The organism is Polyangium mundeleinium, from assembly GCF_028369105.1.
GTDB classification, from domain to species: Bacteria; Myxococcota_A; Polyangia; order Polyangiales; family Polyangiaceae; genus Polyangium; species Polyangium mundeleinium.
This window is the reverse complement of the sequence record NZ_JAQNDO010000001.1, coordinates 8018601-8076271: the sequence shown is the minus strand read 5'-3', so window position 1 is coordinate 8076271 and position 57671 is coordinate 8018601. Positions and strand designations below refer to the sequence as shown.

At 69.0% G+C, this 57671-nt stretch carries 37 protein-coding genes (1 of these 37 only partly in view); 14 read left to right on the top strand and 23 right to left on the bottom strand.

Translation table 11 applies throughout. The features are described from left to right. Positions 1 to 280 precede the first annotated feature (280 nt). The 4 genes from POL67_RS32105 to POL67_RS32090 all read right to left on the bottom strand — a co-directional run bounded on the left by POL67_RS32105 (position 281) and on the right by POL67_RS32090 (position 9232). Positions 281 to 1963, bottom strand: coding sequence for an OmpA family protein (locus POL67_RS32105; RefSeq protein ID WP_271924116.1), 1683 nt, complete (start codon positions 1961 to 1963; stop codon positions 281 to 283). A 114-nt stretch (positions 1964 to 2077) separates the two neighbouring features. Continuing rightward, positions 2078 to 3811, bottom strand: coding sequence for a hypothetical protein (locus tag POL67_RS32100; RefSeq protein ID WP_271924114.1), 1734 nt, complete (start codon positions 3809 to 3811; stop codon positions 2078 to 2080). 26 nt (positions 3812 to 3837) lie between these two features. Further along, positions 3838 to 8835: an nSTAND1 domain-containing NTPase gene (locus POL67_RS32095; protein WP_271924112.1), complete on the bottom strand. Its 4998-nt coding sequence runs from the start codon at positions 8833 to 8835 to the stop codon at positions 3838 to 3840. A gap of 7 nt (positions 8836 to 8842) precedes the next feature. Next, entirely contained in the window at positions 8843 to 9232 is a 390-nt protein-coding gene (locus POL67_RS32090) for a DUF4280 domain-containing protein (RefSeq protein ID WP_271924110.1), read from the bottom strand. Positions 9233 to 9450: 218 nt separating this feature from the next. On the opposite strand from POL67_RS32090, the gene POL67_RS32085 reads away from it, so the two are divergent. Both POL67_RS32085 and POL67_RS32080 read left to right on the top strand, forming a co-directional pair. Continuing rightward, positions 9451 to 10845, top strand: a complete 1395-nt coding sequence (locus POL67_RS32085) for an aminotransferase-like domain-containing protein (protein WP_271924108.1) — start codon at positions 9451 to 9453, stop codon at positions 10843 to 10845. Beyond that, positions 10842 to 13097 (top strand): S9 family peptidase, encoded by a 2256-nt coding sequence (locus POL67_RS32080; RefSeq protein ID WP_271924106.1) that lies wholly within the window; start codon positions 10842 to 10844, stop codon positions 13095 to 13097. The genes POL67_RS32085 and POL67_RS32080 overlap by 4 nt, the downstream gene beginning before the upstream one ends. A gap of 52 nt (positions 13098 to 13149) precedes the next feature. On the opposite strand, the gene POL67_RS32075 is transcribed toward POL67_RS32080, so the two are convergent. The 3 genes from POL67_RS32075 to POL67_RS32065 form a co-directional block, all read right to left on the bottom strand. Further along, positions 13150 to 13377, bottom strand: a complete 228-nt coding sequence (locus POL67_RS32075; protein ID WP_271924104.1) for a hypothetical protein — start codon at positions 13375 to 13377, stop codon at positions 13150 to 13152. 171 nt (positions 13378 to 13548) lie between these two features. After that, positions 13549 to 14004 carry a hypothetical protein gene (locus POL67_RS32070; RefSeq protein ID WP_271924101.1) on the bottom strand — a complete coding sequence of 152 codons (456 nt, stop codon included), beginning with the start codon at positions 14002 to 14004 and terminating at the stop codon, positions 13549 to 13551. Between the two features lie 126 nt (positions 14005 to 14130). Then, positions 14131 to 14790, bottom strand: a complete 660-nt coding sequence (locus tag POL67_RS32065) for a glutathione S-transferase family protein (RefSeq protein WP_271924098.1) — start codon at positions 14788 to 14790, stop codon at positions 14131 to 14133. A gap of 286 nt (positions 14791 to 15076) precedes the next feature. Here POL67_RS32065 and POL67_RS32060 point away from each other — a divergent pair, with 286 nt between their 5' ends. Together POL67_RS32060 and POL67_RS32055 are read left to right on the top strand one after the other, a co-directional pair. Continuing rightward, positions 15077 to 16414 carry an RCC1 domain-containing protein gene (locus POL67_RS32060; RefSeq protein ID WP_271924096.1) on the top strand — a complete coding sequence of 446 codons (1338 nt, stop codon included), beginning with the start codon at positions 15077 to 15079 and terminating at the stop codon, positions 16412 to 16414. Between the two features lie 357 nt (positions 16415 to 16771). Beyond that, the gene (locus tag POL67_RS32055; protein WP_271924094.1) at positions 16772 to 18466 is read left to right on the top strand and encodes an AMP-binding protein; all 1695 of its coding nucleotides are present in this window, start codon (positions 16772 to 16774) and stop codon (positions 18464 to 18466) included. Between the two features lie 18 nt (positions 18467 to 18484). On the opposite strand, the gene POL67_RS32050 is transcribed toward POL67_RS32055, so the two are convergent. After that, positions 18485 to 19129, bottom strand: a complete 645-nt coding sequence (locus POL67_RS32050) for a hypothetical protein (protein ID WP_271924092.1) — start codon at positions 19127 to 19129, stop codon at positions 18485 to 18487. 8 nt (positions 19130 to 19137) lie between these two features. Then, positions 19138 to 20379, bottom strand: coding sequence for an RCC1 domain-containing protein (locus tag POL67_RS32045; protein ID WP_271924089.1), 1242 nt, complete (start codon positions 20377 to 20379; stop codon positions 19138 to 19140). 557 nt (positions 20380 to 20936) lie between these two features. On the opposite strand from POL67_RS32045, the gene POL67_RS32040 reads away from it, so the two are divergent. After that, positions 20937 to 22259, top strand: a complete 1323-nt coding sequence (locus tag POL67_RS32040) for a hypothetical protein (protein ID WP_271924086.1) — start codon at positions 20937 to 20939, stop codon at positions 22257 to 22259. A gap of 67 nt (positions 22260 to 22326) precedes the next feature. On the opposite strand, the gene POL67_RS32035 is transcribed toward POL67_RS32040, so the two are convergent. Next, entirely contained in the window at positions 22327 to 23340 is a 1014-nt protein-coding gene (locus POL67_RS32035; protein WP_271924083.1) for a hypothetical protein, read from the bottom strand. 202 nt (positions 23341 to 23542) lie between these two features. Here POL67_RS32035 and POL67_RS32030 point away from each other — a divergent pair, with 202 nt between their 5' ends. Then, on the top strand, positions 23543 to 24181 hold the full coding sequence (locus tag POL67_RS32030; protein WP_271924080.1) for a hypothetical protein: 639 nt from the start codon (positions 23543 to 23545) through the stop codon (positions 24179 to 24181). 142 nt (positions 24182 to 24323) lie between these two features. Here the strand turns inward: POL67_RS32030 and POL67_RS32025 are convergent, their stop codons facing one another. Beyond that, the gene (locus POL67_RS32025) at positions 24324 to 25112 is read right to left on the bottom strand and encodes an OmpA family protein (RefSeq protein WP_271924077.1); all 789 of its coding nucleotides are present in this window, start codon (positions 25110 to 25112) and stop codon (positions 24324 to 24326) included. Between the two features lie 1060 nt (positions 25113 to 26172). Here POL67_RS32025 and POL67_RS32020 point away from each other — a divergent pair. The 4 genes from POL67_RS32020 (at position 26173) to POL67_RS32005 (ending at position 33939) form a co-directional block, all read left to right on the top strand. Further along, on the top strand, positions 26173 to 26889 hold the full coding sequence (locus tag POL67_RS32020) for a hypothetical protein (protein WP_271924074.1): 717 nt from the start codon (positions 26173 to 26175) through the stop codon (positions 26887 to 26889). 909 nt (positions 26890 to 27798) lie between these two features. After that, the gene (locus POL67_RS32015) at positions 27799 to 28995 is read left to right on the top strand and encodes an efflux RND transporter periplasmic adaptor subunit (protein WP_271924071.1); all 1197 of its coding nucleotides are present in this window, start codon (positions 27799 to 27801) and stop codon (positions 28993 to 28995) included. A gap of 15 nt (positions 28996 to 29010) precedes the next feature. Continuing rightward, positions 29011 to 32154, top strand: a complete 3144-nt coding sequence (locus tag POL67_RS32010) for a multidrug efflux RND transporter permease subunit (protein WP_271924068.1) — start codon at positions 29011 to 29013, stop codon at positions 32152 to 32154. Between the two features lie 357 nt (positions 32155 to 32511). Further along, positions 32512 to 33939: an IS4 family transposase gene (locus tag POL67_RS32005; RefSeq protein WP_271924065.1), complete on the top strand. Its 1428-nt coding sequence runs from the start codon at positions 32512 to 32514 to the stop codon at positions 33937 to 33939. Positions 33940 to 34053: 114 nt separating this feature from the next. Here POL67_RS32005 and POL67_RS32000 read toward each other — a convergent pair whose 3' ends face one another. Beyond that, positions 34054 to 35244 (bottom strand): hypothetical protein, encoded by a 1191-nt coding sequence (locus POL67_RS32000; protein WP_271924063.1) that lies wholly within the window; start codon positions 35242 to 35244, stop codon positions 34054 to 34056. Then, positions 35241 to 36098, bottom strand: a complete 858-nt coding sequence (locus tag POL67_RS31995) for an STAS domain-containing protein (protein WP_271924061.1) — start codon at positions 36096 to 36098, stop codon at positions 35241 to 35243. The genes POL67_RS32000 and POL67_RS31995 overlap by 4 nt, the downstream gene beginning before the upstream one ends. A 391-nt stretch (positions 36099 to 36489) precedes the next feature. On the opposite strand from POL67_RS31995, the gene POL67_RS31990 reads away from it, so the two are divergent. Beyond that, positions 36490 to 36972, top strand: a complete 483-nt coding sequence (locus POL67_RS31990; RefSeq protein ID WP_271924058.1) for a hypothetical protein — start codon at positions 36490 to 36492, stop codon at positions 36970 to 36972. Positions 36973 to 37435: 463 nt separating this feature from the next. On the opposite strand, the gene POL67_RS31985 is transcribed toward POL67_RS31990, so the two are convergent. Genes POL67_RS31985 through POL67_RS53795 form a run of 8 tightly spaced genes read right to left on the bottom strand, consistent with a single transcriptional unit; the run spans position 37436 to position 51642 of the window. Further along, positions 37436 to 39358: a DUF2169 family type VI secretion system accessory protein gene (locus POL67_RS31985; protein ID WP_271924056.1), complete on the bottom strand. Its 1923-nt coding sequence runs from the start codon at positions 39356 to 39358 to the stop codon at positions 37436 to 37438. 19 nt (positions 39359 to 39377) lie between these two features. Beyond that, positions 39378 to 39779, bottom strand: coding sequence for a DUF4150 domain-containing protein (locus POL67_RS31980; RefSeq protein WP_136935578.1), 402 nt, complete (start codon positions 39777 to 39779; stop codon positions 39378 to 39380). A 13-nt stretch (positions 39780 to 39792) separates the two neighbouring features. Further along, positions 39793 to 40452, bottom strand: a complete 660-nt coding sequence (locus tag POL67_RS31975; RefSeq protein ID WP_271924053.1) for a DUF3540 domain-containing protein — start codon at positions 40450 to 40452, stop codon at positions 39793 to 39795. A 25-nt stretch (positions 40453 to 40477) separates the two neighbouring features. Next, positions 40478 to 41527 (bottom strand): pentapeptide repeat-containing protein, encoded by a 1050-nt coding sequence (locus tag POL67_RS31970; RefSeq protein WP_271924051.1) that lies wholly within the window; start codon positions 41525 to 41527, stop codon positions 40478 to 40480. Beyond that, the gene (locus POL67_RS31965) at positions 41520 to 44243 is read right to left on the bottom strand and encodes a DUF2169 family type VI secretion system accessory protein (RefSeq protein ID WP_271924048.1); all 2724 of its coding nucleotides are present in this window, start codon (positions 44241 to 44243) and stop codon (positions 41520 to 41522) included. The genes POL67_RS31970 and POL67_RS31965 overlap by 8 nt, the downstream gene beginning before the upstream one ends. Positions 44244 to 44250: 7 nt before the next feature. Next, complete coding sequence (locus POL67_RS31960) at positions 44251 to 46692, bottom strand: type VI secretion system Vgr family protein (protein WP_271924046.1); 2442 nt, start codon at positions 46690 to 46692, stop codon at positions 44251 to 44253. Between the two features lie 28 nt (positions 46693 to 46720). Further along, positions 46721 to 49171, bottom strand: a complete 2451-nt coding sequence (locus tag POL67_RS31955) for a type VI secretion system Vgr family protein (RefSeq protein WP_271924043.1) — start codon at positions 49169 to 49171, stop codon at positions 46721 to 46723. 14 nt (positions 49172 to 49185) lie between these two features. After that, on the bottom strand, positions 49186 to 51642 hold the full coding sequence (locus tag POL67_RS53795; protein WP_271924041.1) for a type VI secretion system Vgr family protein: 2457 nt from the start codon (positions 51640 to 51642) through the stop codon (positions 49186 to 49188). Between the two features lie 291 nt (positions 51643 to 51933). Between POL67_RS53795 and POL67_RS31945 the strand changes: the two genes are divergently transcribed. The 3 genes from POL67_RS31945 to POL67_RS31935 are packed head-to-tail and all read left to right on the top strand — an operon-like array spanning position 51934 to position 55572. Further along, positions 51934 to 54057: a hypothetical protein gene (locus tag POL67_RS31945; protein WP_271924039.1), complete on the top strand. Its 2124-nt coding sequence runs from the start codon at positions 51934 to 51936 to the stop codon at positions 54055 to 54057. Continuing rightward, on the top strand, positions 54054 to 54572 hold the full coding sequence (locus tag POL67_RS31940) for a hypothetical protein (protein WP_271924037.1): 519 nt from the start codon (positions 54054 to 54056) through the stop codon (positions 54570 to 54572). The genes POL67_RS31945 and POL67_RS31940 overlap by 4 nt, the downstream gene beginning before the upstream one ends. 43 nt (positions 54573 to 54615) lie before the next feature. Next, complete coding sequence (locus tag POL67_RS31935; protein WP_271924035.1) at positions 54616 to 55572, top strand: formylglycine-generating enzyme family protein; 957 nt, start codon at positions 54616 to 54618, stop codon at positions 55570 to 55572. Between the two features lie 1023 nt (positions 55573 to 56595). Here the strand turns inward: POL67_RS31935 and POL67_RS31930 are convergent. Both POL67_RS31930 and POL67_RS31925 read right to left on the bottom strand, forming a co-directional pair. Beyond that, entirely contained in the window at positions 56596 to 57198 is a 603-nt protein-coding gene (locus POL67_RS31930; RefSeq protein WP_271924033.1) for an SGNH/GDSL hydrolase family protein, read from the bottom strand. 281 nt (positions 57199 to 57479) lie between these two features. Beyond that, a protein-coding gene (locus POL67_RS31925; protein ID WP_271924031.1) for a hypothetical protein crosses the window boundary here: on the bottom strand, positions 57480 to 57671 show its 3' portion. The gene runs 354 nt beyond the window's last position; 192 of the gene's 546 nt are visible here — the last part of the coding sequence; its start codon lies beyond the right edge, outside the window; the stop codon is at positions 57480 to 57482.

The window sequence follows — 57671 nt, the reverse complement described above, 5'->3', positions numbered from 1 at the left end:
GCGTGCACGAGACTTGGAGACGCGCGTACGAGACTTGGAGACGCGTGCACGAGACTTGGAGACGCGCGCACGAGACTTGGAGACGCGCGCACGAGACTTGGAGACGCGTGCACGCGACCTGGAGACGCGACCTGGAGACGCGCGCACGCGACCTTTGGGTCGTGCTCAGGCAGTGTGAAGGCTCACGTGCAAGGCGGTGGCAGGACCGGACATCTCGCGAACTTGTCCGAAATTGTCCGGACATCTCGCGAACTTGTCCGGTCCTCGTGCGTGGGCGTACCTACGGCACCGGCGTGACGCCTGAAGGGGAAGGAGAAGGAGGCGCGGGCGGAGGCGTTCTCTCCAGAATGACGAACGTCGCGCGCCGGTTGCGTTGCCTCCCCTCCGGCGTCGTGTTCGTCGCGACCGGGGCGTTCGGGCCCATCGCTTTGATGACGATGCGCTTCGGGTCGATGCTGCGGCGCACGAGCAGGTCCCGCACGGCCTGGGCCCGCTGCAGGGCGAGCGCGTCGTTGCGAGGTAACGTGCCTCGATTGTCGGTGTGGCCCTGCACCTCGATCTTCGTGATCTCGGGGTGCTGGAACAGCACCTCGGCGACTTCTTCGAGCATCTGCCGGGACGAGGCGCGCAGGGTGGTCCGGCCCGTGTCGAAGAGGAGCTCACGCAAGAGGACGATCTCGCCGTCCGTGACCCGCACGAGCTCGGGGCAGCCGTTCTTCGCGGCCACCTCGCTCGGCGCGCCTTTCTCCTCGGGGCAGGCGTCGACATCGTCGGCGAGGCCGTCGCCGTCGGCGTCGCCCTTCGAATCCGGGCGATTGTCGCGGTATTGTTCGAGCAGCGCCGCCTCCTCGGCGTCGTCGAGCGGGCAACCATTTCGTGTCTCGTCGCTTTGGGGGATGCCGTAGACACGCGGGCAGGCGTCCTGATCATCGATGACGTCGTCGCCGTCGGCGTCGTTCGCGCGCTTGCGGTACACGGACGGGCACCCATTCTCCACGGCGTACACGCTGCGATCTCCGCGGACCTCGGGGCAGGCGTCCTGATCGTTCAAGATCCCGTCGCCGTCGCTGTCCCGCAGGCGCGTGGAGAGGAAAGGCGAGTAGGCGACCATCGCGACCACGCGGAACTGGGGCGTGCCGACGCCCTCGCTCAGGCCGGCGCCGATGCCCAGGCCCGCCTCGAAGTCGTCGAGGAACCGGTATCGGCCCTGGAGCGAGAGCTCGATGTTCCGATTCAGGCTGCTCGCGTCGAGGAGCACCTGCGAGATGTCGAGCTCCGTGCCGATCTGCAGCGCGCGGTCCTCCCCGAGGAGGATCGCGATGCCCGCGCCGCCGGTGATGGCCGTGCCTATCACGACGCCGTCGTCCGTCGCGCGTTTGTCGCGGATCTCGGGGCCCACGGCGAAGGACCAGACCCAGCGGTCGCCGAGCTGTCCACCGAGGAGGAGCTGCGGCAGGCCACGCACGTAGCTATCGGTGACGAAGGCGCCCGTGCCGGTGGGGATCCAGAAATAACCGCCGATCCCTACCTGGAGCGGATCCTCGTACCCGCCGTAAAGGCGAACCCGGGCGCCGAGGCGGATGTCGCCGAAATCGGCCGTGGTCGGGGACGTGTCGGCGTCGCCCGTCTGCAGGAGCGCGACGGGCACGTCGAGGTTCACCGAGAGGCGATTCCACATCGAATACGTGGCGTTCGCGTGGAGGAAGAGCTGCTGGCCCACGATCTCCGACGCCGTGGCGCCGTCGGCCGTCTCGAGGACGTAGGGGCTTTTGGCATAATCCACGAGCAGCATGCCGTGGAAGGTGAAATCGCCGGCCGCGTATGGGGATTGCACGCCGAGCATGCGATCGCCGGCGAACGCGGGCTGGAACCGAGGCAAGGCGATGTCGTCTGCACGCGCGGGGGCGGCGAGCGCGAGAAGCGCGGCGAGCGAGAGCGGGAGGATTCGCAGGGGCGAACGCATGAGCCTGGGGAGCGAGGGCAGTCTACCCGAGGGCCGTGCGGATCGGGACTTTTCCAGGGGCGAAGGCCGGTTCCTGGGAGCGACAGTTATGGGGGAGCTTCCGTCGAGGCGGCGTCACCCATGCCCGAGCGAGCCGCGTCCGCCCTTCTTGTACCGGTCGAAGAGCTTGCGCAGCTCGCCGAGCTCGATGCCGTATTCCTTGGCGATCTCCTTGTGCCCGCGCTCGCCCACGAGCATGTGGCCGAACGCCTCTTCGAGCCGCTCGAGCTCCATGGGGAGCGCCACGGGCTCGACCTGCGCAATCGGCAGAGGCGCAGGCGCGGGCGTTGGTGCGGGGGCGGGGACAGGCGCGGGGGCGGGCGCTTGTGCCTGGCCAAACCCGAGGACGTTCGCCGCCGTGGGGACGGGCGTCTCGGCCAGGGCAGCCTTCGACGGCCGCTTTACATGCAGCCGCACCGCGGGATCGCCGAGGAGGATGTAGCCGGAGAGGTCCTGCCGGAGCATCCAGAGATGCCCGAGCCGCACCTCGTCGCGCCTTCCCCCGCTGGCCTCGTGATCGTAAAGGCTCGTGAGCTCGGTGTTCGCCTGCTCGAAGAATCGCACGAGCTCGCGGAACGCGAGGCCGACGCGGTCGCCGCGCACGAGGGAACGCACGACCGACATGAAGCGGGCCGGGCGGGCGATCGGCGTGCCCGCGTCGCGCTCCTCGAAGCTGTAGGTCCAGGCGAGATCGACGTGCCCGAGGAAGGCGAGGGGGCCCTTCGGGTTCGCCAGCGCGGCGCGGGGGAGCGAGGCGATGAAGGGCGGCGCATGGCGAGGGAGGGCCTTGAGCACCTCTTCGGCCTCGCCGCCGTAATGGCCGAGCTTCTGCAATCGTTCGAGCCAGTGGCGATAGGCGCTCCGATCCGGCGTGCCGCCGCCATAACAGGCGACCATGAACCAGATGCCGCCCGGCACGAAGGGGCGCTCGCCGAGGTCGCTCGCGGCGAACGTGCCCTCGCGGCCGAATCGCATGGCCCCCTGGCGCGCGCGCTGTTCGGCGAAGCTCTTCCAGCCCTCGCGCGGGGCGCCCGCGCCGTGGCTGACGCTGAAGAGCACGCCCGGATCGGGGCGGGAGGCGACCTCGACGAGCTCGTCGAGGGAAGGCGCATCCATGCGCCCGCGCTCTTCGAGGGTGCTCGCGGGGAATTGCCCGGCATCGAGGCGCTGGCGCACGAGATCGAGGCCCGGACGCACGAGCGCGCGGTACGTGGCCGCCGTCGCCGCCGTGCCGTCGTGCACCGTGTAAAACGTGGCATGCGGGGGCGAAGCGCACGCGGCCGCGTGCTCGGCGGCGAGGATCTTGTGGACGTAGGCCTCGTAGCCGCGTTCGTCCGGAAAAGCGAGCCGTCCGACGAACCCGTCCGATTGCTGGACCTGCTGGAGCGCGAAGGGGACCTGATCGAGATCGCCGAGGATGAGCTGATAACGCGGCAAATCAATGGCGAGGTCGGCGCCCCGATCGAAGACCTCCTTGCGCCAGCGCGCGGCGCCCGCCATGTCGAGGCGCGAGGGCGCGCGGAACACCTTGACCTCGTGGCCCCCCTGGGCCGCGCGGCGCGCTTCGAGGAGGGGACGCACGAGCTCGAGCAATCGATCGCCCGTTGTTCCTTCCGGTACGATCACGCCCCAGCGCTGGGCCACGAGGTCATCCGGGTCGTCGCCCTCGTCCCAGAGGTGCGTCGGGCCGGGGCGCGCCTCGGGGCGCTCTTCGTGCTCCGCGGCCGCGTCCGTCGGCAAGCCGCCTTCGAGGAAGGCGCTGCCGTCGTCGTCGTGGCTGAGGAGGAGGTGGAGGGCATTCGCAGGCATGGCGTCCTCGATTCACACCGATGATGTCATTTCTTGGAGCTCAGCGAGCCGGTCTTCTGGTCGCGCGTGCAATTGTCGGGGTCGAGGCCTTGCTTCTCGGCACATGCACGGCAGCCTCTTTCCGCCTCCGCCGCGTCCTCGGCCAGATAGCGCTGGCGGAGCGCAACGGTGGCGCAGTCGTCGTTGGCGCGTTCGAGGCTCGCGACGATGGCCGCGGGCTCGGCTTCCCATCGCTGGAGGAAGCCCCGCGCGTCCACGGTGAGGATGCCATTGCCCCCCACGTCGAATGCCGCAATGGGGAACGTGGACGCGGTGTTCGAGAGGGCGAATATCTGGCCAGAGCCGTCGACTTTCCACACATTGACGGTGTTGTCCCGCGCCCGCGTGATGACGCGTTCGCCGCGCTTGTCGAAAGCGACGGAGAGGAGGGGCGACGGATGCGCGAGCTCGACGTACGTTCCGTCGCGCTTCCAGATGCGCACGGTCCTGTCCTGCGAGGCCGTGGCGACACGTTCGCCGTCGGGGGAAAAGGCGACCGCGGTGATGGTGGCACCGTGGCGCCGGAGCACCTTGGGTTGTTCCTGGCCGTCGAGATCCACCCACCAGGCGCAGCCATCCTCGCGTCCGAGGATGATAGGGCGCGCGCCCGGTTTGCCGCTCCAAGCGACGGACGTGAAGCCGCCCGAATCCGCAGCGACGAGTGCGTGCGCCGCGGAGGCGCCCGGATTCTCGCATGACTCGGCCGAGGTCGCGATGGGGATCGGAGGGCGTTCGGGGTGGTCCGCGTCCCAGACGAGCGGCGCACCTTTGTCGGCGACGCTGACGAATCGATCCCCATCCGCGTTCCAGGCGAGCGCGCGGATGGGCGTCTTTTGATGCGTGGGGAGCATCCGCGTGTGCAGGGCAGGGAGCGTCGGGGCGGGGCGAGGCTCGATGGGCGTGAGGGCCACGCCGCCCATTTCGTCGCCGGTGACGAGGCGCCTCCCGTCGCGGCTCCACGCACCCGAGAGGATTCGCCTCTTTCCATGGGAGATGAGACCGAGCCGGTGGACGCCCTCGTAGATCTCGGGATTCGGAGGCAGGAAGTACAGGACGAGTTCGCCCTCGGGCGTGATCTGGAGCAGGTGGTCCTGGGTCGGGCTCTCGCTCGCGCCCGTCACGTAATGCCCGCGGATCCGCGGCAGGACGCGCCGCGGAAGGCGTGTGAGGTCCCAGATGCGCGCCGTCTCGTCCCAAGAGGCTGTCAGGAGCCGCTCTCCGTTCGGCGCGTAGGCGACGGTGGTGACGTCGGCCTCGTGGCCATCGAGGGCGGCGAACTCCGTGTAGGAGGCGACCTCGGCGGGGCGCGCGCCGGGCTCCCCGTCCTCTTTCGTCCAGAATCGGACCGTGTTGTCGTCGCTCGCCGTGACGACGACGCGGCTGCTCTTCGGATGAAAGATCGCCTGGTTGAGCGGGCCCATGTGGCCCCGCAGGATAGCGACCTCCTTGCGGGTCGCGGCGTCCCAGATGCGCGCGGTGCCGTCGGCCGAAGCGGTGACGACGGCCTTGCCGTCGGGGGAGAACGCGGCCGACGTGACGGGGCCCGTATGTCCTGCGAGGCAGGCGTGTGTCTCTCGCCGGGTATCCCAGATGCACGCCGTTCGGTCCCAGGAGGAGCTCGCGAGCTTCTCGCCCGAGGGATCGAATTCGAGCCACGAGACGACGTGCGTGTGTCCAGTCAAACTGGTTTCGAGGACGGGGCCGGTGACCGGGGAGAGGTCCCACATCTCGATCGTGCCGTCGACCGTCGCCGTGGCCACGCGTGTCCCGTCGGGGGAGAAGGCGGCCGCCCACAAGCCGTGCGCTTTTCCGCGGAGCTCGGAGAGGACGCGGGGCGCCGGGCCGGAGACGTCCCAGATCTTCGCGACGCCATTCAGGGAGGAGGTGAGCACGCGGCGCCCCTGGGCGTCGAAGACGGCCGAGGAGAGGGGTCCGTCGTGCCGCAAGGCGATGGGTTTGCCCCGGCCATTGCCGTCCCAAAGGTAGGCCACTTGGTCCTCCGAGGCCGTGACGAAGCGGCGGCCGTCCGGCGACCAGGCGGCGTGCCACAACTTCTCGTGATGCCCGGAGAGCGTGACCTTCGGAATGGGCAAAGCGAGGAGCCTTTGCGCCAGCGAGAGGTGTCTGTAATCCGTGAGGAGGTCGGGGAACGGGCCGCTTCGTTCGGACAAGATGGACGCGGCGGCGGCGTGCTGCTGGCGCGCGACGAGGTTCAAGGCGCCGCCGATGCGCAGTTGCTTTTCAGCGATGTCGCGCTCCGCGTCGGCCTGCTTGTGCGCTTCTTCGGCCTTGATGCGATCCTGCTCCGCCCGTCTCCACGAGGCGTCGGCCTCGGCCTTCGCCCGGGTCGTGCGGAGCGCCAGGAGCGTCATGGCGACGGCCACGATCACCGCGCCCGCGGCACCGACGACGAGCTTGCGCCGCTCGCCGCGCTGCTTGTCGCGCGCCACTTCGGCTTCGGCTTGCTCCGCGTGCTCGCTCGCCTCGATCATCGCGCGCGTGTCGTCGTCGAGCTCCTCCTCGGCGTGCGCCCGGATCTGCTTGGCATACCCGAGCTGGGCGCCGCGGAGGAGGGCGCCGTGTGCCTTGTAATCGGCGGCCCAGCGCTCGAGTTTGGCGATTTCGACGACGCGCGCCCGATCCTCGGCGAGCCAGGTCGTGAGGCGGTTCCACCGCCGGAGCAGGGCCTCGTGCGCGACCTCGACCACGATGCGGCCGCCTTCGTCCTGCCGCGAGACGAGGCGCGCGGCGACGAACCGTTCGAGCAAGGTCTCGAAGCGCGCGCGCCGCTCCGGATCCGCGGGGAGGATGCGCGCGAGCGGGACACGACGGCGCGTGTTCGAGGCGCCGCCTTCGCCGAAATGGGTGAGGCGCGAGAAGAGCTGGCGGGCGACCTTTTGGGAGGGCTCGTCGAGCTCGTCGACCACGGCATCCGCCATTCGTTCGAGCGCGCCGAACACGCCGCCGAGCTCCTCGTACCGGGCGGCGTCGAGGGTTTTTCCTTGCCGCTTTTGCCAGAGGAGGTCGAGGACGTATTCGACGAGCGGCAAGGCTGTGGGCTCGGCGCCGACCTCGGCGATGATGCGGCTCGCGAGCCCTTGCGAGAGGGAGAGGCCGACCTTGCGCGCGGGCTCCTCGATCACGGTGCGGAGCTGCGCCGGGCCCATCTGCGCGACGAAGACGCGGTGCGCCTCGTCGTAGGCGACGCGATCGAGCCTGAGGCCCGTGCCCGTGTCGAGCACGAGCTGCCCGCATTCGCCCACGAAATCGACGCGCATGCTGGTGATGCAATGGATGTTGCCCTCGCCGGAGCAGCGCTTCCAGAGCTCGGCGGCGAACGCCTGCCGCTCGGCCGGATCCTGCACGTGGGTGAAGACCTCCTCGAATTGATCGACGACGAGGAGGAAAGGAAGGTCCTTGTCGCGGCGCGCCGCGAGCGCCGATGCGAGGGCGGTGAGCGGAGACGCGCCGGGGCGCATGACGACGGCTTCCCACGCGCCGCCCGCGGCCGTGGCGAGCGCCGTGATTTCGCGGTGGAGCACGGAGAGCGCCTGCTGCGCGGCGGCGCCCGGGCTCCTGCGCCCGAGGAGATGCGCGAGTCGCTCGATCGCGCGCTTGACGTCGTCGGTGTCCGCCGCATCGGCGCGCGTGGCGCCGCGATCGAGCAGGCGCGGGACGACGCCGGCGAGGACCATGGAGGATTTGCCGGTGCCCGAGGCGCCCGCGACCACGAGAAAACGGGGTTTTCCCGAGGCCGCGAGGGCCGCGAGGTCGGCGAGCGCCTCCTCGATCTCGGCTTCGCGGCCGAAGAAGAACCGGCGATGCGCGGCGTGGAAGGCGAGGAGGCCTCGATAAGGGCGAAACGCGATCGGGCGTGTATCATCGCCATCCTCGAGGCGGGCGTGCAGGGTGAGGCTCGCCCAGTCGAGCCTTCCTGCGCCTTCGCGGAGGAGGCGCTGCCGGGCCGCGAGGAGCGCGTCTTCGACGGACGTGGGCTCGACGAGCAGTTTGTCGTAAAAGACTTCGGTGAAGGTGATCGAGCCGGCGACGGAGAGGGGGAAGCGGGAGGCGACGACGGCCTGGATGCCGGCCTGGTGGAGGTTCTGGGCGACGCTGCCGAGGTGATTGCCGATCTGTCCGGGATTGCCGCTGTCGCAGGCCGAGAGCACGACGAGACGAATGCGGCCCGCGTGGGGCGCGAGGAGCTGCCGGAGCTTGCCCGCGTCGAGCAAGACGCGCTCGCCGCTGCCGTCGTCCGCGTCCCAGGCGAGGCCGTGGGTCTGTCCGACCTGGGTGCCGTGGCAGAGGAGGTGGAGGATGTTGATGATGTCTCCCGACGCGGCGGCCTTTTCGAGGGCGCTGGAGAGGCGGCCGAGCGAGAGGTGATCGATCACGTCGCGGGCGGGATCGAAGGGGTGATGTCCTCGCTCGGCGGCGGCGCGGAGGGCATTCGATTGCTCGCCGAGGGGCACGGCGCCGGCCGCGGCGGACCAGCCGAAGAGGATTCGCCCGCCTTCGGGCAAGGGCGAGGGATCCTCGGGGCGCGTGGTGCTCTCGGGCCAGGCATAACGAACGAGGACATTGGGCAGCTCGCCGAGGTGCTGGCCGCTCGATTTGAGCGCCAAGAGTTCCCAGGGCAAGGCATAAAGCTCCGCGGCGTTCGAGCGGAGCGTGATCCGCACCGGATCGCCGCGCGAGGACGCGTCGAGGATGTCCTCCTCGTTTCGGGCCCAGCCCGCGGGCGCGAGGAATCGCCGGAGAGCGCGGCCGAGGCGCTGGACGATGGCAGGATCGCAGCCGGGGCGGCGGACGGCGTCGAGGTCGGCGAAGAGCGCGGGGGTCCAGTCGATGGTGACGGTCTCGGCGCCGCCGCCTTCGGTGTGCAGGACGTACGTGACCTCGCCTTCTGGCAAGACAAACGATTCGTCGGCCTGCGCGGTGCGGGTGAATTCGAGGAGCAGGTTCCCGGGCGGCGGCGCGGTCACGGGGTGCTCATCCGCCGGCCATGACCTTGAATTGGCCCGGGCTCAGGATCTGGATCACGCCGCCATACGAGCACATGAGCTGGCAGGCGTTGTGGAGCGTGGGCAGGCTCTTCAGCATGACCTTGGTGCTGCCGGGGATCCAGGTGCCGGCGGGGACGGGGACGCAGGGCATGGGGGTGAGGACGCCCAAGGCGGCGGCCGTGGCCGAGGCGACCGTGGGATTTGCCATCGACGTGCAAGCGCCGAAAGGCAGGACGTTGGTCACGGCCACCATGTCGGCGATGTTCGCGGCGGACATGGTGGCATTCACCATGTTCGCAGGCAGGACCATGATCGAGGAGGGCGCCATGCCGAAGCTGCACATCGCGGTGGCGCCGGAAGCGATTTGAACGGCCATGGGGTCACCCGTGCCCAGGAAGGGGCGAGGTGAGCGTAGCCGGGGGCGCGGAAAGGGCGCTAGTTTTTGGCGGGAGCGTCAAGATACCCGCGGGCAAAGGATGCGCCGCCCGCGCGGCGGCTGTGGTGTCGTCGGCGTGCGGAACCATCGCTGGCCCTCGGTACGGGACGAAGAGGATTGTACTATGACACTTCTTGGCGTAGACTAGTACACATCCGATGCGCAGTCATGCCTGGAAACCACGCCTGAAGCGCTCCAGCGCGCCGCTGTACGCGGCGATCGTCGACGCGCTCGCGGCCGACATCAGCGCCGGCAAGCTGCGCGCTGGAGACCGACTTCCCACGCACCGCGACCTCGCGAACGCGGTCGGGGCGTCGCTGGGAACCATCACCCGCGCGTACGCGGAAGCGGAGCGCCGCGGGCTCGTTCGGAGCCAGGTCGGAAGCGGCACGTTCGTGAACGGTCTCACGGCTCCTGATGCGTACTCGCCCATGCTCGACCGGGATCGAATCGATCTCGGCCCGACCGCCGCGCCGATCATGTCCGGCGATTTCGGACACTGCGCGCTCGCTGCCGCGCTCGCGAACCTGAGCTCGCGCGCGGACCTCGGCGTGCTCAGCGGCTACCAGTCGCATGGCGGCACCGCGGCGCAACGGGCCGCAGGCGCGCGCTGGCTCGGGTCGACCGGCGTCGTCGCGTCCCCCGAGGAGATCACGGTCTGCAGCGGTGCGCAGCACGCCACCGCGATCTTGTTGTCGGCGCTCGCGACGACGACCGGCGTGCTGGTCGAGGAGCTCACCTATCCCGGAGCGCTCAGCGCCGCGCAGTGGCTCCGGCTGCCGACGCATCCGGTCGAGGTCGACGAGGCTGGGCTCGTCCCCGATGCGCTCGTGCAGGCATGCCGATCGAGCAGGGCCAAAGTGCTTTATTGCACGCCGACAAACCACAATCCGACCACGTCGATCATGCCGCTCGATCGGCGTCGGGCGATCGTGACGATCTGCCGCGAGTACGGGGTCACGATCCTCGAAAACGGCGCGCTCGCTCCGCTCGTCTCCGACGCGCCGCCGCCGCTCGCCGCGCTCGCCCCGGAGACGACGTACTACATCGGGAGCCTGTCGAAGGCGACGATGCCTGCTCTCCGTGTCGGCTTCATTCGTTCACCGACCGAGGCTCGACCCCTCCTCGAGAGCGCCGCCGCAGCGACAGCGTGGTCAGGTTCGCCCTTGCTGGCCGAGATCGCGACGCAATGGATCGAGGACGGCACGGCAGCAGCCATCCGAGACGCGCGGCGCAGGGAGGCCGCCGCCCGTCAAACGATCGCAGCGTCGATGTTGAAGGGACATCCGTATCTCGCTCATCCCACCGCGTATTTCCTCTGGATGAGGATCCCGGATCACCGGCGGGCGATGGAGTTGATCGAGCAGGCTGCCGCGCGGAACGTGCTCATCGGGCCGGCGCACCTGTTCGCGGCCCGCGCAGGCAGCGCGCCCAATGCCATTCGGGTGTCGCTCGCCGCGGCGAAATCATGCAGCGAGCTCGAGCGGGGCCTCGCCATCCTGGTGAAGCTGCTCGACGAATCGCCCACGTCCCCCTGGAGTGTCGTGCCATGAGACAACTCGTCGTGTTCGTGTTCTTGGTGCTCGGCTGCCAGCCTAAGGCGACGGCGACGCAGCCTAAGGCGACGGCGACGCAGCCTAAGGCGACGGCGCCTGCCCAAGGCGATCCCTTGCAAGCGCGGCTCGATGTCTCCGAGAAGTATTACCGCTTCATCGAGCGCATTCGAGACAACCTCGTCGCGCCGCGATGGCTCCCCGATCGCGACCAGTTCGTGTACTGGTCCGCGGTCGGTCCGCATCGCGGGACGTGGGTCCTGGTCGACGCGCAGCAGCGGACGATGGTACCCGTCCTCGCGAGCGACGCATTGCAGGCCCAGCTCTCGCAGGTGATCGGGCAGAAGGTAGAGCTACCGGACAACCTCGGATTCGTGCTCGACCCCGGGCGCGCTCCCGATCAGCACAGGATCGTCTTCCAGTTTCAGGAGAGGCCGTTCGCGCTCGGGCTCTCCGATCGCCGCGTCGTGGCCCTCGCCCCGACCGATCGCGCCGTGGGGATGCTGTCCGCGAGCCATCACCTGTCTCCCGATGGCCGAACCAGCGCGGTCCAGCGCGGATCTGGGTTCGCCGTGGTCGGCAGCGATGGGGGCACGCTGCTGGAGCGGAGCGGGGAAGAGAATTACGAATGGCAGATCCCCGCGCGGGCGTGGTCTCCCGACGGTCGGTTCCTCGTGGTTTGGCGCAATGACAGGCGCGGGGTCCACAAGATTCCGATCGTCGATTACTCGACAGGCGTCGAGCGCGTGAAGATGGTGCCGTACTCCAAGGTCGGGACGCCCTTGATGCGGTCCGAGCTTTACGTGGTCGAGCCTGCGGCCCGCCGCGTGACGCAGGTTCCGCCCGCGCCCGGGGAGACCTACGATTGGTTTTCGGGCTGGCGCCCCGATGGCAGCGAAGCGTTGGTGCTTCATCTGTCCCGCGATGGCAAGCGGCTGGAGCTCTCGGCGGTGGAGGCAAAGGCCGGCAAGACCCGCCTCGTGCTGCGTGAGGACCGACCGGAGAGCTTCGTCGGTGCGCTCGACTTTGCGGAGAACGGGTGGTCGCTGCAGGTCACTCCGCTCGAGGACAACAAGCGCTTCCTGTGGATGTCCGAGCGCGACGGCTTTCGCCACGTCTATCTGTACGATTACGCGGGAAAGCTCGAACGCCAGGTCACCCAGGGCTCGTTTCCCGTACATCAAGTGGTCGGCGTCGCTCCCAAGGCAGACGCGATCTTTCTGCTTGCCTCTGCCGAGAGCGCGGCTCCTTATGACCGATTGCTCTATCGCGCGAGCCTCGCCGGAGGCGACCTGAAGCGGCTCTCGCCCGAGATGGGCATCCACCGGATCACCCTCGCGCCGTCGGGGCGTTACTACACCGATGGTCATTCCACGCGCGTAGAGCCGCGGGTATGGGACGTGGGTTCGACCGACGGCGGGGCTCCGTTCCGCTACGCCGAGGCGGACACGAGCGCGCTCGCGGAGTTGCCTCCTTCGCCGCCGGAGCCCCTCACGGTCCTGGCGGCCGATGGCGCGACCCGGCTGTATGGCGTGCTCTACAAGCCGTGGGACTTCGATCCGAAGAAGCGTTACCCGGTCCTCGACATGATCTACGCCGGCCCGTGGATTTCGGTCGTGCCCTGGAGCTTCGTGGGAACGGAGGAGGCGCGGTGGGCGAATTCGCTGGCGCAGATGGGGTTCGTCGTCATGGTGCTCGACGCGCGCGGCACACCGGGGCGAAGCAAGGCGTTTCAAGACGCGAACTATGGGCGCGTGGGTCAGACCGAGATCCCCGATCACGTCGCCGGGCTGCAGCAGGCGGCCGCCACGCGGCCCTACATGGATATGAGCCGCGTCGGGATCTACGGCCACTCCTGGGGCGGCTACTTCGCGCTTCGCGGCATGCTGACCGCGCCGGAGCTGTTCAAGGCAGGCTATGCCGGGGCGCCCGGGGCCCTGGAGGAGGAGGCGGTCATCATGGAGCCGAATCTGGGTCTCGTGAGCGAAAATAAAGTCGGCTACGAGGCTGGGTCCAACGTGTCGCTCGCGCGAAACCTGCGCGGTGCACTCAGGATGATGCATGGCACGAGCGACGTGAACGCGTCGTTCTCCACGACGATGCGCATGGCCGAGGCCCTGATTCGCGAAGGCAAACACTTCGAACTGCTCGTCATGCCGGGACAACCACATTCCCCCGAGGGGCAGGCGTTCCAGTATTACAAGGACGACGTGCGCCGGTTCTTCGTCAAGGAGCTGGGCGGCCCGCGCTGAGCGTCCCCGGACGATCGCGCCCGGGTGTACAAGCGCCGCAAGACGCCGCGGCTCAGCGACGGAGGCGCAGCTCGTCCCAGGCCCAGCGGGCGCCGGGCTCGGCGTTGCGCATGCCCATCCTGGCCTCGCATCCAGCAGCGGGATCGGGGGACGCGAAGACGCGCTCGGCGAGGACGATTCCCGTGCGGCGATCGTACACCCGGGCGCGTAGCTGGGAGAGGGAGGCGGTGCTGCCATCGGGGCAACGAGCCTGATGCGAGACGTCATCCGCCACGAGCACCCAGTCGACGTCCTGGATCGTCGCGGCGACGCCGCGGAGGCGCGGAGACGCGTCGCCGCCAACGACCCACAGATCGCGGCATCTTGGCCGGCGCCTCTGGCGTGTCCCCCGGCAGCGCGACCGGGCCCTTGGCGACGTTGCGCAGGACCTCCTCCACGCGCATGCGCAACGTCATGCCCCCGAGCCGCAACGTCCCTGCGCGCGGCTGCCATCGCGGAAATGGATCTCGAGCGGCACGTCGATGCCGAATCGGTCGTCGGCGACCTCCGCGAGGTGACCGTCGAGCATCGGCAGGAGGGCCTCCGCCGGCACCGGGATCGCGTCCTCCACCTTCGCCACCTGGCCCGCCAGCGAGACGCTCTCGACGTCGTCGGCCTTGCGACCGAGGAGCCGGCTGGTCAGCCCTTCGAGCTCGAAGGAGCACGTGTGCGGCGCTGGGCAGCGCCCCTTCTCCAGCGGCAGCGGAGCAGGCTCGGGCGGCGGCTCCGCCGGTTTTGATGGCTGCGTCGGAGCAGCGAGCTCCACGTCGATCGCACCGCCCGAGCGCGACGCGCCGCACCCCGCCGCAGCGAGGAGCAAGGCCGAAACGACGATGCCGTGGAAGGTGGACGAGGACGTCGCGTGCATGGCGCCCTTCTACATCGTCCCCTCCCTGCATCCATGGAAAAGAAACCAGGATTTCCGCTTCCTCCGGGGCGCTCCGCAGGCCGCCGCGCGCCCGCGTCCGGAGAACCCCCCGCGCACGGCGGCCTTTTAATCCCGATCCGGCGCGCCCAGCGGAAAGAACTTCCGATAGGGCCGGGCTTCGTCCACGGCCCGCGCGAACGACGGCCGCTGGAGCAGCCGCTGCCGGTACGCGGTCACGCGAGGAAAACGTTCGCCGATCGGATGGGTCCAGTCCGCATAAAACAGGAACGGCGCGGCGGCGCAGTCGGCCAGGCTGAAGGGGTCGCCCGCGGCCCATTCGCGTTCCGCCATCGTCTTGTCCAGCCATGCGTAGGAGGCGTCGAGCATCGCGCGTGCTTCTTTCACGCCATAGGGATCGCGGTCGGCCGCGGGGCGCAAGGCATCGGCCACGACCTTCTGCTGCGGCGTGGAAATGTAGTTGTCGAAGAAGCGGTCCATCATCCGCACCTCCAGCGCCGCCTTCGGGTCTTCGGGGATCAGGCGCACGGGGCCGGGGTGGTAGAGGCCGAGGTATTCGATGATGCAGGTGGCCTCGAAGATCGTGCGGTCGCCGTCGACGAGGACCGGAAAACGCTTGAGCGGCCAGATCGCCGCGAGCGCCTGCCCGGCCGGGCTGTCGGGGCCGTTCAGCACCTGGGGCGTGAAGGGGATGTCGTTCTCGTACAGCGCGATCAGCGCCTTCTGGCAGTAGGACGAGAAGGGATGGAAGTAGAAATCGAGGGTCATGGGATGTCTCCTTGCACCTTCACGACGAACGAGGAAGGCCGGATTCGACACGCATGCAGACGGGCGATCCTTCGACGACAGTTCGAGGGGACGGGGCGCGCTCGACTCCCTGCCGCGGCGAGCATGGCGCAGATCACGATCGCGCACAACGCGCGCGCATCGACCTGCCGAGCCCGTGGGACGAACCGAGCGCCACGTTGACGACCGGTTTGGCGCTGAGGTATCGAGGGGCGTGCGCCAGAACGTTTCATTCGCCGGCCTCCGGGCCTGCCGCCCGGATGTTGTCTTGTCGTGTCTGTCTCTTCTGGTCTCGTCGTGTGGCACGCCCGTCCCGACCACTCCGCCCGCGCACGTCGAGGCAACCACGGCCCTTTCGTCGCCGAGCGTTTTGCCTTCTGCGGCGCCGAGCCCCCCGCGGCCTGGGTTTGCCGTCGCCCGATCCCGCCTCGTCGCCGGTGATCACATCACCTGCCTCCTCCGCGACGGCGAGGTGTTCTGCTGGGGGCGCGGCGAGGATGGCGTTCCAGGACAAGGCAACAAGCTCGATCTGGGGGACGTGCCCGGGGCTCTCTCCCGCGCGGTGCCCATCGATCTGGGCCGCCGCAAGGGCGCACGGGAACGAGCCACGGTCCTCGGCGCTGGACCGCGGCACGCCTGCGCGGCGCTGGCCCCTCTTCCCGGAGAACGAACCGCTCGGCTCGCCTGCTGGGGGTATGCGCACGCCCTCGGGCTCGCCGACAATCGCGGCGATTCTCCGGGAGAGCTCGGAGATGCCTGGCCGAAAATCGACATGGGCGAAGGGACGATCCTCTCCGTCGCGGCGGGGGTCAAGTACACGTGCGCGCTCCTCGAGGACGGGGCCACGCGGGAGGTGCGTTGTTTCGGGGAGATCCCGGGCGGCAAGGAGCGCTTCGTCCCGGTGCAAGCCGTCGATTTCGGAACGAAGGCGAGGCCCTTCGCGATGGCGGCGGGAAACCTCTCGCTCAGCGTCGCATTCGAAGACGGGCACGTCCGTTCCCTCGGTGTCGTCGGAAAGGAGGTCTTGAACGCCCCGAATGTCCACGTCGGCACGGAGCTCCTCGTACCGCTTCCAGGCCGCACCATCGCCCTCGTCGGCGGCGCCAGCGGCGCGTGCGCGCGTGGCGAGGACGGCGCTCTCCGCTGCTGGGATTTCGTCGACGGAGGCGGGCTCGGCCATCGCCATTGCCCCGACGTATCCGCGCCGATCTCGCTGGGGAAAGGACTGCGCGCCGTCTCGATGGCGACCTCCGGGAGCCGGTTCTGCGCGATCGTCGAGGGGGACGGCCCCGCGCCGCGCGTGAAGTGCTGGGGGATCAATCAATGGGGGGCGCTCGGGGGAGGGGACGACCTCGATCGTTGCATGAGCGAATCCCTTGGCGATGCGCTCCCGTTCGTCGATCTCGGTACGAACAGCCCCGTCGAGGAGATCACCGTGGGGGCCTCGCATACCTGCGCCCTCTTCGGCGGGGCCGATGCAGGGCGGGTGAAATGCTGGGGCGCAGGTCTCTTCGGGGAGCTTGGTACCGGGGACAAGAATCGATCCTATGGCAGGACGCCGGACACGATGGGGATCCATCTCCCGTTCGTGTCCCTCCCGCACTGATGAGCGTCGCTCTTGCATGGACGCAAGCGCGCGGATCACGGCATCCCGGCCGCCGTTGCGCCGGTGCATCCCACGCTGTGCCCCTGTCCCGGGCGCCTTCGCGTCGATGCAAGGACGACCGTGCAGGCGCTCGCGCTCGTTTTGCATGGCCGCGACCGCGGGCGAGGCGCGTGGTGCGACCTTTTTGCGCGCGCGCCGCAGGGACCTTCGGGTCGCGTGGGGCATCGCTGCCGAGGACATGGGGGCCCCACGGCACCCAGGGGCGGGGAAAGGGGCCGTCTGCCCCGCCGCGCGGTTCTCCTTCCTCCTTGGGCGCGCGGAGGGCGGGTCGTATACTCCTGGCAACAGGCCGCTGCCATGACCGCCACGGACCTCTTCCTCCGCGCCCGTGACCACCTGCTCGCGACGCGCGACGACCACGACCGCGCATGCGCGGGCTTCTCCTGGCCCGTGCTCGAGCACTTCAACTGGGCCACCGACTGGTTCGACGTGTACGCCCGCGGCAACACACGCCGCGCGCTCTGGATCGTCGACGAGTCGGGCGCCGAAACGACCGCCACGTTCGCCGAGCTGTCCGAGCGCTCCACGCGCGTCGCGCGGTTCCTCCACGGGCTCGGCGTCGAACGCGGCGCGCGCATCCTGGTCATGCTCCCCAACGTGCTGCCGCTCTGGGAGGTGCTGCTCGGCGCCGCAAAGATCGGCGCGGTGATCATCCCGGCCACGACGCAGCTCACCGCGGAGGACGTGGCCGACCGGCTCGCGCGTGGCGAGGTGCGCTGCGTGATCGCCGAGTCGGCCGTCGCCGACCGTTTCGGCGCTGCCAGCCCGCACGTGGTGCGCATCGCCGTGGGCGAGGCCGTCGAGGGCTGGACGCGCTACGAGGACGCCTACGCCGCGCCCGCCACCTTGCCCACGAGCGACACGCCCACGCGCGCGGCCGACCCGCTGCTGCTCTACTTCACCTCGGGCACCACGGCGAAGCCCAAGCTCGTGCTGCACACCCACCAGAGTTATCCCGTCGGGCACCTGTCCACGATGTACTGGGTGGGGCTGCGCGAGGGGGACACGCACCTGAACATCAGCTCGCCCGGCTGGGCCAAGCACGCGTGGTCGAGCGTGTTCGCGCCGTGGAACGCCGGCGCCACGGTGCTCGTCCACGCCTACAAGCGTTTCGTGCCCACCGCCACGCTCGACCTGCTCGCGCGGTGCAAGGTGGACACGCTCTGCGCGCCGCCGACCGTGTGGCGGATGCTCATCCTCGAAAACCTCGCAGCGCACCCCGTGGCGCTGCGGGAGGCCGTGAGCGCGGGCGAGCCGCTGAACCCCGAGATCATCGATGCCGTGCGCCGCGCCTGGAACCTCACGGTGCGCGACGGCTACGGGCAGACGGAGACGACCGCGCAGATCGGCAATACGCCTGGAATGACCGTGGTGCCCGGCACGATGGGCCGGCCGCTGCCCGGTTACACCGTCGCCCTGCTCGACGCCGAGGGGCGTGCGAGCGCCGAGGGCGAGATCTCCCTCGCACTCGACCCGCGGCCGATGGGGCTCATGGCCGGTTACCTCGACGACGCGGCGCGCACCGCAGACGTCACCGCGGGCGGATACTACCGCACGGGCGACGAAGCCGTGCGTGACGCGGCAGGGCTCTACACCTTCGTCGGCCGCGGCGACGACGTGTTCAAGAGTTCGGACTACCGGATCAGCCCCTTCGAGCTCGAAAGCGCGCTCCTCGAGCACCCGGCCGTGGCCGAAGCCGCCGTGGTGCCGAGCCCCGACCCGGTACGCACGAGCGTACCCAAGGCATTCGTAGTGCTTTCCCCCGGCACCCCGCCCACGCGCGACACCGCACAGGCCATCTTGCAGTTCGCCCGCGAGCGGCTCGCCCCCTACAAGCGCGTGCGGCGGCTCGAATTCACCGAGCTGCCCAAGACCATTTCCGGCAAGATCCGCCGCGTCGAGCTGCGCAAGCTCGAAGCCGCGCGCCGCGCACGAAACGAGCGAGGCGCGCTGGAATGGACCACCGAGGACTTCGGCGAAAGCCGCGGCTGAGCACCTTCCTCGTCGGCGCTAGAAACCGTAGCCCAGACGTGCCCCGTACCGGGCCCTGGACGGTTCGCCCAGCGGTACTTCCATGTCGAACGCGATCGTGTTGGGAAACATGATCATAAGCCACGAGACCGGATCTCTTTCGAAGATCGACCAGACCGCGGGGAGGGACGTTCCAACGCCGAACTTGAAGTCCCAGCCGTGTCCTGCCTCCGGCAACCGATCGCTCAATCCATCTGCGAAGACCATCGTCAAGGCCGAGCTGACGTAAAACTGAACGTGGGGCCAGGCGCGCGAGAAAAGCTCGACCTTTTTGCCTCGCGCGACGCCCAGGCGAAGCTCGGGGCCGACGGCGAAACGTGAGACCCCGACCTTCCCAACGTTGCCGCGACGATCGTCGACGGTCACCTCTCCGGCGCTCAGGTGCATGCCGGCGCCCAGGAAGGGCGACCAGCCCGGGACCTTGATCGTGCGCGCGAGAAAGACACCCGCATAAAGCTGCCCATCCAACGTGAACGTCCCGCCGCCTTTCCGCACGCCAAAGGCGATGTCGCCGTGCCAATAGCGGAAGCCCAGCTTGGTTGGCGCTTCGGGCGGAGGGAGTTCCTGCGCGGTTTGCGCCGCAGCCGGCGCTGAGAGCAGCAAGAGCGCGAGCGCGAGGCCCATGTGTCTGCTCATGGCTCGAGCCCCCCCGACTCCCCGTGGTTGTTGGTTCCCCAGCAATAAATCTCGTCGTCCTGGTTCCGCGCGCAGGTGTGCGCGTTGCCGCAGACCATTTCGACGATACGCCCGGGGACCTGCGTGACAGGGCTCGGCGGCCTCTCCAGGGACCGGACGTCGTTGCCGAGCTGGAGAGACTGGTTGCTGCCCCAGCAGATGGCGCTTCCGTTGGCCTGCCACGCGCAGGTGTGATAGCCGCCTGCGGCGACGCCCACGGCGCCGATGACACCCGGGACCGTCACCGGCTTGCGACGACAATCGCGCGGGCAAGAGATATCCTCTCCGCTACAGCATTCGTTGCCGCCCGCGGAGACACCACACTCGCCGTTTTGATTGCGGCCCCAGCACCAGACGCTCCTGTCGTCGAGGACCGCGCAGGCGTGCGCCTCGCCCACCGCGATGGTCTTCGCGGGCATGGGCAGCTCGACCCGCTCGGCGGACAGACCCCCGGGCTGATCATACGTGGTATCGGCGCCCCAGCACCATACGGCGCCCTCGATGTCGAGCGCGCAGACCCGATTCGCTCCCGCTGCCATTTGCGTGACGTCCCGCAAAGGGAAGTCCTGGGCGTCCACCACCACCACGGGGGTCTTGCTCAACGCTACATTGTTCCCGCGCCCGAGCATTTGCTGGTCGACGCCTCCCCAGCAGCGCACCAGGCCGCCCTCGTCCAGCGCGCAGGCGACATGGCTCTGTTTGGCGGGGAACTCACTCTCGTCGAGGGACCTTCCCGCGACGACGGCCGTGGTGGGTTCGAGCCCTTGGACCTTTGCTGGCTCCGTCACGCAGAACGATTGGCCTGAGCTACAGGCCGCCGTCACGCCGAGCTGACCGTCGGTGTTGCTGCCCCAGCAGCGGACCGTGTGGTCCTCGAGCACCGCACACGAACCCGCGGCCCCGGCCCCGACGTGGATCACCTTGGCGAGGATGGGAACCGGTTGGGGCGCCGCGGAAGATTCGGCGAAGTCCGCCAGGACTTTGCCGAGCTCCCCCCGGTCGGCTTTGCCCCAACAGGCCAAATTGCCATTCCGAAGGGTCGCGCAGGTATGCGAACGTCCCGCGCTGAGCTGCGCCGCCGGGGCCACGTCGATGCGCGTCGGGGCGGAGGATCCATCGGTGGAGGTACAGGCAACGGTGCTCGTCGCGAATACGAACGAAGCCAAGCCGAGCCAAACGGTGTGGGGGTTTTCCCGCATGAAGGTCATCCTGGATTGGGGTCCGGTCAAGGAGCGAGGGGCCAAAGCAAGGACTGGTCCACAGGGATCGACCCGCGGGAAACCGCGGTTTCGACGCAGGGCGCGCGAGGCGCCCGGGAGGAACGTGACAGCAGGCCGCTCGATCCGGTTCGAGGGGGAGACGATTTACGCGGTGGTCGCGCGAAAGGCGCTTCCAGACGCGCGCAGGAGCCTTCGCGACGCCGTTGCGGGCCTCTCCGACGACAAACGCGTCGAGATGGCGCCATCGCAAGCGGGACGGGCCGATCGTCGCCTGAACCGAGGAGGCGCTACGCGTCCGGCTCGTGCCCCGCGCCGCGTCGAAATATCGACAGGTCGCGTGATGTGTCGCCGTCCCCGAGAGCTCGTGGGAGCCACGCGCCTACCGACGGCCGCTCCCGTTCCACCTCGCCTGCGGCCACCCATCTTGAACAAATACATCAACCATGAAGCGGCGCGCCTCCTGGCTGCACAGACTGCACGGTTTCGTCGCCGGAGAGCCCTTTACGTGGCCCGTTCTGGCTGGTAGGCGCAAGGCCATGAAAATACGAACGATTCAGGCACGCCTTCGCTTCACGACGCTCGTGGGTCTCACGCTCGCTGTGACGGCGCTGGCGGCTAGCTGCTCGGATGGCGACGGCGAAAACCCGACCAGCGGGTCGAGCTCCTCCACGACATCGAGCAGCACCACGGGGACCGGCGGCATGGGCGGCGCCGGTGGTATGGGCGGCGCCGGCGGCATGGGCGGCGCCGGTGGTATGGGCGGCGCCGGCGGTATGGGTGGCGCCGGCGGTATGGGTGGCTCCGGCGGTATGGGTGGCTCCGGCGTGAAGCCTGCCGACTGCGAAGAGATCTCCTTTGCGGGCATCGAGCTCGTCAGCCTGCAGGAAAACTCCTTCGACTCAGCGGACACCGGGCCCGTGATCCGGACGGCGGGCTCGCTCCCGAACATCTCGGGCGACGCCATGCTCTTCGACAGGCTCCGGCTCTTTTTCGATGGCGACCTCGGCGTCGGCAACCATGCCATTGACGGCGATCCGAACCATGCGCTGCCGGACTACGCCACCACGTTCGTCACCACCTGCGCAGCCTGCGCCGTGTTCCAGGAGGACCTCCAGGATGGCGCGTACCTCAAGACCTACGCGGCCAAATCGGGTGAGCTCGAGATCGGCGAGATCCTCACGCCGCATCAGACGGTGGGAACGGCCCGCTACCTCGAGCTGCGCGAGATCGTGAAGAACGCAGCCACCAAGACCTATGACTGGGTCGAGGGGGGCAAATGTTATTGGATCCAGGAGGCCGCCTACGACGTCCGCCGGCCGAAGGGGTGCAAGCCCTACGTGAGCGGCGCCTGCCCCGCCGACCAGTTCTGCATGCCCACCAATTCGATCGGGACCGACGGAGAGTGTGTCACCGGCGGTGACAAGGCGATCGGCGAGGCGTGCACGAAGGTGGGCGCCACGCAGTGGGACTCGGACTGCGCGCTCGGGCTGCGGTGTATCGCCGACGGCGCGGACCCCATCTGCATGAAGGTGTGTGACATCCATTCGGCGGCGCCGGATTGCCCGATGGGAACGCATTGCGGCGGCGGCTACAACCTGTGCCTGGACGAGGCGATCCTGCAGAACAGCGGTATCGATGACGCGAAGCTCGGAGAGACCTGCACCATCAGCGCGCTCTATTGCGGCGGGTCCGGGCAGCCGGGGACGTGCTGGGACGACGACGCCGACGGCCCGCTAGAACCGACCTGCATCCCCTTCGCCTCCGCGCCGTCGCAATGCGTCGCCCCGAAGACGGCAGGATACATCGCCTACAAGAACGACAAAGACCACTCGACGCTCTTCTGCCTCCCGCCTCCCTGAGCCTCCGCTCCGATCGTTCCAACCCGGCTCGCCCCCCCGCTGCCGCGACGCGGGCGAGCCGGCCGCATCAATACGTCCAGGGGCCCACCGTGACGAGGAAACTCGCGTCGTTCTCGCAGACCTCGACGCGGACGCCCTTGCGGCTCCCGGCCCAGCAAGTGCCAGCCATCGTGGGGGCCTCGATCCGGGCGAGGTCGGGCACCACGGCCTGGAGCTCGGCCAGGATCGCGTCGCGTCTGGACACCGCGTAGACGTATGCGAAGATCGTTCGGTACGCGACGACGCGTCGTGGTGCCGCCTTGTCGAACTGCACCTCGAGAGGCGTCCACAGGTCCGCGGGGTTCGGCGTGAGGTAATAACGAACGAAATCCCAGTGGATCCCGTCGCCGAACGGCAGGCTCTCCTCGGCCCGCCCGACGAGTGTTGCCTCGTCGGGGAACACCTGTGCGAGGGTCTTCTCGACGGACTGGAACGGCGAGAGCTCGATCACGCAGCCCGCAGGCACGTCGTCCTTGTAGCAATCGACGGCGGCTGCTTGCGTCCCCGTCGCTTCGTCGAGCCACACGCGATAGCGCGCGTCGATGTCGGGTGGTCCCCAGCCCGCGACCGCCGCGTCCCGCGCGCTCACATTGGGCAGACGAAGATGGACCGCCCACAGACGAGCCATGTAATCGAAGCGGAGCTCGTAGCCGACGCCGTCCACGACCGTCCGCGTCGCGGACCGACCGCGCGTCGTCCAGAAGCGATTGCCACCTCCGCCGTTCTCGCCGAGATCGGGCACGCGACGCAGCAATGCCTCGTAAGCGCTCGCCTCCATCTCGACGCGGAATGCGCTGCGTAACGCCGGCGCGCGCTCCCAGGCGTCTTCGAGCCTCATGCCGAGCGAAAGCCCGTCGAGCGGTCCGGACGACGCCCCGCTGAGGTGGAAGCGCGCCATCGAATGAAGGCCAAACGGCGAGGCGGCGCTCGCCTCGGCGGGCGTCGAGGCTCCTCCCGGAGGCACGCTTCCGCCGCACGCGACGAGCACGACCGCGGCGAGGGCCGAGAGGGACCACGAGAGGATGCGGCGGGGATGCGACATCGCAGCGGTGGGAGGCGTCATTGCGGAGCCGACACGCGTACATTGTATCCACCATGACTGCAAGTGGTTGATTTTACGTTGTTGTTGGGTCTTTCCACCGGCACAGGCAGAGAGGCGTCGTACTTGTGCGCCCTACGCTTTCCACGTTGACGTGGACGGACAAGGCGGTGTAGCCGTGCGGAGGGGGACAAAGGAAGGTTTCATGATCCGAAGTGCATCGTGGTGGATGGCCAGCATGGCGACGATTGCGTGTGTCACGCTCAGCGGGAGCGCCCACGCCCTCCCCATCGACAACGCTGGCGCCGGCTGCAAGTTCGAGTTTTACAAAAATGGCGGCACGCCGTTCCTGGACTTCTCGAACGGAAAGTCCACGACCGGCCTCGCCGGGAACAACTCCTTCACGGCGGACACCGACAACCTGGGCAACATGAGCTTCGCCGGGTCGACGATGCAGCTCGAGCTCACGGACGCGACCGTCAATGGCGTTCCTGTCTACGTGCGGCTCTTTCTTTCCGATGTCGCAGGTACCACTGATCTTTCGGGTGCCGACCCCGACGTCAATTGGGCGATGACCGCGAAGGTGCAGGTCTCGGAAGCCGGGCAGGGGATCTCGACGCTCAACTGCCAGACAGGCACGTTCACCATCTATGTCTCCGGCGACTGGGGAAACACGACGTCGAGCACCTTCACCATCCCCGCGATGACCGGCTCGGGCAGCGGGGCCTGCAATGGCCACTCCGCGGCCGTCAACACGGCGCTCGGCCTCGGGACGAACGGTGCCACGCTCTCGTTGTACAAGTTCCGCGCGTACAATGGCACGATGCCATTGACCGGCTCCTGAAACGCGGCGGGCGCGCGGCCCTCCGGCCAGCGCGCCCGCGCACGGGAGCTACATCTGCAGTCGGCCCGGGGCGCCTCGTTTTGCGGGCGCCCCGAATCCGAGGGGTCGAGCCAAGGGAGCCGCAGCGCGGCTCCGGGCGCTCTCACTCCTTGGTGAGCTTCGTGAGATCGATCATCTCGTCGACGTCGGGCACGACGATGAGATCGCAGCGCCGATTCTTCTGCTGCCCGTCCTTGGTGCCGTTGTTGGCCACCGGGTCGGTGTCCGCGAAGCCCGCGGCGCTCCAGTGCGCGCGCGGCAGCGCTCCGCCCTTGCCCACGAGGAAGAGCAGCACCGAGCGGGCGCGCATGAGCGACAGACCCCAGTTGTCCTGGTACGGGCCGCCATTGAGGGGCTGGTTGTCGGTGTGCCCGGCGACCTGGTAATCACGATCGACGAGGGAGCGGTCGGCCTTGACGACCGCGGCGACCTTCTTGAGGATGTCCTCGCCTTCCTTCTTCAGCTCGACCTTGCCCGTATCGAAGAGCACGTCGCCCGGGAGCGAGATGACCATGCGGTTTCGGCGGATGCTGACCGCGAGGCCGAGCTTGGTCAGCTCGTCGAGCTTCTTGCGCAGGAGGTCGAAGCGCGCCTTGATCGCCTCGAGCTGCTTGGCGCGGGCCTTGTACTCGGCGAGGGCCTTCTCCTGGTCCTCGAGCGTCGAGCTCATCTTCTTCACGTCCGCGCCGGCATCCTGAAGCTGCTTCTCGAGGTCGGCGACGTGCTGCTTGGCTTCGGCGAGCTGCTTCTCCAGCTCGGCCTTTTTTGCTTCGCTGGAGTCCTGGAGCTCGTTGTACTTGGCGAGCTGCGCTCTCCACTCGTCCTCGGAGTGACCACAGCCACCCACGAGCGAGGCCAGAAGGACGGGGACCACCAGAAGGCATCGATTCATGAGCACGGTCTCCATGCCTCGTGCGAGGCGGAAGGGCCGGCGCCAAAAGGCCGGCCGTAGGTATGTCTGGAAGACAGACTCCCTCAGGTCGGCGACGGAATCCAGAGCCTTGAAGCCCTCCAGCATGCTCCGGACGGCGAAAACATGGCCACACGTCGCCCTGCTGACGGCGACGCCGCACCCGTGTCAAAAAATTCGAGCCTGATGGCCCCTGGTTTTTCCAGGTCCACGTTCCAGACGGAAGGGCGAGAGGATCTGGAATGGGCCCGTGGCCTCCCACGCCGGGGAGGGGGCGCGCCGGGACGGGACCGGTGGGCCCGGACGTCATTGCAATGCCCGCCGGAGGGGGGCTGGACGGCGCGTCGATCCTAGGCCTATTCTTGCGCGAATGGCGCGCGTGACCTTTCGCTGCGCGCTCCGCGCTGAGGCGGCGAGCGTGGTGCGCGCGCGCCACGCGCCCGCGCACGGGGTCACCACGAAGCGTCGATCGACGCGACAGCCCTTCCGGCAGGTGCGCGACGCGCCATGCACGCGCGCAAAGGGCCCGATGCCGATCGCTCGGTGGGTGTTGCATGCGTGCAAGGCGCTCCAAACGATCTGCGCGGCGTGCCTTGCACGTACGCGAGGGACGTCGTGCCCGTGACGCGGGCGCGCTTGCGTGCGTGCAAGCGTCGCCGTGACGTGGTCCTGGCGGCGTTTGCGTCGACGCAAGCGCGCGGATCACGGCGTCCCAGCCGCTCTTGCGCCGGTGCATTCCACGCCGAGCACGTGTCCCGGCCGCCTTCGCGCCGATGCAAGGACGACCGTGCAGGTGCTCGCGCTCGATTTGCATCGACGCAGCCGCGAAGGAGGCGCGTGGTGCCACCCCGTCGCGCGCGTGCCGCAGGGGCCTTCTCCCGGTCCACCCCCACCTCGCAAGAGCACAAATCAGTCGCACAGAAAACGCTGGGTCGCGACGTCGAACGGCCCGCGCGGTCAGGACGACGCGCACCCACGAAACCCACGTGCCCCGAGCGCCCGCGCGCTCCCGGCGCGTGTCCCCTTCAAGGAGGATCCCTCGATGCAATCGCCCACGCAGAGCACCCCCGTCTCGAAGTGCCTCGATCTCGCCGGCTACGCCACGCGTATGCTCAGCAAGTTCTCGTGCCAGGCCGCATTCGCTGCGCTCGAAGACAAGATGCGCGCGGGCGCCGCCGAGCTCGCAGCGGCGCAAGCGGAGTACGAGAAGGCCGTCAAGGCCATTCTCCCCACGCGCGTCGACATCAAGTACGAGAATTACGTCTCCGATCGGCGCATCCGGCTCTCGCAGCAGAAGGCCGAGATCGCCGACGGCAAACGAAAAGGGCGAATCGCGAGCCTGGTCTTTCCCGAGGGATCCGCCCCGATCATCCGGCTCTTCGGCGCCTCGCAGGTCGAGGCCATGATCGATCTCGAAGGGCGACTCGCCGCCGCCCAATCGTCATGGCCGGAGGCCGAGGCCGAGAAGGTCGAGCTCGGCGTGCTCCGGCTGCGTTATCAGGCCGCCCTGGAGAACCGTCAGATCGCCGCCCAGCATGCGCGCGATCTCCGGGTGGCTCGGAATGCGGCGAAGGACAAGTTCCTCACGATGTACGTCGAGGTGATGGCCCGCGTCGAGGCCGAGCTCCCGCGCGACCGGGTCTCGCAGGCGCTCTTCTTCGACGAGGTCCGCACGCGGTCCGCCCTCGCAACCGCGGACACGAACGAGGGTGACGTGGTCGGCAGCGGGACGGCCGAAAGCCAGAGTCCGGTCGCCTGACGCACGGCCGGGGGGGCTGGGGGCGTTGCGCCGGGGCGCTGCCCCGGACCCCGCGGGGGCTATCCGCCCCTCGACCCGGACCAGGCACGGCCTGGACCGGGGGTGGAAGAACTGCGCAATGCGCAGTTCTTCCAACGGGCCGGTGGCAAGACCAGGGAGAACGTTGCCAGGGGAAAGGTCTGCGTCGCTGGCGCCAAACCCCTGAAGCGAGGACGCTCCTCGGCGCATCTCGGCTTCTCTCTCCTATCGACGTCTCCTCGCTGCGCGGGGCCGTTGCCGTGGGAAACGTGCTTCCTCGGTTGCTTCCTCGGTGGGTTCCCTTCAAACGGGAGCCGTCTCTCGGCTTGGACGCGTGCACGACAGGGCCGGCAGGCGAACCTCTTTCGCCCTGACCGGCGCGGTCCACGTGCCAGGTGATATGTCAAGGTAAGATTTTCAAACGGCTCTTTGGATTCGAATCCGAGCTTGCGGAGATCGACTCCATAGCTTGCTCTTCGCCCTGTACCCTTGCACCTCATATTGTTCGTGGTAAACCTGTTCCGTTTTGAACGAGATGGATCCGTAAACCAAGGAAGGCCGTGTGGGGCGCCACGACCCAGGAGCCATGCATGTCTCTCGTTCTGGCTCCGAGGTTCCCCTCCCTTCACCATGGCGGCATGACAGGAATGGCATCGCTGCGCCCCCGTTGCGCTTGGGCGTGAAGAAGGGCGCATTCACGTCCTGACGTGACCCACGCACGCGGGAGGCGTCGGGGCGCTCACGGGCCTCTCGCCATTGCCTCCTCACGCGCGCGAACGCCACGGAGATGTTCCGCGATCGGACCCGGCAGGAGCCCGCCGCGTTCGTCCGGGGCATCCATCCGGCGGCCATTACGGACAAACTTCGCGAAAGTATTGATAGAACAACGACATGCGACACCTTCGTCTCCCCTTTTTGTGCGCGGCGCTCCTCGCGGCCTGCGCGTCCGCCGAGACGAGCACGCCGCCACCCCCGCCGCCGCCCCCCGAAGTCTCGGTCGTGTCCGTGGCGCCGCACGCCGTGGTGATCGAGGACGTTCTTCCCGGGCGCGTCGCGCCGGTGCGGGTCGCGGACGTCCGGCCGCTCGTGTCCGGCATCGTGCTCGAGCGGCTCTTCAACGAGGGCGATACCGTCAAGGCAGGGCAGGCTCTCTATCGTATCGACCCCACGGTCTTCCGCGCCGAGGTCGCGAGCGCCGCCGCGACGACGGAGCGGCAACGCGCGGCCCTCGCGATCGCGAAGCGAGAGGCCGAGCGCGCGCAGATCCTCGAAACAGGCGGCGCCATCGCGGGCCAGGCGGCCGATAACGCGCGCAGCACGATGGACATCGCACGGGCCGACCTCGCCATCGCCGAGGCCTCGCTCGCGCGGAGCCGGGTCAGCCTGCGTTACGCCACCGTCACGGCCCCCATCAGCGGGCGGATCGGTCTCTCCCGCGTCACCGAAGGGGCGCTCGTGGGGACCGCCGATCCGGTGTCGATGGTCACGATCCAGCAGCTCGACCACGTGTACGTGGACATCCGCCAGCCGGTGATGCGCTACGAGGAGCTGCGCAAGCGGCTCGCGCGAGGCGAGCTCGAAACGAGCCAGGGCCTGCCGGTCACGTTGCTCTCGATGCGCGGCGATCCCTACGCAGAGCAAGGACGGCTGCTCTCGACCGACGTGAACGTCGACCCGTCGACGAGCGAGCTGACGCTCCGCGTGCTCGTCGAGAACAAGGAGCTCCACCTTCTGCCGGGGATGTTCGTCCGCGCGCGTATCCCCGTCGGCCGAGAGCCCCAGGCGATCACGGTGCCGCAGCAGGCCGTGCTCCACGATCCCGCGCTCGGCGAGAGCGTGCTCGTGGTCGACCCGAGCGACCGCGTCGTGGCGCGTTCCGTCACGACGGGGCGCATCGTCGAGGGGCAGCAGATCGTTCGCGACGGGCTCGCGTCGGGCGACCGCGTCGTCGTCGAAGGACAGGATCAGCTCAAGCCCGGCATGTCGGTGCGTCCCTCAACCTGGAAGCCGCCGCCGAACCGGCCAAGCGCGCCCTCCGAAGCTCCTGCGGCGACAGCCGCGCCGAGCGCCTCGGCCCCTCAACCCTGAGCGAATAACGAGATCATGCCGCGTTTCTTCATCGAGCGCCCGGTCTTCGCGTGGGTCGTCTCCCTCTTCATCGTCCTGCTCGGCGTGCTCGCGCTCCGGCGCCTGCCGGTCGAGCGCTACCCGACGGTCGCGCCACCCAGCGTGAACGTGACGGCCGTCTATCCCGGCGCGACCCCCTCCACGATGAGCGAGAGCGTGCTCGCGCCCATCGAGCGCGAGATATCGGGCGTGCCGCATCTGCTCTACTTCGAGTCGTCGTCGGACACGTCCGGCGTCGCGCAGATCTCGGTCACGTTCGAGCCGGGGACCGATCCGGAGCTGGCCCAGGTCGCGGTCCAGAATCGTCTGCGCACCGTGGAGCCTCGATTGCCACAGACGGTCCGGCAGATCGGCCTCGCCGTCGAAGCTTCGACCTCGAACTTTCTCTGCATCGTCGATCTGCGCTCGCCCGATGGCCGCTACGACGAGCAGACGCTCGGCGACTTCCTTTCGCGGGGTCTCGTCGAAGAGCTGAAGCGCGTCCGCGGCGTGGGCAGCGTGCAGGTCTTCGCCGCCGCGCGCGCCTTGCGCGTGTGGCTCGACCCCGCGCAGCTCACGGCGCTCGAGGTGTCGATCGAGGACGTGGCGAACGCCATCCGCGCGCAAAACGCGCAGGTTTCGCCGGGCCGGGTGGGCGACGCGCCGACGGTGCCGGGGCAACGCGTGACGATTCCCCTCGTGGTGCAGGGCGAGCTCGAGACGCCCGAGGAGTTCGGCGCCATCGTGCTGCGCGCACGAGCCGACGGTTCGCGTGTCCTTTTGTCGGACGTGGCCCGCATCGAGCTCGGCGCGCAGAGCTACCGCACCTCGACACGAACGGACGGCTCGCCCTCGGCCGGCGCGGGCGTGATGCTCTCGCCCGGCGCGAACGCGGTGGAGACGGCCGCGCTCATTCGCGCGCGCGTCGCGGAGCTCGCCGAGGGGTTTCCAGACGGGATCGAGGTCGGCATTCCGTACGACACGGCGCCTTTCGTTCGCATTTCGATCGAGAAGGTCTTCAAGACCTTTTTCGAGGCGATGGCGCTCGTGTTCGTGGTGATGTTCGTGTTCCTGCAGAACCTCCGCTACACGCTTGTGCCCGCCATCGTCGCGCCGATCGCGCTGCTCGGCACGTTCGCCGTGATGTATGCGACGGGGTATTCGATCAACGTGCTGACGATGTTCGGGATGGTGCTCGCGATCGGCATCATCGTCGACGACGCGATCGTCGTGGTCGAGAACGTCGAGCGCATCATGGCGACCGAGCGCCTCTCGCCGAAGGAAGCGACGAAGAAGGCGATGAAGGAGATCACCGGCGCGGTCATCGGAATCACGCTGGTGCTGTCGGCCGTGTTCATTCCGATGGCGTTCGCGTCGGGCTCGGTCGGGACGATCTACCGGCAGTTCAGCCTCTCGATGGCAGTGTCGATCTTGCTCTCGGCGTTCCTCGCGCTCTCGCTGACGCCCGCCCTCTGCGCGACCCTCTTGAAGCCGGTGTCCGCGCACCATGATGCAAACCGCGGCGTGTTCGGGCCTTTCAATCGTGGCTTCGCGTGGCTCACCGAGCGATACGGCCAGGGCGTCGGGCGCGTGGTGAAGCGGAGCTGGACCGCGCTCGTCTCGCTCGTCGCCATCGGCGTCGGAGCGGCATGGCTCTTCCGCGCGTTGCCGGGCTCGTTTTTGCCCCAAGAGGATCAGGGCTACTGGATCTCGAGCGTCGCGTTGCCTTCGGATGCGACCGCCGAGCGGACCGATCAGGTGATCCGCTCGTACGAAGCCTACGCCCGCGAGCGACGGGGCGTGCGCGCGGTGGTGGCCATCCAAGGCTTCGGCTTCTCCGGCTCGGGCCCGAACGCGGCGCTCATGTTCACGACGCTCAAAGACTGGGACGAGCGTGAAGGCGCAACGGCCCAGGGAGAGGTGCAAGCCGCGAACGAGCGTTTCGCGAGCATCCGCGACGGAAGGATGTTCAACGTGCTCCCGCCGTCCATCGATTCCCTCGGGACGAGCTCGGGGTTCGCGATGCGCCTCGTCGATCGACGCAACCAGGGGCAAACGCGCCTGCTCGCCGCGCAGAACCAGCTCCTCGCCGCTGCCGCAAACAGCCGCGTGGTGGAGGGCGTGTATCCGGAGGGGTTGCCCGACGGCGCATCGGTGCGCGTGGAGATCGATCGTCAGAGCGCAGAGGCGTTCGGCGTGTCGTTCGCGTCGATCAACGCGACGCTCTCGGCGGCGCTCGGCTCGATGTACGTCAATGACTTTCCAAACGCGGGGCGTCTGCAGCAGGTGATCCTGCAAGCAGAGCCCGAGGTGCGGATGCAGCTCGACGACGTGTTCGCGCTGCCCGTGCGCAACCAAGAAGGTCGCATGGTGCCGCTCTCCGCCGTGGCCACACCCCGGTGGGAGCGGAGCCCGCTGCAGCTCGTTCGCTACAATGGGTATCCCGCCGTGCGTCTCTCCGGCACCGCAGCGAGCGGCTTCAGCAGCGGCGAAGCAATGGCCGAGATGGAGCGTCTCGTGTCGCAGCTCCCCCCGGGCTACGGCGTGGAATGGACGGGGCTCTCGTATCAGGAGCGTCTCTCGGGCAACGAAGCGCCCGCGCTCCTCGCGCTCTCCCTGCTCGTCGTGTTCCTCGTGCTCGCCGCGCTCTACGAGAGCTGGTCCATCCCCGTATCCGTCCTGCTCGTGGTTCCCCTCGGTCTGGTCGGCGCGCTCCTGGCAGTGAAGCTGCGCGGCATGCCGAACGACGTGTTCTTCAAGGTCGGTCTGATCACGCTGATCGGGCTCTCCGCGAAGAACGCCATTCTCATCGTGGAGTTCGCCAAGCAGCTCGAAGAGGAAGGGCGCTCGACGGCAAGCGCAGCCATCGAAGCCGCACGATTGCGCCTGCGTCCCATCCTCATGACGTCCCTCGCCTTCACGCTCGGCGTCGTCCCCCTCGCAATCGCAAGCGGCGCCAGCGCAGAAACGCAGCGCGCACTCGGCACCGGCGTCCTCGGCGGGATGATCAGCGCGACCGTGCTCGCGCTCCTCCTCGTCCCCGCCTTCTACGTCGTCGTAAGAAGCGTGGTGAAGCGGCTCTCGCCCGCAGCCAGTGGCAGCCGTCCGGATGCGGAGCCGTCCATTCAGCCTGCCGAGTGAGCGTGGGGGCGCCGCGCTGGGGCTTTGCCCCAGGCCCCACCCGGGGCTGTCCGCCCCGGGACCCGGACCAGCGCAAGCGCTGGACTCGGGGTCGATGAACTGCGCGATGCGCAGTTCATCGAACAGCCGCAAGTCAAGACCGGCGACGACCCTGCCGACCAACACGGCAGCGCCGCAGGTTCAACCGGCAACGTGCCCGTCGCCAGCCTGAGACGCACGTCCTTGGTCTTGCCACGGGCCCGTTGGAAGAACTGCGCGGAGCGCAGTTCTTCCACCCCCGGTCCAGGCCGTGCCCTGAGCATTGGTTCCATCTTCCATCGGTACATTCGCCCCCTCTGACGACATTTAGAGGGGGAGATGTTGGATGCAGAGACAGCCTCGTCGGCGGAAGCGTGGGCGGCGGAGGAGTTTGGGCATGCGGACCTTGGAGACCCGCGCCGGACCCGGCGGCTGACGCGCATGGCCGCGCAGGCGGTGCTGTATCCGTCGGGAAAGGTGAGTGAAGTCTTCCAAGTCGATGCCCACAGGCAGGGAGCGTACGACTTCCTGGAGAGCCGACACATCGACGTAGGGGCCATCCTCGAGGCCACCGGTCTTGCCACCGCGCGCCGTTGCGCCAAGGAGATGTTCGTCTTCGTCGCCATCGATGCCACCAGCCTGACGCTCACGGATCACAACCGCAGCAAGGACTTCGGCGCGGTCGGCACGCATGGTCGAGGCACCCGCGGGCTGAAGGTCGTTTGCGGTCTCGCCGTCGACGCGCAGGGGGTGCCCTGCGGCTTGACGTCGATGCAGTGGTGGGCGCGAGAGCAGAAGCAGAAAGAAGACAGCGCCAAGCGCAAGCTGCACGAAAAGGAGCTCGGCCACTGGGCCAACGTGATCACCGAGACGTCCGAGCGGCTCGCCATGGCGGCGTCGGGTTGTTGTGCCTGGTACCAGCTCGACCGGGAGGCTGATGCCTGGCAGCTTTTGCTTCACCTCTCGACGAGCGGGCACTGGTTCACCGTGCGGGGCAAGGCAAACCGCCGGCTCATGTCGGAGACGGGCGCGAGCCGATACGTGTTCGACGAGTTGGCGCGCCCGAGCGCCCGAAAGGGCTCCTTTCCCCTTTGGATCTCGGCCGCACCGGGTCGCACGGAGCGAATGGCGCGGATGAGCGCGCATGTCGCGGCTGTCACGCTGTCGCTTCGAGACGGGTGGAACAAGCGTTGGCGCGCGTTGCCGCTGTATGCCGTGCGCGTCCTCGAGACCAGCAGCGTGCCCGCGGGCGAGCCTCGCATCGATTGGCTGCTGTACACCAACCACCCCGTGCAAACGCTCGAGGATGCGTTGCTGGTCGCCCATGGTTACAGCCAGCGCTGGCGCATCGAGGACTTTTTCCGGACGTGGAAGACGGGCCAGTGCAACGTCGAGTCCACGCAACTTCAAGGGACCCAACAAGTCAAAATCTGGGGCAGCATGCTCGCAGCCATCGCCACACGCACCGAACGTCTCAAGCACCTCGCGCGCACCCAACCGGACCTGCCAGCGACCGAAGAGCTCGCGACATACGAGGTCGAGGCCTTGGTGCTGCTCAAGCGGAAACGGAAGAAGAAGAACGAGCAGATCCCCGATGGGATCCCGCCCATCGCGCTCGCCGTGCAGTGGATCGCCGAGCTCGGCGGCTACACAGGCAAGTCTTCCGGAGGTCCCCCCGGCTCCGTCACCATCAGCCGCGGCCTGGAGCGCCTGGCCCCCGCAGCAGAGATGCTGCGGGTCCTCAGGGAGAATGGGCTCGTGAGATGAGACCAGTGCTCAGGGCCGTGCCTGGTCCGGGTCGAGGGGCGGATAGCCCCCGCGGGGTCCGGGGCAGCGCCCCGGCGCGACGCCCCCCCGAAGAGACCCACGCTCAGACAGCGTTCACGTCCAGGGAACGGACAAGGGGACGGCGGACTTGCTCGATGCGGAGAACGGCTCTGGTTGGTAGACGCTGGGGATTTCGTTCCAGCCGTGCTGGGCGAGCCGGTAGAGGTGCGACACCCGCTGGTTGACCAGCAGGGTGACGTCGAATGCGGTCTTGGCGGGGAGATGGCCCATGACGGCCTGCATGACCGTCCGTAGACAGCCCATCGAGAATTGCGCGGCTGCCTCGAAGCTCCCGGCTTCGTGCAGGAGACGGCGGCGTTGTGCGGTCAGCTCGGCCATCTTTGGCGAGCCGGGCTCGTTGCGGTCGAGCTTCCAGGTTGCGAGGACGTTTTCGGCGAGCTGCGAGCCCTGGGGGGACGCCAGGCCGTGTAGATAGGGGAATGTGACGAGGCCGAAACGAATGTCCTCGTCGGCGTCCACCACCTCGTCGTTGAGCTGACGCATTCTTCGCAGGGCGACGAGTGCGGGTGCGAATGCGGGGGGCAATGCTCCCTCGGCGAGCAGGAAGGCCCACTCGATTGTCACGGGGAAGAAGATGGACGACAGGAGACGGCTGTCGCCCTCCAGATACTTCGTGAGCGTGGCTGCCGAGATGGCCTCGGGCAGTTGATATCGCGCTCGTTCTTCGCCCCAGAAGAAGTGATACATTTCCTGGGTATGCCGCAGGAAACAACGCTCGGCGGCCGGCGGCGCGTCGACCTTCTGGAGCTGCTCGAGCCCCAGCGCGTAGGAGGCCAATACGAAGAGCCACGTGTGCTTCGTGGAGGCGGCTCCCGGCAGCGCGTCCAGGATCCGATCGATCGCCATCACCGGGACGCCGTACCCGAGCGCGTAGGCGCGGGCGAGGTCGCGGTGACGTGCGTCGAGACCACCGAGCGCTTGACCGAAGACGAAGAGCGGGCAGACCTGCTTCCAGATCGTGATGGGTTCGAAGTGCTTGGCCCACTCCTGCGTGAAATGGGGGGGCTGCTTCTGGATCAGCGTCCCGTCGGCTTGGACGGCCCGGTACAGATCCAGGTAGACGTCACGATACCGCGTGGCGAGCCATCGATAGGTCTCGCCGTTGTAGGCGGTCGGGATCGTGGGGATGTGACGCGGGTCGAGCTCGGCGTTGGCGCCCGCTGCTTGGAAGCTCTCCGTCGAGTAGTCGAACCATTCCTCGAGCCCCTGGAAGAGTGCCGTCATGATTTCTGCCTCCCTAGAGCGTAGGAAATGCCCTCTCGGACGGTGCTCAGCGTCATGATGGTGCTCAGATCGGTTTGGAGATCCACGAGCGTCTTGGCGATGCGCGGCTGAATCCCGGTCAGGATGGCCTGCGCGCCCAGCAAGTTGACGGCTCGGGCGGCCTGAACGAGCGCGTTCATGACCTCGGCATCCACGACCTCCACGCCGGTGACGTCGAGGATGGTCATTCGTGCCTGGTACGTCGTGACGCCGTCGAGCAACACCTCCAGCACGGCCTGGGCGCGGACGCTGTCGATCGTGCCCACGAGCGGCATCACGAGGACGTGCTCTGCGACGGGGATGAGCGGCGTCGAAAGCTCGCGCAACGCTTTTTTCTGCGCGTCGATGATCTCCTGCTTCAGCGCCAACCGCTCCCGTTCGCCCTCCCAGCGTTCGGTGATGTCGTGCAGAAACCCAAAGAGGTGGTCGAAGGAACCGTCGTTGCGGTAGACACCTTGCAGGAGAATGTTCCCATACATGATGCTCCCGTTTTTGCGCACGAAACGTTTGTCGAGGCTATAACGCTGGATTTCGCCTTTGACGAGGCTCGCGAACAGGTCCAGGTCGAGCGAGACGTCCTCGGGATGCGTGAGGGAGACCCAGGTCGTGGTCTTCAGCTCGTCCGGTGTATAGCCGAGCTGCTCGCAGAGCCGATCGTTGAACTCGATCCAACCGGTGTCGGGGGACGTGATGGCCATGCCCACCTGCGCGAGGTTGAAATACCGGCGATATCGCAGCGCTTCCTCGCGGACCCGCGTGATCTCCTCGGCCTGCACGTCGACTTGTTTCCTCAGGTCGGCGAGGCGTTGGCGCAACGAATCGACGTTCGCTTCGACGGGAACCGGCTGGTGAGTGAGGGGCCTGTCCATGCTTACGACTCTGCCTTCCTTCTCGCGACAAGTAGCAGGATGGAGCGCGGAGCTCGATGCCAAGGGGAAATGTCGCCCGAGACGGAAGTATACGTCAAGCGTCTGGCGCCCTCCTAGCGGCAAACACGCGGCCACCCGACTCACACGCATGACAATTGGAAAGATCCACCATGAACGGCACGGCGCGGGGAGGCCCCGGTGGGATCACATCCAGGCTCGGCCTCGCTGCGCCCCGTGCACCCGATCGAAGGGACTTGCCGAGGACGCCCCGACGACGCGCGCGCTTGCACCCTGCTTGGGCCTTGTAAGCGTCCGCGCGTCATGCGATGCGGACGGAATGCGTGCATTCCTTCTTCTCTTCCTGGTGTCGGTTGTCTCGTTGGTCGCCTGCGGCGGCGACGAGAAGGGTGGTGACGGTGGTGCTGGCCCCGGTGCGTCGGGTCCTGGGGGCGGCGGCGCGGGCGGCGGCGGCTCGGGCGGCGGCGGCTCGGGTGGGATGGGCGGCGGGTCGTCGACCGGCGGTGGGTCGGCCGCCGGGGGCAGCGGCGGCGGCTGCGCCCTGCCGGCCGGCGTCGAATACAACGACATGGGGTGTCTCACGTACCAGGGCGCGAGCGCGGTCTGCGGCTACACGTCCGACGGAGGCGCCTGCGAGCTCGGCGTGAGCTGTATGGCCTCGACCGATGAAGGGCAGTGCAAGATCAACTGCGAGATGGGCACCACCATCAAGTGTTACAAGGAAGCCGACGTGAAATGCCTCGTCGACGCGGTGTGCGCCGGCGACTGCGACGCGTTGAAGGCCTGCGGCTGGGTGCTCTGACAGCGTCGAGGCGCCCGCGCTTCCCACCGGATCCGGGGCGCAGGAACCCGTAGCGGGTGGGGGCGCCGAAGCTTGCGCGGACGCGTCAGCTTCCAGCGGGAGAGCGAGACGCGCCTTGCATGCGCGCAACACGTTCGAGGGCGGTTGCTCGGTGGGTGTTGCGCACGTGCAAGGCGCTCCAAACAACCTGCACAGCGCGCCTTGCACGCGCGCGAGGGACGTCGTGCCCGCGGCGCGGGCGCGCTTGCGTCGATGCAACCCTCGTCGTGACGGGGGCCTGGTGGCGCTTGCGTCGACGCAAGCACGCGGATCACGGCGTCCCAGCCGCTCTTGCGTCGATGCATCCCACGCTGTGCACGTGTCCCGGGCGCCTTCGCGTCGATGCAAGGACGACCGCGCAGGTGGTCGCGTTCCTTTTGCGTCGCTGCACCCGCGGGAGGCGCGTCCCCGCGGACGTTCGAGCTCAGGTGCGCTTCGTTCCGCGGAAGGCGTCGAGCGCGTCGAGCGCCCCGCCACCAGCGCCCGTGGCTCCGGCGGCGTTCTTCGCCCATGAACGCAGGATCGGCATCAGCGCCGGCTGCTGAATCTCGAGCTCGTCGAGCACGGCAGGGGCCTGTCCCCGCACGAGGGACGCCATGATCCGCGCGTATTCGTCGGGCTTGATCGGCCCCCGAAACCCCTCCACCGCGGCGACGTACGAGCGGTCGTACTTGGTTCGCTCGTCATGCTCCCCGCGGGCCGCTTCCTCGGCGAGCACGCGTGAACACCGGCGCTCGACCTCGGCGAAGGTCCTCTCCGTCAGCTCGGCTCGCCGGAGGATGTCGGCGCGGCTCTCGTGTTGCTCCGCGATTTCGGCCGAGATCGTGGCGAACTGCTCGATCGAAACAGTCGCCGGATCACGCTCGGGCGCAGGCTCCGGCGCCGGCGTGGCCGGGGCGGGCGCAGGAGGCGCGGGCGCGGGCGCGGGCGCAGGCGGCGGGGCGATCTCGGAGGGCGCGGGATCACGGAGCGTCGCGAGGGGGCCGATCATCGGCGGAGCCTGGGGCAGGCCCGGCGCGACCCTGTCGGGCGGCGCGGGGCGCGACGCGGGCGGCGGCGGCTCGAAGGGCAGCGGCGGCGGCGGTACGGAGGACGGGGGCCGCACAGGCGCCGGCGCGAGCGGCGGCGGCGCGGGCAAGGCCACCCCCAGGACGGCGAGCGGAGGTTTTACGAAGGGCAGCGCCGCCCCCGGATCGAGCCGCTGGGAGTCGGGCGAGATCGTCGTCGTGTCCTCCAGGGAGAGGCTGTTCGTCTCCTCGTCCGCCGGATCGCTGGGCGTGAAGGGCAGGGCAGGGGAGACGGCCGCCTGCTGGCTCGAACGCCAGTCGAGCTGGACCGTGCCGGGCGCGCCGCTCCCCGAGAGCTGACGATCACTCTCCTCGGTCGTCACCACGACGCACCCGTCCTCGTGCGGCGATACGAGCGGCAAGCTGCCCCGCCAGGTGAGCGTGCCGATGCCCCGGTTCGTGTCGAGGAAGAGCGTGTCGCACCGGAAGCGCAGATCGGCCGGCGCCCCGCTCTTCTGCACGAGCGCGCGTGGTTTGACGAGCCGCAGGCGTGTCGAGAGCGCGGGGAGATGCGGGTGCAGGTTCGTGAGCGAGATCCGCTCGTCGCCCACGAGCTCCGGGACGCGCTGGTCCGGCGGCGCCGTGTTGAAGAACGACGCGTCGATCCCGGCGGGCAGCGGCCACGCCCCGAGCCGTTGGTGATCCCAGCCCGCCGCATGCCGGGGGAGGTTTGCCTGGCGCTCGGGCCACGTCGGCGCGATCGGCCCGAAGCCGACCGGCGGGATCACCTCCGAGGGCCGCGTCAGGCGCAAGCCAGGGGGCCCGAAGTTCGGCACGCGCCGGAGGTGCCGCGCATCCGGCGGCGCGTTCGGCGACACGCCCACCGGGTTCGTCGTGCCCGGCCCGCCCGCGGCCCGCTCCCACCGGAGCGCCACGCGGCCCGCGGGAGGCTCTTCGAGCAGGCGCCCGTCCGCGGTCCACGCGCGCTCGCCGTGCACCTCGATCGTCTTGTCGAGCATGTCGCCGACCACGAGCCGCGCGAAAAAGGGCCCGCCCGGCGAGGCGTGGGGCGCGTAGGCGTGGCCGACGAGGAGGATGTCGGCGCCACGCTTGAACGGGGCGAAGTCACTCGCCGCGCTCAGGCTGCGCCGCGCGTCGTCGTCCCAGTACTCGTCGTGCTCGTTCGGATCGTCCTGCTCCTCGGCGAGTACGGAGAGGTCCGGCGCGAGGGTGAAGGTCGCCTTGCAGACGACCGTGAGCACGTACGTGCCCTCCCGCGGCTGCCAGAGGATCGAGCCGACACGAAGGGGGCACGCCGAGACGACTTCCATCGAGGCCATGCGCGTCCACGCCGCCGCGTCAGGGCGCCAGGAGCAGCACGCGCACCTGGCTCGGGACGATGCGCATCCCAGGCGCGTTCGTGCTGTTGTGGATGTTCACGCTCGTCAGGCGTGTGCCCGGTAGGCCCCCGACGAGCACGGAGAACGCGGCCGTGAGGCTGCGCGTCGGGCCCATCACGGTCCCGGACGCGATGCCCGTCGCGATGCCCGGGTTGTCTCCCATGCTGATGGGGATCATCGTCGCGAGGTTGTGCGCGGGCGTGCCGCCGTACAGCACGACGGGGACAAACGGGATCCCGAGCGGGCCGATGGACAGGTTCGGGTAGGGGATCGGGATCGGCGCGGGCGCGGGCGGCACCGGGGTGAGGCACACGTCCGGAAAGCCCAGGTTCAGCCCGCCCATCTGCGAGTTCGCGAACATGGTCTCACGCCTCCTAGCCGAGCTGGATCTGTTTGCCGTCGACCTTGATGAGCTCCTCGGCGTGCACGACCGCGTGCGCGGCGCGCATCGCGAGCGTCGTCTCGGCCGCGTAGTCGACCTTGTTCGCCTTGAGCTGGTCGATGTCCTCGACCGTGCGGAACGATCGTTTTACGCGCTCGGAGACACGCTCGAAGAACGACTCGCGTGTCTTGCCGACGGTCTTGATCGCCTCGACCTCGGCCTTCAGGCGGTCGCCGAGGTAGGCGAGCTTTTGCACGAAGAGCGTGCCTTCGAGCGCGCTCACGGAGAGCGCCCGGCCGACGAGGCTGAGCTCGTCGCCCGACGTGACGCTCACGCCCTTGGCCGCGCGCAGGCCGAGCTTGCCGGAGCCGACGGAGACCTCGAGATCGCCCTCGACGTCGAGCTTCGTCGTCGGCTGCGTTTCCCCCGCGGGGCCTTCGAGCACCGCGAGCACGAAGCTCCGGCCCCCGGGGCCAAACGAGCAGAGCACCACGTCGCCCGGCGCGGGCGCGACGAGGCAGCTCTTCGCGCGCCGGGCCGCGACATCGAATTCACCGACGCGGACCGTGAAGACGCCGTCCTTCACGTCGACGACCGTCCCCTCGTCGATCGTCGTGACCTCGCGATTCAACTTCCTTGCGGCAGCGTGCATGCGTCACTCCTCTATCCACGAAAGGTCAATACGGCGGGTTCCAGTCCTCGGACGTCGCCACCTCGGGCTCGTCGCCGAGGGCGGCGGCGCGGCTACACCAGATCGTATCCTGGTCTTTGACGCGGTGGAAACGCGTCCGGAAGACCTTCGCGCCGGTGAAGTCGGCCGCCGAGACGTCGGCGTGCGTGAAGTCGGCGTAGGTCAGGTCGCAGCCGGCGAGCCGCGTCCCCTCGCACGCGGCGCGGTGGAAGATGGCCTCGTCCACGCGCGCGCCCGAGAGGTCGGCGAGCTGCATCTTGGCGTCCGCGAAGAGCGCCCGCGTGAGGGACGCCTTCGTGAGCGTCGCGCGCGCCATCTTCGCCTCGACGAAGATCGCCTGCTGCGCCTCGGCGCCGTCGAAGCGCGCGCCCGTGAGGTTCGCGCGCATGAAGTTGCACTGGCGTACGATCGCCCGCTCGAAGGAGGCGTTTTCGAGGTCCGCGTCGAGGAACTGCGAGAGCGTGAGATCCATCGAGGCGAAGCTCACGTCGCGGAGCTTGGCGGCGATGAAGAGCGTGTTCTCGAAGCGCGCCTCGGCGAAGTCGGTCTTCGTGAGGTCGGCCTTGTAGAGCGTCGTTTGCTTGAGGCACGCGCGGGCGAGGATCATGCCCGTCACCGTCGACTCGACGAAGCCGGCGCGGTCGAGGTTCGTGCCCGAGAGATCGGCGCGCGTGAGGTCGCTCTGCGCGAAGCCCGAGATGACGAGATCGGAGCCCGCGAGCCGCGCCTCCGTGAGGTCGCACTGGTAGAACTTCACGACGGGCAGGGTCCCGCCCGTGAGGTCGGCGCCGCGCAACGTCGAGCGGTTGAAGACCGCGTGGCGCAGGTTCGCCTTGTCCATGCGGGCGCCGTCGAGGTCGCACTCGCTGAGCACGCTCTCCTTGAACAGGCAGCCGCTGAGGTTCGCCCCGCGGAACGAGACGTTCTCGAAGATGCCGCCCGAGAGATCGGCGCCGGCGAGATCGAGGCCCGAGAGGTCGACCCCGGCGAGGATCTCGCCGCCCTTCACCATCTGCACGAGCTCGGTCTTATCCACGGCTTTCCTTGTTGACCGGCTTCGGCGCAGTCCGCGGCGCGCTCGGATCCACCGTGGTCGGGGCGCCCGTGCTGCCCTTGGGCGAGACACGAACCTGCGTGACGAGGGCGTCGTAAAAGCTCGTCTTGTCGTCGCCGACGGCGCGCAGGAGGTCGGCGCGGAAGAGGTTCGCGCCCTTGAAGTCGGCGCGGCCGAGCTTCGCCTTGAGGAAGATCGCGCCCTCCAGGTTCGCGGCCACGAGGCTCGCGCCCGTGAGATCCGCCCGCATGAACAGGGCGTTCTTGGCGACGGCGCGGTAGAGCTTCGCCTCGCGCAGGACGCACTTCGAGAGGTCCGACGAGGAGAGCGTCGCGCCGCTGAAATCCGCATGGCTGAAGTCGGCCTCGCGCAGTGTCGCCGCGGCGATCGTCGCGCCCGTGAAGTCGGCGCCGACGAAGGTGCAGGGCTCGGCGAGCCGCATCCCGCAGAGGTTCGCCTTCAGGAACGACGCGCCGTCGAGCGTGCACCGGACGAGCGAGGCGTGTTCGAGCGTCGCGTTCGCGAAGTTCGCGTTCCGCAGGTCGACCTCGACCAGCATCGCGTGCACGAACGTGGATTCCCGCAGATCACAGCCGCGGAGCAGGTTGCCCTTCAAGATGCACTTATCGAAGCGCGACCTCGTGAGCGCCGCGCCGTCGAGCAGGACGTCGGAGAGATCGGCGAGCTCGAAGACGACGCCGCCGAGCGACGCGCCCGTGAGGTCGGCCTTCGCGAGGATCGCGCCGCGCAGCGTGACGCCGTCGAGGTTTGCGTTCTTGCCGTTCGAGGCGCCGAGGTTCGCCTCGGCGAGATCGGCGCCCGTGAGGTCGGCCCCCACGAACGCAGCGCCCGCGAGCACGACGCGCGCGAGCTTCGCGCCCGCGAGGTTGGCTCCCGAGAGATCGGCGTTCTCGAGAAACGCGTCCGTGAAGTCCACGCCGGGGAGATCCATCTCGGAGAGATCGGCCCCCGAGAGGTCGATCCGCGCGAGGCTCCGGCCCTCGGCGTGCGCGGCGGCGACGCGCCTGCGCAGCTCGCTCCGCGCGGGCTCTTCGAGGCGCGCGGGGCGGTGCTCGGCGAGGTGCGCGCCGTCGCGATAGGCGTTCCGGGCTTCCTCCTCGGCCTTCCGCAGCTTCTGCTCGGTGGCCGGATCCGCGAGCGCCGCGTCGAGATCCGGCGTCGCCACGTTCGCGTTGTGGCAGAGCGTCTGGATGTCGCGCAGGCGCTCGATCTCCTTGTCCGCGGAGAACTTCGGCGGCCCGGACGCCTCCTTCTTCATCCGGCGGACCTCGGCGTCGTAGTCGAGGCCCGCCGCGGCGTAGCGCTTGCGCGCATCGGAAAGCGCCTTCTCGTGCGCCGCGTCCATCTTGCGTTGGGCCTCGGCGAGATCCCGCTCCGAGCGCTCGACGAAGTCCGGCAAGTCCCCGAACGAAGGCCCCTCGATCGGCTTCGGCCCCTCGATGACCGGGACGCGGTCCGGATCACCGCCCGCCGCGAGGATGGCCGCGCGGGTCTTTTCGGCTTCGCGGCGCGCGCGCTCCGCGAGGTTCTTCTGGAGCAGGTTCTCCGAGCGCGTGAGCTCGAACATCGCGTCGATGTCGCCGCCCCCGCTGGCCTTGCCGCCCGCGTCGGGCGGCAGGAGGTCGCCGTCGCGGAACACCTCGGAGGCCTCGCGTTTCGGATCGAGCCTGCGCTCGAGCACGGCGCGGTAGTGCTCGATCGGCCGGGGCGCCGTGCGATCGTCGGCGGCGACGAGCAGGTGGAGGATGTCGTCGGCGTCGTCCTCGGCGATGGCCCAGAGGCCACGGAAGGAGAGCGCGACGCGCTCGTGGTGCGGGAAGACCTGCACGGTGTCGAGGTGCAGCGGGATCTCGCGGAACACGTCCCCTTCGGCCGTCCGTTGGGTCACGAAGCATCGGCCGACGACACCCGGCAAGCGCCCCTCGATCCGCGGTTTCTCCGGGTGCATGTTCTCGAGGAGGATCTCCTCGGTGCCTTCGAAAAAGCCGGCCGGGAGCTTCTGATCGTTCGGCGCGGCGTTCCACATGGAGAGGTCCATGTCCTTCGCCAGGCCGGGCAGATCCTCGCGCATCCACTTCGTGTCGTACGTGCCGATCTTCGGCCACCGCTGGGCCCAGAGCAGATCGTAGGGGCCAAAGCCCGCGGGCGCAGGGCGATCGGAGGTGCTCTTGATGAGCTTGTCCGGCAGCTCGATGTTCGGCAGCCGGTGCACGGCGCGTCCGTCTTCCTTCGTCGGCGCGAAGCCCACGCCGATCGGGTTTTGCTGGAAGCCCTCGCCGCCGAACGCGCGCGCGTAGTGGATCGGCATCTCCGTGAAGAGCTCCGGGTCGCTGGGCGTGCCGTCGCGGCGGAAGGCACGATCGCCGATGACGTAGAGCGTCTTGTCGATCGGCCCGAGCTTCACGCGCACCGACGCGGCGGGGCGCGGGACGCGGTTCGCCGTGAAGCAGCGGCCGTGGACGAGCAGCTCGCCGCGTTGCTTGGGCATGCACTCGTCGAGCACCGCGTCCTTGCCGAGCTCCGCGGCCGCGAGGCGCCAGAGCTCGACCTCGGAGAGCAAGCTCCGCGCGGGCCCGAGGTCGCAGAAGACGAAGACCGTCGGGACGAAGTAGTGCTTGTGATCGAGCTCGAACGTCCGCGTGAGGACGCCGAGCTTCATGGGCTTGATCGTCTTCACGGTGTCGTCACGTGAACGTATGCACGCCCGAGGGGTGGATGAGGACGCCGATGGCCACGAGCTTCACGCCGTCCTCGTCGAGCTTCGCGCCCGCGGCCGTGGACTTGAGGCCCGTCGTGCGGAGGTTCAGGCCCGTGAACGAGATGGCCGTCCCCTTCGCGGAGGCCGTGAGCGCGCCGTAGCTCGATGATTTGCCCGTCGCCGCTGCTTTGAACACGAACATGTTCAGCTTCACCCCGACGAGGTGCAGCTTGAGGAACATGTTGATGTCGAGGCTCGACGCCTGGTGCGTAATCGGGCCCGCCGCGACGTGGATGGTCGCCGCGCCGACGTCCACGGTCTCCGAGCCGCCGATCTCCGTGTCGAAGTTGCCGCCGACGAGCGCGCCGAGCACGGCGCCCGCGTGGATCGTGCGCGCGCCGGCGATGTCCGTCGTCTGGTTGCCGCCGTAGTCCTGGAGGGTGAGCGCACCGACGGTCTGATCACGTGTCGCGCCGTAGCTCTCGGTCCAGTCGGCCGCGAGGCCCGTGGTCCGCGTCGCGCCGTACGTCTCGCCGACGTCGCCGGCGACGTTCTCCTTGAGGGCGCCGCCGACGATGTTCGCGTGGCTCGCGCCGGTCTGCCGCGCCTCGTTGCCGCCGATGATCATGAGCCGGCTGCCGCCGATGATGCGGATTTGGTTCGCCCCGATGTCCTCGGTCTGGTTCGCGCCGACGGAGAGCGTGTCGTTCGCGCCGATCTGGATCGTCTGGTTGCCGCCGATCTCCTCGGTGTTGTTCGCCCCGACGGTCATGAGCGCGTCCGCGCCGACGTTCTCGACGCGCTGGTTGCCCACGTTCGCGAGCATGTCCTTGCCGGCGTTCATGTAGATGCGCTCGCTGCCGGCCGTGTCCTCGAAGGAGATCTCGTTGCGCACGCCGCCGCCGGGCGTGGAGAGCGACCACATCGTGCTGTGCGTCGGCGTCGTCTGCGCGGGGCGGTTCTTGCCGTTGTAGACGCGGCCCGTGACGAAGGGCCTGTCGGGATCACCGTCCTCGAACTCGACGATGACCTCGCTCCCGACACGCGGGTGCCAGATGCCACCCTGGCCGCCGCGCGCGAAGGGTTCGCTCACGCGGACCCACTTGCTCGAAGGCTCCTTGGCGATCCGTTGTTCTTCGGTGTCCCAATGAAAGCGGAGGCGCACGCACCCGATCGAGCTCGATCCGCCGAGGTTCACCTCGGCGCCACGCGCGCTCGGCTCGGCCGTCACGAACGCGGTCTGCGCGCCGAGGATCCGCGGCTTGCGTGTCCTTCGCGCGGGGCGGTAGCGGCTCTCCTGGACGTCGCTCCCGCGGCCCCGGCAGGCGCACTCGATCTCCATGTGGAACGGCTCGGCGGCGCCGCCGCCCGCGTCGACGGAGAGCACGCCTTGCTGATGGCCGACGGCGTGGAGGCGCGTGACGAGGTACTCGCCCTCGTACCGGGCCTTGGGGTGCTCCAGCGTGAAGATTGATCCGGCCGAGAGCACACGCGTGGCGCCCTCGCCGACGGCGAACGAGGCCTCGGTGTGGAGCTCGTCGAGCCGCGCCTCCGCGAGGGGTTGTCCGAGCTCGGCGCTGTCGAAGGAGCCGCCGTGGAAGGTGTACACGGACAGATCCCCCGGCTCGCCCGTGGCCTTCGCGTCGACGTCGAGCGCGGGTTTCTCCCAGTTGTACGCGCCGAGGTGGACCGAGGTCTCGTGCATCCGCGCGCCGAGGCGGAAGGTGCCGATGCCGCGGCCGGGCTTGCCCGGACCAAACACGTCGTCCCCCGGGACGCGGGAGCGGCCGAAATCCTTGTCCGAGAGGACGAGCAGGCTCGCGTCGTCCGTGTGCTCGAAGTGGTAGCTGATGCCTTCCTCTTCGAGCAGCCGCGCCACGAAATCGAGGTCGCTCTCGTTGTACTGAACGACGTACGGGCGCGCCTTCGGATCGTCGAGGCGGCTCGTCTTGGTGCGCCACGTGAAGCGTTCGGCCGCGGCCGTGAACGAGGGCGGGCCGACCGGGGGATCGAGCGAGGCGCCCGAGGTGAGCGTCATGCCCGCGTCGTTGCGGAGCACGCTCTCGAGGATCTGGCGCAACGTCTTGTCGAGGAAGACGCGGCTCCGCGTGCGGTACCGCGCGCGCGCGAGCGGCGGCTCGACGACCACGCGGTAGACCGAGCCCTCGGGGAGGGTGGTCGCGTCCTCGGCCTCGGTGATGAGGCCGTGCACGAGCTTCCACGCGGGCGCCGAGAGCGTCGTGATCCAGAGGCTCGCGCGCTTGCCGATCAGGGCTTCGGGGTCGAGGTCGGTGTCCTTCGCGAGGAGGAGCAGCTCGTAGCGGAAGAGGCGGCTCAGGCCCTCTTCGCCCTCGAAGCGCGCGACGCGCAGGGGCTCGGGCGTCTGGCCTTCTTCCTCCCACGCGAAGACGAAATCGTCGGTGTTCATCGGTGTCCTCGTGCCGCCGCGTGCGCCTTCAAAGCTTGATGATGAGCCCGACCCGCGTCTTGACCCCGTTGTTCTGCATGTGGCCCCCGTCGACCCGCGTGAGCAGGCCGAAGAAGTCCACGTCCGCGCCGACGAACTCCACATTGAGCCCGGCCGCCGCGGCGCTCACGCCCATCGTCGACGACGAGTATCCCGTGGCGCCGAGCGCGATCCCGCCGATCGTCACGTCGAGGCCCGTGAGCGTGTACTTCGCGACGTCGACGTCGCTCCGGTTCGCGTCCTGCGCGCTGTACTTGGGCGCGATGTACACCGCGCCGCCGCCTGTCGAGAGCGTGTGGTCGCCCGTGATCTTCGTCGTGACCGAGCCGGCCACGATGCGGATCGAGGCGGCCGAGACCGTCGTGTCGAGGCTCGCGCACGAGAGATCCCGGTTGCCCCCGACCATCTTGAGGTGCGCGGCCCCGAACGACTGCGTGTGCGCGCCGGTGATCGTCGTGGAGCGGTTGCCGCCGATGCTCTGCGTCTCCGACGCGGCGACGCTCGTCGTGAGCGTGCCGCCGATCTCCTCGGTGACGCTGCCCCCCACGAGCTCGCTGTGGGCCGCGGCGATCGTGATCGCTTGATCCGCGCCGACGAAATGAGCCTCGTTGGCGCCGATGATCGTGGTCGCGTTCGCGCCGATCGTCGTCGAGACGTTGCCGCCGATGAGGGCCGTGTCGTTGCCGCCCACCGTGACCGTCTCGTCGCCGCCGATCGTCACGGCGCAGTTCGCGCCGATGGTCTCGGTGTCGTTCGCGCCGACCTTCATCGCGCTGTTCGCGCCCACGGTCTCGGTGCGCTCGTTCCCGACGTCGGTCTCCATGTCCTTGCCGGCGTTCATGTAGATGCGCTCGGCGCCCGACGTGTCGTCGAAGGTGATCTCGTTGTGCACGGCCCCACCCGGGCTCGCGTTCGACTTCAGCGTGCTGATCGTGGGCGCGCCGCCGTGGTAGGGGCGGTTCTTGCCGTTGTAGACGCGGCCGACGACGAGCGGGCGATCGGGATCTCCCTCCTCGAAGTCGACGATCACCTCCGTGCCCACGCGCGGATGCCAGACGCCGCCCATGCCGCTGCCCGCGAAGGGCTCGCTCACGCGGACCCACGCGCTCGAAGGCTCCTTCGCGAGCCGCGCCTCGTCCGTGTCCCAGTGGAAGCGCAGGCGCACGCAGCCGATCTGGACGCCCGGCGGGCCGCCGAGGTGGATCTCCGCGCTCGGCGCGGAGGGATCGGCGGTGACGAGGGCCGTTTGGGTCCCAACGATGCGCGGTCGTGGCGTGACGCGCGGCGGGCGGAACGCGCTGTCCTCGACCTGGGTGCCCTGCCCGCGGCGCGCGCAGACGAACCGCGCCAGGAAGGGCTCGATCGTGCCGCCGCCCGCGCCGCTCGGGAGGACGCCGGCTTGCTCGGCCACGACCTCCAGCGAGGTGACGAGGTACTCGCCTTCGAGGCGTGGCTTCTTGTGGTCGAGCTCGAAGATCGTCCCGGCGCCGAGGACCCGGAGGTGACCTTCACCCCGCGCGAAGCGGGCCTCCGTCCTGTGTCGTTCGAGCCGCGCCTTCGCGAGCGGGCGGCCCTGGTTCGCCTCGTCCGGGTAGCCGCCCGGGTAGACCACCTCGAAGAGGTCCGCGTCCTTGCCGCCAGCACGCGCGTCCATCGGGAGGCCGGGCTGCTTCCAGTTGTAGTCGCCGAGCGAGACCGCCTCGGGCCGCAGCCGGCCGCCCGTGAAGAACCCGCGGACCTCGCGCCCGTCGATGCCGATGCCGACGAGGTCGGGCTGAAGGCGCGGGCGGCCGGCGTCGCTGTCGGTGAACACGAGCAGGCTCGTCTCCGCGCCGTTCTCGACGTGGTAGGTGATGCCTTCTTCTTCGAGCAGGCGCGAGACGAACGCGAAGTCGCTCTCGTTGTACTGCACGACGAAAGGCCGGACGCGCCGGTTGTCGAGGCGCGAGGTGTCCTCGACGCGCCACGTGAACGCCTCGTCGGCCGGCGCGAAATCGGCGCCGCCGAGATCGGGCGCGGGCGCCTCGGCGCTCGCCTCGTGGACACGCGGATCCCCGAGGAGGACCGACCGAACGATCTCGCGCAAGGTCTTGTCGAGGAAGACGCGGCATTGCCTGCGATGCGCGCCGCGCGCGAAGGGCGGGGCGAGGACGACGCGCAGGGTGCGCCCCTCCGGCAGCCGCGAGATCTCCTCGGCCTCCACGACGAGGCCATGCACGGTCTTGAAGGCCGGGGCCGAGAGCGTGGTGATCCGGAGCGTCGCGCGTTTTCCCACGAGCGACGGGGCCGACGTGACGCCGGCCGGATCGAGCAGGAGGATCTCGTAGCGGTAGAGCGACGAGAGCGCCTCGGTCCCCGTGAAGCGCGCGACCCGCAGGGAGGACCAAGGATCGGCCCCGGCGACCCCCTCGCAAGCGAACGTGTAGTCGAAGCTCGGCATACGTCCTCTTGGTCTCAGGCCTCGACGTTTGGCCCGCCGCCCTGGTTGTCGACGCCCGACGCGACGAGGCCGACGGCGGCGATCTTGAGGATCCCGCCGCACATCCTCTTCTCGAAGCCGTACGCGCTCGGGCTCGCGCCGGCCTTCGACTTGGCGACCCCGGTGACGTCGCGGGTCATCCCGATCGCCTCCAGCGTGATCACGTTGTACGAGGAGGAGGAGCCCTGCGCGTCGAGCTTCGCGCTCTTGATGTCGTCCTCGAACGCCGAGAGCGTGAGGTGTAGCGGGCCCGATCGCGTGATCGAGCCGCCGACCTCGAGCGTCTGCGGGCCCCCGCTCGCCTCGATCTCGACCGCGCCGATCTGCGTCGTGACGTTGCCCGTGACGACGGTCGTGTAGTTGCCGCCGATCATCATGAGCCGCGCGGCGCTCACGTCGAGCGTGTGCGAGGCCGCGCTCTCGTCCACGTTTCCGCCCACCGAGACCTTCATCATCGCGCCGAAGCTCTCGGTCACCGCGCCGCCCACGGTCGTCGCGCGCGAGGCGCCGTACGACTCGCTCACGTCCGCGCCGACGTTTTCCGTGATGCTCCCGCCGACGCCGATCGTCTGCGAGCCGCCGACCATGTTCAGCTCGTTCGCGCCGACGGTGTGGTCATGGTTGCCGCCGATGATCGTGACGGCGTTGCCGCCGATCGTGATCGTCTGGTTGCCGCCGATCGTGAGCGTGTCGTTCGCGCCGACGTTCTCGGTCCGGTTCGCGGCGATCGTCTCGGTGTTGTTCCCGCCGACGGTCATCTTCGCGTTCGAGACCACGCTCTCGCGGCGGAAATTCGCGACGTCGGTCGTCTGATCCTTGCCGGCGAAGGAGTGCAAGAGCTCGCCGCCAGCCGCGTCGCCGAACATGATCTCGTTGTACGTGCCGCCGCCGGGGGTGGAGAGCGACTTCATCGAGCTCTCGTGCCCGCCGCCGCGCGCGGGCAGGTTCGCGCCGTTGTAGACGCGGCCGACGACGACGGGCCGGTCGGGGTCGCCCTCGTCGAAGTCGACGATCACCTCGTCGCCGACACGCGGATGGAACACGGCGCCCTCGCCCGCGCCGGCGAAGATCTGGCTGACGCGCACCCAGAGGCTCGAAGGCTCCTTCGCGAGGCGCGCCGCGTCCGTGTCCCAGCCAAAACGCAGGCGGACGCAGCCCACGCTGAGCCCGTCCGGCCCGCCGACGTTCACCTCGGCCCCGGAGGCGCCGGGATCGGCCGTCACGACGGCGGTCTGCACGCCGCGGATGCGAGGCTTCGGCGTCCGTCGCGCAGGGCGGAACCGCGACGCCGTGGCGGCGCTGCCCACGCCGCGCCGCGCGAGGTCGAAGCGCGCCTCCCAGGGCAGGGCGTCCTCCGCCGCGGGCTGGGCGAGCACGCCTTGTTGTGCCCCGCGCACGTCGAGGCGCGTGACGAGGTATTCACCCTCGTGGTCCGGCTCGTCCGTCGTGAGCTCGAAGATCGAGCCGCCCGAGAGCACCCGGACCACGCCCGCGCCGCCCGCGTAGCTCGCCTCCACGTGATACCGATCGAGCCGCGCGGCCGCGAGGGGCTTGCCCTTGTCGGCGGCGTCGCCGTAGGCGCCGGGATAATGGTACTCGGCGAGATCCCCGTTGCCCGCCTTGGCCGTGATGTCGAGCGTCGGTTTTCGCCAGTCGTGGTCGTCGAGCACGACGCGGGTCGGGCGCAGCCGGCCGCCGAGCCCGAGGTGGCTCACGCTCCGGCCGGGGATCGACGCGCCGAGCTGCGCCGGTTCGAGGCGCGGCCGGCCGGCGTCGTCATCGGTCAGGACGAGCAGGCAGGTCTCGCGGCCGTTCTCGAAGTGGTAGCTGATGCCCTCTTCTTCGAGCAGGCGCGACACGAACGCGAAGTCGCTCTCCTCGTACTGCACGACGAACGGGCGCGCGCGCGGGTCGTCGAGGCGTGAGGTGTCCGTCACGCGCCAGGTGAAGAGCTCGCGGGCGGGCGTGAAGGTGGGCGGGTTGTCGTCGTCCTCGACCTCGGCGCCGCTCCGGTGCTCCACGAGCGGGTCGCCCGTGAGGACGGCCTCGACGATACGTCGGAGGCTTTTGTCGAGGAAGATCCGGCACCGCGTGCGGTGCTGCGCCCGGGCCCAGGGCGGCTCCAGGATCACCCGGAGGAGCGTGCCCTCGGGCAGATCGGAGAGCTCCGAGGCCTCGCGGACGATGCCGTGGACGACCTTGAAGGGGGGATTCGACAACGTGGCGATGCGCAACGTCGCGCGTTTGCCGAGGAGGTCCCGCGGATCGACCTCGGCGGCGCCGCCCTTCGCGAGCAGCGTGATCTCGTAGCGGTACGGCTCGGAGAGGGCTTCGCGGCCGCGGAAACGCGCGACCCGGAGGGCCCCCCAGGCGCCAAAAGGCCCCTCGCCGGGGAGGGTCTCGCATGCGAAGGAAAAATCATCATTGGGCACGCGCGGTTCCCCCTTCCTGGCCGGCGATGTTCACAGGTCACGGCCGGTGGTTCAAGCGGGATGTTTCCCGGATGCACCGAGATTCCATGCGCAGCGTCGGCTGGATCGCTTGATCGCAGCGGGAAATTGCGCTTGGACGAGTATTGTATTGCGGCCACCAACGCACCACATTGCGCGACGACGCGTCGAATGCCCGGGAAGTGCATACCCCGGTTGTTCGTGATGCACGCCCCCGGGGTGCGAAAATCATAGAGATCGTCCCTCGGGCCGGCGTATGTTGGTCCTACCTCCGTGCCTACACAGCACCACGTCGGATGTTTCGGCTCACGCCTCGGCCTGGTCAGCATTGCGGTCGGGGTGTCCTTCGGCCTCGGCGTCGGCTGTACTTGTACGGGCTCGGATCAGGGCTCCGTGGACGCGGGGGCCGCGCCGCCATCGGCCTCTGCCTCCGCGGCCTCGCCCGCGACGTCGGCGGCGCCCGCCACGAACGCCGCGTCGATCGGGCCGCGGCAGGGCAGCGTGCTTTCGCGGGGCGTCGGGGAGGAGGCGCTCTACGTCGCGGACGAGGATCACGGCGTGCTCCGGCGTGTGCCCTTGCCCCTTTCGCAAGGGGGCGCCGGCACGGCCGTGGAGATGCCCGGGCCGCCCGCGCAGGTCGTGACGTTGCCGGGGCGCGTGCTCGTGACCATCCGTGATCCGGGCCTGCTCGTGGAGTTCCGCGCCGAGCCGAGCGCCCAGCTCGTCGAGGTATCTCGCGTAAAGCTCCCGGCCGACGCCTGGGGGCTCGCGGTGACGGCGGATCAATCGCTCGCGATCGTGACGAGCGCCTGGCCGCACAAGGTCAGCGCCGTCGATCTGCGCAGCCACGAGGTCCGGTGGACGGTCGACGTCGCGCGCGAGCCGCGGGGCATCGCCCTCCGGAAGGATGGGCAATCCGCCTACATTTCGCATCTCACCGGCGCGCCGCTGACCCGGATCGACGAGCTCGGCGGCAGCACACCCACGATCCGGCGCGTCGAGTTGCCTGCGTCGCCGCTGCGCACGCCCGTGGGAAGGGCGCTGAACGCGGCGCTCGGGTATGCGGTCACGTTGTCCCCGGACGAGAGCCTGCTGTTCGCGCCGCGGCACGCGCTCGGCGCATTGGGGGAGATTGCGTGGTTCGGGGCGGCGACGGTGGACGTGCTCGTGACGGGCGCGGACAAGGGCCTCGCGCCGCTGCATCGGGATCACACCACGCTGGTGCGGGCGGAAGGGGAGGGGCCGGCGCCCGAGCTGCAAATCCCCGGCACGAGCCTCGCGGTGTTCACGCAGCCGCGCGCCGTCGTCTACCGGCGTAGCTCGGATACGCTGCTCGTCGCGGGGGAAGGCGACGATCGGCTCGTGGAGGTCGACGCGCTCGCGGTCGATCCGACGCTCGCCGTCGTCGCCACCTATGACGTGGGCAGCGAGCGAGATCCCGCGCTGGGGATCGCGAATCGAGGCGGGGCGCCCGCGGGGGTGGTGCTTTCGGAGGACGAGGCGACAGCATTCGTCTTTTGCGGCGCGACGTACGACCTCGTGTCCATTCCGCTCGCGCCGCGCGCGCCACGTGGCGCCTTCAGCAACGAAAAGGCGCCCGCCCCGACGTTCGTCCGTGTCGCCGAAGATCCGATCGGCGGCGACGCGGCGATCGGCCGGCGGCTCTTCTACAATGCGACGGATCGCCTGATGAGCGGGGGACTCGGCTGCGCGGGCTGCCATCCGGAGGGGCGCGACGACGGGCACGTGTGGCACGAGGCGAAGTTCAATACCGAGGACGGGACGAACGTGAATTTCGTCGGCACGGCCGAGAACGTGCCCGAGACCGATCGGACCCGCGGCATACCGCGCCGGACGCCGATGCTCGCGGGTCGCGTGAGCTCACCCGGGCCCTATGGCTGGGTGGGCGAGAGCCCCGACCTCGTGTCACGGCTGCGCGGAGGTTTTGGCCTGCACCGGTGGGGCGGCGTGCCTAAGCACGAGCCACAAAACCTCGACGCGCGCGCCTTGCGCATCGCCACCTTCGTGCGGGCCGGCCTGAAGCCGCCGCCGCGCGAAAAGCGCACGCTCGACGCGGTCGAGCAGCGCGGCAAGGAAGTCTTCATGAACGACGCCGTGCAATGCGCGCGTTGCCACGTCCCCGGGACGGAGTACACGGATCGTTCGGTCTATCCGCTGCCGAAGCTCGCGCGCCGGCCCGATTTCGACGAATTGAAGACCGGCGAGCTGCGCGTGCCGTCGCTCCTTTATCTCGAAGGCCGGGCGCCGTTCCTGCACGACGGGAGCGCGGCGAACCTCGACGAGCTGGTCGCGAAGAACAACGATCGCATGGGCAAGACGAACCAACTTTCGAAGGAAGATCGCGACGCGCTCGCGGCATTCTTGCGTACGTTATGAGAGCCTTCCCGTTTCCCCTCCTCGCGCTCGTCGCGGCGGCGACGGCGTCCTCCCCGGCCCCGGCGCAAGCTCCGCCCGGCGGAGCCGCCTCGGCGGCGGCGCCCGGGGAACCTGTCCCGCTCGACGTGGATCCGCCGGGCAACGAAAAGACGAAGTCGCCCACATTCGAAGAATGGTCGAAGGCGACGAAGGTCCGATTGACGCGCACGGGGCCGGCCGCGGCGCCTTGCACGGCATACCGGGTGCGCGAGTGGCTCAAGGTGCGCTGTCTCGGGACGAAGCCACATGCGATGGTCGTTCTCGGCGGGGATGCCGCCGAGGTTTCGTTCTGGATCGATCGCGACGAGCGGCAAGGCGGCGAGGTGCAGTTCCCGATGCGGCGAGGCGATCGGCGCGTGGTGCAGATCTGGACCGGCGGGGTCGACGCGGCGGGCGTCTTCAAGCCCAAGCCCTCGCTGATCCTCCAAGAGCATTGGCTGGAAGATCGCGCGTCACCCACCGTGACGGCGATGTAAAAATGGGGTTCGGGGCGAAGGACGCGGAGGCAAAATGATGTCGGTGAGACGATGGACGAACGCATTGCACGGGGCGCACGCAGGGGCGGTGGCGATGGCCCCGTTCGCGTGGGTGACCGCGTGTCTCTTGGCCTCCGTGAGCGCATGCGGCGGCGCGAGTGAGCCGCCCCCCGCGGGGCCCACGAACGTGGCAGGAGGCGAGACCAAACCCGCCGCGCCCGCCGCGACGCCCGCAGCCACAGCCGAGCCCGCGCCGAGCGCGGCCGCGACCGCAGCCGCACCGGAGACGACGGCGGCCCCCGTCGCGAGCGCAGCGCCGCAGCCAACCGTCGCGGCCACGCCGGCGCCAGCGAGCGTGCCGGACACCGGCGGATGCCCGACCGGGATGGTCCGCATCAAGGGAGGCTCCTTCAAGCTCGCCGCAATCAAGGCGCAGGTGACCGTGAAGGACTATTGCCTCGACGTGAACCTGACGACGGCAGACCAATATGCGTCGTGCGTGCAATCGAAGAAGTGCAACGACGGAGCGGCCAAGGTCTGCGATCCCTCGACCTACGGCGCCGAAGGGAAAGGCAACCTGCCGATGGTCTGCGTCGATTTCGTGCAAGCGACCGACTACTGCAAAGCGCAAAACAAGCGTCTTCCCAGCGGCGAAGAATGGGAATGGGCAGCACGCGGCGGTCCAGAAGGATGGACGTACCCCTGGGGGAACGAGCCGCCCGCGGAGCAGCTCTGCTGGTCCGGAAAGACGAAGCGAAACGAACCCTGTCCGATCGGAAGCTTCCCAGCCGGCGCAAACCCACAAGGGGTGCTCGATCTCGCAGGCAACATCTTCCAATGGACGACGACAGGCAACGACGTCGTAAGCTCAGCCCGCTTCGGCCGCGGCGGGAGCTGGCGCGACAGCGGCGACGAGGTCAAAGCAGGAAAGACGGCCGTCTTCAAGACAACGTATCGCTGCGGCTACCTCGGCATCCGCTGCGCAACCAGCGCGCCGTGAGGTCGTGGTCCACAGCGTAGCCGCCGGGGCGCTGCCCCGGACCCCGCGGGGGCTGTCCGCCCCTCGACCCGGACCAGGCACGGCCTGGACCGAAGGTGGAAGAACTGCGCGGTGCGCAGTTCTTCCAACGGGCCCGTGGCAAGACCATGGGGGCGTCTCAAGTTGGCGACGGGCGCGCTGCCGGTTGAATCTGCAGCGCTGCCGTGTTGGCTGGCAGGGTCGTTGGGGGTCTTGACCCTGGCTGTTCGATGAACTGCGCGGAGCGCAGTTCATCGACCCCGCGTCCAGCGCTTGCGCTGGTCCGGGTCCCGGGGCGGACAGCCCCGGGTGGGGCCTGGGGCAACGCCCCAGCGAGACGCCCCCAACCAGATTGCCTCCTGCGGCGCCGCAACGCGGCCCCTGTCCGCGCGCCCGGCGACCTTGGGCGTCGTGAGCCGCCGCTCCTCGGGCGCGTCCTCCGCCCTGCGGCGCCGCGGGCGGCCCTCCGCGCTCACCCGCACCCGATGGAAGGCGCCGCAGCTCGAACACCTTGCTGCAGAGACGTCGACCTGCGGCGCTGCAAGTCTCCCTCCGCGAGGCCGTCTCCCATTCCACGGCGCGGCAGGTCCCCGAGCGCGCTCTGCGCCCCCCATTCTGGCGCGCCGCAGGCCGTTGCGCCGGGGCGCTGCCCCGGACCCCGCGGGGGCTGTCCGCCCCTCGACCCGGACCAGGCACGGCCTGGACCGGGGATGGAAGAACTGCGCGGTGCGCAGTTCTTCCAACGGGCCGGTGGCAAGACCATGGAGGGGGGTCTCAACCTGGCGACGTGTGCGTTGCCAGGTGAACCCGCAGCGCCGCGGTCTCTGTTGGCAAGGTCGTCATCGGTCTTGCCAGCGGCTGTTCGATGAACTGCGCGGAGCGCAGTTCATCGACCCCGAGTCCAGCGCTTGCGCTGGTCCGGGTCCAGGGGCGGATAGCCCCGGTGGGGCCTGGGGCAAAGCCCCAGCTCCGCGCCTTGCTGTGAGAACCACCCTCGGAACCACCTCAAAGCCCTGCGTCGTGCTCCTCGCGCGCGAAACGCTTGAGCTCGCGGAGGACCCATCGGGCTGTCTCCTCGGCGCCTACGCCATCGAAATGCAGACCATCGGGGCGGATGGGGTGGCCGTTGCTGTCGACCCGGCATGCGGGCGTTGGGCAGACGTGACCCATCAAATCGAGCATGGGCCATCTGCGCTTCTGGGCGGCCCGTTCGAGCATCTCGTTGAAGCAATCGACGCGGGCTGGGACGTTTCCGTGACGCCAGTCCTTGATGGGATAAGGGACACGCGTCAGCACGATGCGGCCTGCGTTTGTGCCCATTCCGTCGGCGAGATTGAAGATGCGCTTCTCGTAGGAGGCTTGCCAGGCTGGGTCGCAGGCCTTTTCGTTGAAGAAGGCGCCGCCCATGACGATGAGTGTCAGGTCGGGGTGGAGCTCGGCGACGTCCTGCGCCCAGTGCTCCGAGCAGCTCGTGCCTCGCACGGGTTTGCCCTTCTCCATGCGCGTCTTGGCTTCGAAGATGGAACAATCGCCGACGCCGCGAAGGGCGACGAATGTCTCCGCTTCTTCTTGCCGATAGCGGAGCGCCATGCCGAGGAAGTTTGACACCGAGTCGCCGATGACGAGAAGACGCAGCGTGCCTGGCCGGAGTGCCTCGCGGGGCGGGAGTGCGGCGGTTGGCACGGAGAAGGGGGTGGGGTAGGAAAGCGGCGGCGGCGCTGCGACGGGGGCCGGGGCGGGTGGCGGCGGGACGGGTGGGATGGGTGCGGGGGCGGGGGCCGGGGGCCGCCGGAGGAGGAAAAATGCCATTGCGGCGAGCCCGAGCAAGAACCCGAGCCCGAGCAAGAGTCTTTCGCGCCTGCGCACTGAAGAGGGCCCCCGCTTCGCCATCACGGCACGTACGACAGCGGCCCTTCTCGTTCGAGCAGGAAATAACTTGGCGTGTTCACGCGGGCGAGGCCGAGATCGAGGTACGTCCAGCCGAGCAGGCGATCCACGCGCCCCTCGTCGAGCGACACGAGCGGATCACGCCCCAGGCGAATCGGATCGAACCGAGGATTCTCGCGGGCACGGTTGTAATC

Bases quoted from the DNA above. Each gene is read 5' to 3' on its own strand.
- POL67_RS32105 (WP_271924116.1), bottom strand. From the start codon at position 1,963: ATGCGTTCGCCCCTGCGAATCCTCCCGCTCTCGCTCGCCGCGCTTCTC.
- POL67_RS32100 (WP_271924114.1), bottom strand. From the start codon at position 3,811: ATGCCTGCGAATGCCCTCCACCTCCTCCTCAGCCACGACGACGACGGC.
- POL67_RS32090 (WP_271924110.1), bottom strand. From the start codon at position 9,232: ATGGCCGTTCAAATCGCTTCCGGCGCCACCGCGATGTGCAGCTTCGGC.
- POL67_RS32085 (WP_271924108.1), top strand. From the start codon at position 9,451: ATGCGCAGTCATGCCTGGAAACCACGCCTGAAGCGCTCCAGCGCGCCG.
- POL67_RS32080 (WP_271924106.1), top strand. From the start codon at position 10,842: ATGAGACAACTCGTCGTGTTCGTGTTCTTGGTGCTCGGCTGCCAGCCT.
- POL67_RS32070 (WP_271924101.1), bottom strand. From the start codon at position 14,004: ATGCACGCGACGTCCTCGTCCACCTTCCACGGCATCGTCGTTTCGGCC.
- POL67_RS32065 (WP_271924098.1), bottom strand. From the start codon at position 14,790: ATGACCCTCGATTTCTACTTCCATCCCTTCTCGTCCTACTGCCAGAAG.
- POL67_RS32055 (WP_271924094.1), top strand. From the start codon at position 16,772: ATGACCGCCACGGACCTCTTCCTCCGCGCCCGTGACCACCTGCTCGCG.
- POL67_RS32050 (WP_271924092.1), bottom strand. From the start codon at position 19,129: ATGGGCCTCGCGCTCGCGCTCTTGCTGCTCTCAGCGCCGGCTGCGGCG.
- POL67_RS32045 (WP_271924089.1), bottom strand. From the start codon at position 20,379: ATGCGGGAAAACCCCCACACCGTTTGGCTCGGCTTGGCTTCGTTCGTA.
- POL67_RS32040 (WP_271924086.1), top strand. From the start codon at position 20,937: ATGAAAATACGAACGATTCAGGCACGCCTTCGCTTCACGACGCTCGTG.
- POL67_RS32035 (WP_271924083.1), bottom strand. From the start codon at position 23,340: ATGTCGCATCCCCGCCGCATCCTCTCGTGGTCCCTCTCGGCCCTCGCC.
- POL67_RS32030 (WP_271924080.1), top strand. From the start codon at position 23,543: ATGATCCGAAGTGCATCGTGGTGGATGGCCAGCATGGCGACGATTGCG.
- POL67_RS32025 (WP_271924077.1), bottom strand. From the start codon at position 25,112: ATGAATCGATGCCTTCTGGTGGTCCCCGTCCTTCTGGCCTCGCTCGTG.
- POL67_RS32020 (WP_271924074.1), top strand. From the start codon at position 26,173: ATGCAATCGCCCACGCAGAGCACCCCCGTCTCGAAGTGCCTCGATCTC.
- POL67_RS32015 (WP_271924071.1), top strand. From the start codon at position 27,799: ATGCGACACCTTCGTCTCCCCTTTTTGTGCGCGGCGCTCCTCGCGGCC.
- POL67_RS32010 (WP_271924068.1), top strand. From the start codon at position 29,011: ATGCCGCGTTTCTTCATCGAGCGCCCGGTCTTCGCGTGGGTCGTCTCC.
- POL67_RS32005 (WP_271924065.1), top strand. From the start codon at position 32,512: ATGTTGGATGCAGAGACAGCCTCGTCGGCGGAAGCGTGGGCGGCGGAG.
- POL67_RS32000 (WP_271924063.1), bottom strand. From the start codon at position 35,244: ATGACGGCACTCTTCCAGGGGCTCGAGGAATGGTTCGACTACTCGACG.
- POL67_RS31990 (WP_271924058.1), top strand. From the start codon at position 36,490: ATGCGTGCATTCCTTCTTCTCTTCCTGGTGTCGGTTGTCTCGTTGGTC.
- POL67_RS31985 (WP_271924056.1), bottom strand. From the start codon at position 39,358: ATGGCCTCGATGGAAGTCGTCTCGGCGTGCCCCCTTCGTGTCGGCTCG.
- POL67_RS31980 (WP_136935578.1), bottom strand. From the start codon at position 39,779: ATGTTCGCGAACTCGCAGATGGGCGGGCTGAACCTGGGCTTTCCGGAC.
- POL67_RS31975 (WP_271924053.1), bottom strand. From the start codon at position 40,452: ATGCACGCTGCCGCAAGGAAGTTGAATCGCGAGGTCACGACGATCGAC.
- POL67_RS31960 (WP_271924046.1), bottom strand. From the start codon at position 46,692: ATGAACACCGACGATTTCGTCTTCGCGTGGGAGGAAGAAGGCCAGACG.
- POL67_RS31955 (WP_271924043.1), bottom strand. From the start codon at position 49,171: ATGCCGAGCTTCGACTACACGTTCGCTTGCGAGGGGGTCGCCGGGGCC.
- POL67_RS31940 (WP_271924037.1), top strand. From the start codon at position 54,054: ATGAGAGCCTTCCCGTTTCCCCTCCTCGCGCTCGTCGCGGCGGCGACG.